Raw genomic sequence first — 57,671 nt, forward strand, 5'->3', positions numbered from 1 at the left:
TGCTGTAACATTTCCTGGAGCACTAAAATTCAGTGAATATGGTTTTTTGAAAAAATTGTTGATGAAATCGCTTTCCAAAAACTTAATTAAAGATATGGATAGTTCCCAAGATATTGAGTTTACAGATTGGATGGAAGTAAGTGAGTTCGTAACGAGATACTCTAAATTCCTTGAGAAGCCTGATATCTCAAGTTAATTTCTTTAACTGGTTTTTATAGTATTTATATTCTAGTTTTTTATATAAACCCACCAACCGGTTTTTTATTGCAATGTTTCCAACTATCATTAAACCATTTTTTCCTAACTGGATAAAAAGAGCTTTTATCTCACCGGCTTTCATTTTCTTGTTTTTTGGATCAAGGTTGTTTGCAAGAGCTTTTGTTTGTTTTAAAGCATTGAACCCTGTATTGTAAGAAAAATCAGTACAATCTCCAACTCCATAGATATCTTTGTGTTCTGTTGATAGGTATCGATCAACTTTAATTCCTTTATTGTCGGTATCGAATATTTTTTGCACTGTACTTGAGGCTTTGAGGCCACCAGCCCATATAACTAGGTCTGAAGTCATTTTGGTTCCATCTTTTAGTTCTAAGCTATTTTTCTGGACATCGGTAACTCTTTTTTCACCTATAAATTTTATTTGATTTGATTTAAAGTGTTTTAATGCTTTATCTCCAGCTCTTTCTGAAATACTTGATAGGGGTTTTTGGTTTGAATCAATAACTGTTACTTCAAGCCCAATATCACTTAGTTTTGAAGCAAGTTCGACGCCAACATAACCACCGCCCACTAAAATAACTTCACTAGCCCTTTTGGTTTTTTCTCGGACACTTAATGCGTCATCCCAACTATAGAACTTCTCGATACCTGAGATATCAAGGCCATAACTATTTACTTCGCCACCAAGTGCTACAACAAGTTTATCATAACTAATTTCATTAGAATCTAATTTAACAACCTTATTTTCTTTAAGTACATCAACTACTTTTCCTTGCTTAAACTCTATATCTTTTTGAGCTAGTAAACTAGTTAACTTGAATCGATATTTCTCTATCTCATTATCTCTGAAGAAATATTTTAATCCAGGGGTATAGACATGGTATTTATCTTTAGATACTAGAGTTATATCGAGGTTGGGGTTGTTAGATGCTTTAAGAGCTGTATTAAGTCCTCCAAAACCCCCACCCAAAACACAAACATCTTTTTTAGGTTTATTCATGATAAGTAGTTTTAATGTCTCTAATAGAGTTTATTGTTTAGAATATACTAGTTATTCATTTGTTTTGATGGTTTTTAGACGTGATATACGCTGTCAAAGTCTTTTTCTTCATTTTTTTCTTCTGAGTTTTTGGAGTCTTGTATTTTTTTGAATCTATCGATGTGGTTTTTGAGCCATTTTTGAAGAGAGATTGCTTGGCTTGGGGACATTCTGATTGTGCATTCTTCGATTTGGTCGAATACTATTTCTTCGTCCTTACTATCTTTATGATTTATTTGTGATGAGATTACAACCATCTCTAATTTATCTTTTGATGTGAAGCCACCGGCAGCTTTATCTAGATTTATTACTCTATAGTCTTCAGATCGTTTTTTCCTAACAACTTTATTTCCTTTCTTTTTTTTCTCACTAGACATATATATCACAAATTATTAAAAATAAAAAACATTAGTAAATTATAATTATCTTTTTTCTCTTTGATATTATTTTCTAAAACTTTTAGTTGTTTTCTTTGGTTTTTTAAAGGTTTTTTAGTTCTTTTTCTTCTTTATTACCCCACACTTCGATGTGGGCTCTTGGGGAGTAAACTATGTTGTTTTCCACACAATATCTCCAAACTCTTTGTTTAATTTCTCTATCCGTCTTTGTATCACCAGTTGTTAATGGCATTAGTATTGAGGCGTATTTGATTAATTCTATGCCCACCTTTTTGAGGTCAGTAACAATTTTTACATCGTTTTCTGTGTTTTCGAGTCTAGGTATTTTTTTTGCATAACTAACGTTTTTAGGGGAGAAGGAAACATAATCGAATTTTTTTAAAAAAAAGGGATTATTGTTTGTAGCGTTTGTTTCTAAATGGTTTTTTTTAGATGTTTTTTCTATAACCTTTGATATGGCTTTAGTTTGAAGTGATGGTTCCCCACCTGTCCAGACAACAATGTCTTTATCTGAATCAGAGATTATTTCTGTGAGTTTATTGATGGTTATCTCTCTTTCTTTATTATGATCTGTGTCACACCAACTGCATTGAAGGTTACAGCCGCTTGTTCTGATAAAAAGTCCTGGCCTACCTATATAACGGCCTTCACCTTGTATTGATTCAAATATATTATTAATCTCTATTTTCATTTAGGATTCAATATTCATTTGTCTCAATTTCTGCATATGATTTTGGGGATTCATAAACCCGTATTTTGAATTCTAGGTCTGGATAGTCATTTTTAAATCGATTTAAGATATATATTGAGATGTTTTCGGCGGATGGATTAAAATCTAGTGTTTCATTTAGGTGTGTATGATCAAGTTCTTCAATTACCTCATCTAGATTTCTAAAATCCCATAATAAATCTCCATTCATTTCGCCTTTAACACTAACCTTAATTCTCCATCTATGTCCATGTAAATTTCCACATTTCCCAGCATTTTCAAGGAAATGAGAAGCATCAAATGTTCCCTCAGTTTTAACTTTCATATAAATCAACTCAACTCTAATATACCTAACTCAACCTAAATCCATAGCTAATGGTTTTTTCGTTTAAATTTAGTTTAATAGTTTTAGAGAGATGGGTCATCTATCCCAGCTTCTTTAAACCCTTTTTCCCTCTCTAAACAGGCCGGACATTCCATACAAGGCTTGCCATCAATTAGATTATAACAGGAAATAGTATTACCTAAAGGGACCTCTAGTTTATTCCCAAGCTCTATTATTTCAGCTTTAGTTTTATCAAGTAATGGAGCCTCAATATTTATATTGTTCCTCAATGTTGATTTATCTAATGCGTTTTCAGTAGATTTAAGAAACTCAGGCCTACAATCTGGATACAGTTCCTCATCCTCTATCTGCGCACCAATATATAAATTAATCTCTTCATTAGAATACATTGAATCAGCTATTGCACCAGCAATTGAAAGTAATAATAGATTCCTCATGTGAACATAACCGGTTGATTGTCCATGTTCATCACTTTCCATATCTGAATTATATCTCTTTTTCTCCATTGTCCCAGAACAAAAATAACCAAATGCCTGTCTAACATCCGATTCAATAAGCTCTATATCTTGATGTTCAGCAAGATATCTAGAATTTTCTAGTTCTTGATCTCTTGTTGCTTGGCCATAATCAAAATGAACCGCTAAAACTTCATCACACTCTTCTTTAGCAATAGCAAGAACCACTGCAGAATCAATACCTCCGGACAACAATGAAAAACCAATCATCTTTAACAAAAACTCCAGTATTAATATTGCTATTGTTTACTTAATTATTACAGATAGCGATACAAACTGAGATACCGCTATATCTTTATTTATTTGAGGTCATTTTTTACTTTTGAGTCAGACGTGACCTCCCTACATATCCCGAAATGTTAGGAGGTGTTTATCTATCTTGATTTAAGACCTCTTTTTCTTTATGGAGCGGAAGCTGTTACTTATTTTTTTTATCACATTTCAGGGCTAAGACGCCTTCGTTCATGGAGGGGATGCAGCCCGATAGTAAACTTTTTTAAATTTTTATCCTGTAATATGTTGTGTTTAACGGGTTCAGGGCAAGTCTGTGATAAGCCCTCTTTTCAAGTCTTCAAAGTCGAGTTTGAAGGGGTTAGGGATGTGTGGATTGAATCCCACACAGGCTGTGGACAGGGGTACCAGTGACAGTGCCCGAAATCTTTAGTTATGACCTGACCTCTGGAATACAAGTCGGCGAGCGATGGATAACCGCCAACAATGGCTATGAAGGGTCGGTGGCCTTTCACGCCATTTCCATCGGTAACACCTATCACCTCGGATTTAAAGGGTGCGAAGAGATGGAAGCCTCTCCTCTTCAGGGAGAGGAGGATGTCACCTGGATAGTTTTTCCCTAATTCGTCTTAGTATGGTTTTGGTTGAAATTCTTGTTTCTCTTACCATTACTACTGTTGATTCTGATTGTCGTCCTAGGTCTTCGGGTAATGATCCAAATAATGCTCCTTTGAGTCGTTTAGGTCTTACCGCCCCTAAATAAACTGCGTTGTATTCTTCTGTTGCTTTGAATAGAGGTTTTTTCCTAGTTTGTGATATGATAACTCTTGACTTGTATTCATTTTCTTCTATTCCTGCTTTTTTTGCCATTTTTTTGATGTGTTTTTCTCCTGTTCTTTTTGCTTCTTCTTTACTAATACCTTCACTTGGTATCTGTAGGTTTACAAGAGTTAGTTCCCTTTTTTCATCAAGTTTAGTTAGGTTGTTTGCCTGTTTTATGGCAAATGGTGTGTTGGGGCCTTCTCCAACGAACGCAGCTATATCCCTTATTTCTTGACCCGATTTTTTTCCTTCACTTGGTTTAACTATGCTTACCTCACAGTCTGCGTACTTAACTATTGGATCTATCTTTGTTCCGAGTATGTATTCTTTTGCTTTGATATCTCCTTCCCATCCCAGAACCGTGTGATCAATTTTTTCTTCTTCAATAAGGTCTAATATCACTTTATTTACACTACGACCTATCACTGATTTTGTATATAGCTCTATATCTACTTGTTCAGCAGTTTCTTTGGCGGCTTCAAGTATTTTTTCTTGTCTCTTTATTCTTTTTTCTTCAAACGCAGCTGAGTGTGCAAGTGAGGATTGTGGTGGGACTTCTATAACATTTAAAGCTATTACCTGCCCTTTTTCGTATCTAGATGCGTTTGCAGCGGCGATTTCTATAAGTTCTTTCTCTGTTTCTGGGTTAGCAAGAGCTACTAATACCTTATAGACTCCTTTTTCTTTTTCAAGGTCTTTTGATACAACGGCTTCACCTAACATACCTCTTTTTTCAGTTCTTCCCCTTACGTACAAGAAGTACCATATCCCACCAAATAGGGCTACTAAGATACCTACGGTTAGGACAAGTGTGCCCATCTGAATTAATATAATAATGCCTGCAATGAATCCAAGTATCTGTACATATGGATATGCTGGACATTTGAATGAAGGGTTATATAAATCGCTTTCAACGTTCCGCATCACTATAACCGAGATATGTACTAATGAGTAGGTTAATAGGTAGGCAAATCCCGCGACCTTAGCTAACGTATCTATTCCTGCTCCAATAATAATTAAGGAAAATATTAAGATTCCAGTGATTGCTATAGATCGGTATGGTGTTCTAAATTTCTCATGTATTTGGTTGAACCAATTACTTAAAACACGGTCTCTACCCATAGCGAAGTTGATTCTGCTTGCAGCCAGTATCGATGAATTAGCACTTGACACTGTTGCAAAGATAGCGCCGATAACCATTGCGATAGTTCCAAACGTACCTAAGTATGTTTCTGCTACATCCGCAACCGGTATTTTTGATATCGCAAGTTCTTCTAAAGGCAAGATTCCAACACTTATAGCCATAACAAAAACATAAAACACAGTTGGAGTTACAACAGCAGCAACCATAGCAAGTGGAATATTTCTCTGTGGATTTTTTATCTCCTCAGCTATGTCTGCAATAACTTCAAAACCTATAAAGCTGACATAAACCGTTCCCACAGTCATAGCAACCATAGACCAACCATATGGATTAAATGGCTGTAGATTTGCCGTATCGATTTGAGGCACTCCAAATATTATGAAAACTATAATCAATCCAACTAACAAGGTAACAATAAAGTTCTGTAGCCAACCTGTTTCACGAACACCATAAATATTAACCAGAATCAATAAACCTGCCATGAAGAGAGCTGCAAGAGATACAGATAAGTCTCCATAAAAAAAAGCAAGATATTGACCAAAACCCAGCATATAAAACGCAGAGGCAAAAGTTAACCCTGCCCATAAACTCCATCCAGCAATACTCCCAAAAAAATTCCCCAACGCTGTATTTATATAATGATAACTCCCACCAGTTTGAGGCAAAGCTGTTGAAAGCTCTGAAAGAGAAAGAGCCGCTAACAAAGAAACCAAACCACCAACTAAAAAAGCAATTATACTAGCAGGACCAGCATCTGCTGCGGCAATACTAGGTAATATAAAGACTCCAGCACCAATCATAGTGCCAAGCCCAATCGTATACGCTCCAAAAAAACCTATATCTCTAGAAAGCTCAATAGATGAAATTAAAACAACCTCCAATTAACAAATGGCTAAACACCACAATCCAACATTACATACCGACCAAATTCAACAGCAACACAACATACCCCAGCCACTCCCTTAAGTTTCAATCTCGGTTAAATAATATTTTATCCTTAAAAAAACCTCTGGTTAAAATAGCTATAAAAACCCAAAAAAACCTACTTTAACTTAAAAAAACAAAAAAAAAAGAATTAAATTTTAGATTAAATCCCCATAAATGACTTAAAAGTTAGACTTAAAAGTTAGTAAGCTGGATGAAACACCCGTTTGAACTAGATATCAACTTAACTTCTAAAGCCATTAGATGGCGATTTATATGTTACAATAGAACAGACTTGGATTAATCAACAATCTTGCCTATACCAAAGGTACTTTTAACCGTTTCGATTTCAATCTTAACCTTATCCCCAACATTACCGCCAGGAACAAAAATTACAAAGTTCTCTATCTTAGCTATTCCATCGCCTTCTTTACCTTCATCCTCTATCTCAACATCGTAAACTTCCCCTTCCTCTATTGGAGTAGTGGGGCCTGAAAAACCTTCGCTCATTTTTAAAACACCTTATCTATATACGTTTAGAGCGATTAAACCGCTCATGACGCAATAATCAATAACACGTCAATCATATTAAACCTTTTCTTTTTAATTAGTTCTCCAAAATTCTAAAAAAACAATAATCAGTTAGATTTCCATCCTCCTCACCCAAAAAGAAGGCGTCTTATCCCGTTATACAAGACCCAAAAATGTATTTCTTAAAGTATTTCTTAAATAGAGTTAATTAACGAGATTTATATCTAATGTTTTTCAACGATTTATTTCATTGATTTTATTTATCTCTTTTTCTGTAAGTTTGAAATCGAATATATCTATGTTTTCTTCTCTATGGCTTTTTTTACTTGCTTTAGGTATCGCTATAACATTTTTTTGTTGTATCTGCCATCTTAATGTGATTTGGCTAGCGGTTTTATCGTATTTATCTCCTATTTTTTTTAACACATTGTTTTCTGTGACTTTTCCTTTGGCAAGTGGACTGTATGCCGTTAAAATAATGTTTTTGTTTCTACAGAAATCTAGTATTTCGGTTTGTTTTTTAAATGGATGGTATTCAACTTGGTTTGTAGTGATAGGGTATTTTGAGTGTTTTATTGCTTTTTTCATTAGGTTTACATCGAAATTGCTTACACCTATGTGTCTTACTTGATCACTGTCTTGAAGTTCATTCATTGCTTTAATTGTTTCTTTTAACTCTATATCTGGATTTGGCCAATGAATTAACAGTAGATCGATGTATTCTGTATTTAGTTTGTTTAAACTATCTTTGAAACTATTTTTAACATCTTCATACCTTAGGTTTGTTTTCCATATTTTTGTCGTTAAAAATATTTTTTCTCTATCGATATTTGATTTTTTAATAGCTTTTCCAACCATCTCTTCATTATCATAATATTCTGCAGTATCAATATGTCGATAACCCATCTTTAAAGCACTTAATACTGCCTTCATAGCTTCAGTTCCTTTAAGTCGGTAAGTGCCAAAACCGATAGAAGGAATTTCTAAACCACCAATTTTTTTATATTCCATAGATATCAACCAAAACCAGCTTTACAATATAGAATAGAGAAACAAAGAAGTTTATGTTGAAAATTTTAGTGGTTTTTGTTTTGAATTTCGTTACTTGAATGTTGAGTATGGTTTTTCAGGTGCATTTATTTTGGCTTTTTTGGTTTTGATTCACTGGTGACATACTCTTCTCCCTAAAGAGGAAAGAGCTTACTGCTCTCTCAAACTCTCACAAAATTTAAATATGTTATTGGGTTTTATGGGTTTATCATTTTTTATCTTAATTCAGGGCTAAGACCTCTTTATCTTCAGGGAGAGGAGGATTTCACGGGTTGTATCCGTTTTTCATGTATTCTCTGGTTATTAATGTTGCATAACTTCCTTTTGGTAGGAAGAAGTTTAGTGTTAATGTGTTTTCTTTGATTTTTGTTTTGATTTTGGTTTTGAGGGTTATTTCTCGTCTTAGGCCTTTTGATGTGAGTTCGGGCATGTTTTTTATTTTGAAGTCTTTTGGTTTGATTTTTTCTTGTTTTAGTATTTTGTCTTCTATTTTTCCCATTTTTCCGAATGCTCTTTTTGTTTGTATTCCTATTAGGGGGGCGGTTATGAATGCTTTGTTTACATCGATCATTTCTTGGATTTTTTGTTGGTTATGTGGTTCAACTCTTTCTGTTGCGTATCTATTGGGTATGTCTGTTTCTAGGTCGGTGTAGCATACAACGTCTCCTTCTAGGCATTTGTTTAGTGGTAGGTTTTGTTTTATTCTTTCGTTTATCATTTTGTGGTATAGGTATGATTGGTAGGAATGTATGAACATCTGGAGTAGGTTGTGGGGTAGTTTTCTTAATGCTCCTATGTAGTCGTTTTGGTGGGTGTGTAGGTGGTCTAGCATTGCTCTTTCGTACCGTAGGTGTTTTGGTAGTTTTTTGAGGCCTTCAAGGTATGGTTGTTCTTCCCATTTATCCCAGAGTTCTTGTCTGGCTTTTTTTGTGTGTTTGGGTTCGTTGGGATGTGTTTTTGCAACGTATTGTTTTACTGCTTTTTTGGGTTTGTCTCTAACTATTTTTTCACCTACTATGTGGGTGTTTGGTCTTTTACTACCGAATCTCTGTATTCCAAAATAATTTATGACTCCTTTTTTGTTCAGTGTCTCTGTTATTTTTGGTATGTTTTCTTTGTTTTTGATGTCTTGGATTTTTATTGTGAATTCGTTTCCAATTAGGTTTCCTAAGTCGTTTCTTTCGTTTGTTAGTCCGATGTTTGATATTTCAACGTTTTTTATGTCTAGTTTTTCTAGTTGTTTTTTACGTATGTTGTATATGGTCATGGTTTGTTCTGTGATTGCTCTTTTGTCTTTTGTTCCGGAGAAACCGATTCGGTTTTTGCTTACTCCTAGTTGGTTTGATATTTCTCGTATGAGGTTGTTTGTTTCCCAGTTTTTTGCTTTGATTTTGAACGAGGTTTGTTCGTATTCTTCGAATTTATCTGGGTCGTAATCAGTTTGGTTGTTTGAACTTATTTCGTTTACAATGAAGTCTTCAGGGGTTTTCTTTAACTTGCCATTAACTCCGTCTTGACTAGAGGTATAGTATTTTATTCCAACCTTTTTTTCAAGTTTGTTTTCGGTTTTTCTCATTTTTAAGATCCTTTATGTTTAGTAGGTTTTGAGGTCTCCTGTAATTCTATCGATGACTTCGTCTTTGTCTGGACCTATTCCTAGAGCTGTGACTGTTCCTGACTGGATTTCTGTATGGCCTGCATCTCTTACAAGTGAGGTGGATACGTCAAGGGCTCTTGCTATGCTCATTAGTTCAAAGAGCTGGTCTTCATTTTCACCTTTAAGAACGACTTTTTTGGCACCATTATCCATCCATTTATCGAAAGAAGTTTTAGAGTGATTCCTTACTTTAAGAGAGGCATTTAGTGAGGCGTGGGCTACTTGTGCAGCCGCTTTTCCCTTAGAAATATCTATGTCCTCTCTAAGCACAATTACCTGTTTCAAATGAACACCATCCTAATCTAACTTAATATCTATATGGTTAATGGAAAAAACAATTTATTTCAATTGGTTGTGTGGTGAAGTGTTTCGGGATAAGCTTTGATGTTTTTGAGTTGGTTTGTTTGAAGGTTTTTTATGCTTTTTTTTATTTATTGGTTTCTATAGTTCCTTGTTCTGCGTTTACCGTTGCTTTTCCTTTTTTTGGAAGTTTATCGATGTTTATTTGGTCTATTAAAGGTATTTTTGAGATTACGGCTCCCACAGCAACTATTGGCTCTGTTTCTTTGTTTATTATTGCTTTAGGTGCTTTATTGTTTTTCTTTAGTTGGTATATTATGTATGATCCAACGGTTGAACCTTTTCCTCCTGGGAAGATCAATATTTTGTCTTTGATTTCCTGTCCCAATAGTTCATGGTTGGGGTCGGTTATCTTGCTTGTTTCAGGGTCTACCCCCCCTAAAAAGGAGATTTCCTGGTTTGTTTTGAGTATTTCTCCGGTAGCAATGCCTTTGGTTATGCTCCGTCCTTTAATCTTCACTGCAAGCCACCTCTATACATTCTTTTAGGTTTGAGTATGTTACTTCTACATTGCACATGCTAGGTAGGTATGTTGCAGCCTTTCCTGAATCCACCATTACTTTCTTGAATCCAATTTCCTCAAGTGGTGAAACAACCATACATGTGTCTGTTATTATTTTAGCACCTGACTTAGTTATCTCATCAATTGTTTTCCGCATTTTATCTCTAACTTCTCTGGATACGAAAAGCCATGTTTCTTTTTTGGTTTTTCTATCTTCTAGTAAATTTTTTATTGTTTCTAGTTGGCTTGGGGAGAGATGTGGACATCCAATGGCTACTAAATCAACGTTTTCTTTCGATCCTCTGTATTCTTGATTTATCTCTCTTTCTGTAATGGTTAATGTGTTTTGGGGTGGTGTGTACTCATTGCTTTCCGGGGTTACCCCTTCAACATGATATAAAGCGACTGCTCCGGTCGACGCCATTGCTGCCCCTAAACCTTTTAATTCATCATCTTTTGGTTTGGATTCTAATTGATAGTAAGGAACTTTGTTTCCAACTTCTCTACCGATTATTCGTCCTAAAGCTCCGTAATCAGATCCTTCAAGCACTGTGTCAACTTTAATTGTGATGTCAGGTTTTCTGTTTTCCTTTAAGTGGTATCCATAGTTAGGTGTTTTACCTATCAATGCACTTGATAAGGCAGAAGGCCCTCCCTCTCGATTTGTTCTTGCACCTATAACTGAGTTCACGTAGCTTACTGCTGATGACTCTGACCAAGCTAGGTGTTGGCCATAGCCATGTGGTAACCCTGTTAGATATGGTGTGCAGGTACATTTTGTGTCTATATCCATTTCTCTGAAGATATCTATGATTTCTTTTTGTTTCGATGCAAATTCCTTAGTGACTCCATGTTCCTGCCATTTTTCTAAATCCATTCCGGCTGGGTTGAGTTGTGTGGGTACCTTGACTTTCTGGCCTTTCATGTCTTTTAGAAATTCGATTCCTGCGTCTCCAATTGTTTTGTATGAAACTCCAGCTACCTGTACTGAATTTATTTTTATTAATTTGTCTGCATCGTATATATCGCCTAAGGCTACCAATATCTCCATTGCTTTTTGACAGACATCTCCTTCTTTGCCTTCAAGGATTTTTTCTTCTTTTTTAGTTAGATGCATTGTTTATTCCGTTTAAGGTTTTTGTTATTTTTTCGCTGTCCTCTCCAGGTACTTTTGCTCGATTGAATTTATCTTCTTCTCCAAGTGTTTTTGTTGCATCTACACCTGTTTTACATACGGTTCCATCGGGCTGTCCCCTTGGGTCTAATGTTGAGCCTCTAACATCTGGATAGAGATAGATGTCTTCATCTCCTTTGACTCTTGTGGCGATCGCGTGCTCGATATCTGTTGGGTTGTAGATATCTATGTCTTCATCCACAACTATACAGTGTTTCATGCTGGAATGAGCATTCATTGCCGCCTCAATCGCTTTAATCCCATCATTTTTGTTTTCTTTCTGGATTTGGACAACACCGTGTAGGTAGCAACTACCTCCTTGAGATAATACGGCATTTAAGGCTTTACAGTGTTTGGCCACCTCTTTTATTATAAGAGGTTCATATGGCATTCCCATCAAGAGTTTATGTTCGTTTCCAGCAGGTAGTAAACCGTGATAGATCGGGTTTTCCTTCAAATACATGCCAGTTAGCTCTATAACCGGTTGGTCTCTAACACCGTCATAAGTTCCTGTTATATCTACGAAAGGCCCTTCTGGCTCCCGGGTGTTTGGAACTAGATGTCCTTCAAGAACAATCTCGCTATCTGGAACGGTTAGGTCTATTGTATCACATTGTTTTAATTCAATTGGTTTTCCTTTTAAAGCACTTGAAAGCCTTAATTCATCGAAACCTTCGGGTACTCGGGTGCAGATACCGAGAAGTACACTTGGATCCAATCCAATGGCAATGGCTATCGGTAAAGCTTTATCTTGTTTTTCAGCTTTACTGTATATTTTATGAAGATGTCTTTCAACAATCCGTATACCGAGTTTATCTTTTTCTTTTACTAACATGCGGTGTATAGAGGCGTTTCGCCTACCTTCTTCATCTTCAGCTATGACAACGCCTGACGTGATATAACGACCCGCATCACTTTTAAAATGTTTTAAAATAGGTATTTTATTTAGATCTGGTTTTTCAACAACTATCTCTCCATTCAAAACCGTTTTACCTGGGTTTTCGATGCCTTCTTGAATCCGTGATGGAATTTCATCGACATCACAACCAATATCTTTCGCGATGTTCTTCCTTGTACCAGCTACGTTGATAGCTACAGGGAGGTCAAATCCCTCAACATTATTAAACAATAATGTTTTATCTGTTTTTTTAGCCATAGCCGGAATCTCGAATCTTGGTGAAAACTCCTTTTCTATATCATAATATTCAATTTGATTTAAAAAATCTCTCAACCACTCCACCTCCTATAAAGACTATGTTCAATATTAAATTGATCTAAAACCCGGCCAACCACAAAATCAACCATATCTTCAATCGTTTCAGGTTCACTATAAAAACCTGGACAGGCCGGTAATACAGTTGCACCCGCTTTGCAAACCCTAGCCATGTTTTCTAAGTGAATCAGGTTTAGGGGAGTTTCTCTGGTAACTAAAACCAGGTTTCTATTTTCCTTAAGACAGACATCAGCTGCTCTAGTAATTAAGTTATCTGTAACGCCACCAGCTATAGAAGATAATGTTTTTGTACTGGATGGTACAACACACATACCATCTGTTTTATATGAACCGCTGGCTATCGGAGCATCCATTTCATTGTAACCATAGGAATAATCAGCCATACCTAAAACAGATTCAACATCGTAATCAGATTCAATCTTAATCAACTTTTCACCAGCATCTGAAACAACAAGATGCAGTTCGATACTATCTAAATCTCTTGAAACCTCCAACAACCTTGTTCCATACCTTATTCCACTTGCACCAGTCAAACCCAATATTAATCTAATAAATACCACCAAACAAAACTATAGATATCCCCATATACTAACTTTTTTTAATTTAAAAAGAAATACAGAAAACCAAAAACAAAAAAAGGTATATTAGGTAATCAATAATCTATATTCTCCAATTCTAAAAACTCTTTGGACACTTCCTTAACTTCTTTAACGGTTCCTTCAGGAACATATATCCTGAATTTCCATTGATCAGATTGAGCATCATCCAATATATCTACAATTCTAGAAACCTCATCTAGACGTTTAACATCTCCTCCTTGAAGAACTTTAGTTTTCAACTCCTCCATCCCGACTCTAGGCGGAGCATCTATAATCACATTTTCAACACCCGCTTCACTTGCAATTACTTTCTCCATCTCTCTACGAAACTCAATATCGGTCTCAAGTTTATCAACACAATCAGATTCAATAGAACTACGGTTAACCTCAACCGCTCGTTTATATAACTCTCGATTCAACACACGATTAACCATATTGCCAGGAAAACCATCTACTTCACGAAGCTTGAGCAAAACCTCAAAATCAAACATACGCCTAAACCCATCACCATCTAAAATACCTCTCTCTAAAGCAACCTCAACGGCAGACATAACCATTTTTTCAGCAATTCTAGAAGCATGATGAAAATAAACAGTTGGCTGCATCAAAAACCTAGAAACAAGTAATGACTCAGCAGCCTTCAAACCCCCCTCCATAACTATCAAATCACCATCCACAAACTTCATTTCATTAATAAGTCTTTCATAATCAATAGTTCCATAAGCAACCCCCGTATAATGCGCATCCCGAACCAAATAATCCATCCTATCCACATCAAGCTCACTCGCAATAACCTGACCATACTTACCCTCACCACCAATCAAAGACAAAACCAAATCAGAACTAACCCCCCAACTATCTAAAACACTAGATATCTCAGAACTGAAAACAACCTCTTCAGCAAAATCCTCATGACTTATATCAAACCAACTAACCAAAACCTCCTCACTTGTATGAGAAAAAGGACCATGCCCAATATCATGCAACAAACCAGCGGCCTTAACCTCTCTCTTAGATATATCAAGACTATCACACATCTCACAAGCCAAGTGATAAGCCCCTAAAGAATGCTCAAACCGAGTATGATTAGCACCAGGATAAACTAAATACGAAAAACCAAGCTGTTTAACACGCCTCAACCTCTGAACAACAGGCGTATCAATCAAATCCAAAACAAAATCATCAACAGATATATAACCATGAACAGGATCCTTAATAATCTTACTCATACATACCTAGCCACACAATCACCTAAATATCATCCCTACCAATATAATAAGAGTTCCCTTCAACAAAAAACAAAAATGAAAACATTAACCAACCACCTTCAAAACAACCTCCCTATCCCTAGGTCCATCAAGCTCAACCAAAAAAATAGATTGCCAAGACCCAAGCAATAACTCACCACCTTCAAAAGGAATAGCCAAACTAGAATCCAACAACAATCCCCTTAAATGGGAATCAGCATTATCATCAATGCGATCATGAAGCCAGTTCTCAGAACCCACTAAAGAACCTAAAAAAGACTCCATATCACTAATAAGCCCACTTTCATTCTCATTAACAGTTAAACCAGTCGTTGTATGACCCGAAAAAACAACAACCACTCCATCCCCCAAACCAGTAACCACATCCTCAACACGATCAGTAATATCAACAAACTCTGTCCTCATTTCAGTACTAACCTTAAAGCTATAAGCCATAAATAACCACCAACAAAATAATCTAACCAAACATAAATCAAGATAACGACCAAAAACCAGAATAAACCCCAGAAAATGAGAAACATGAACCTAAAAATAACCGGAATAAAACTCCCCATAATAAAAAAAGACGACAACCTCCCAAAAATAATAAAAAACCACATAAAACAACCAAAACAAAAAGACGTCTTAGTAGTAAGCCAAACAATAATATCAAAATCAACAGGACAAACAATCAACCTAAACAATATAAAACCAACAAAAGAAGCAAAAAAAATAGCAGAAAAAACAAACAAAAAACCTGAAATATGCCAACTAATACTAAACCAAAGCAAAATACTAACCCTAGGACCAAACTACATAATCACAAACAAAAATGGATTAATATGCGCAAACGCCCAAATAGACCAATCAAACGCAGGACCAAACAAAGCAATACTACCCCCAAAAAACCCAGAAAAACACGCAAAAAAAATACATAAAGAAACAAAAACACCAACAATAATAACAGACAGCATAGGAAGACCATTCCGAAAAGGAGCTGTAGGAACAGCAATCGCCCAATCAGGAATAAAACCACTCACAGACTATAAAAACCAAAAAGACCTATACCAACAAAAAATGAAAACAACAACCCAATGCATAGCCGATGAACTAGCAAGCGCCGCAAACCTAGTAATGGGCGAATCAAACCAACAAACACCCATCGCCCAAATACGAGGATTCCAACACCACGGAAAACCACTAAAAAAACAAATAAACCGCAAACCAAAAAACACAGCCTTCAAACCAAAAAAACCATACAAAAACGAAAAGATAAAGAGAAATTAAAACAAAACAACAATAGAAATAAAGAGGACCCAACATGGTAGGCAAATTAGGGAAAGCCGTAGCAGTATTAATAGCAGTAGGATTCGTAGGCCTAGGATTCAGCATGGGAATGACCGCAGAACAACCCGATATCCAGATTTCCGGAACACAAATAACCGAAGAAGGAATACAAGTAGACCTAATTAATCAAAACCCAGATGAGCCAGCAGAAATCAAAGTATCCCTAGTTGATTTCCAAGATAACGACAGAGAAATATCTAGTGAGACAATCACTATGAATGAAGAAGAAACCTCAGTCCTAATTCCGTTTGACGGTGAACTTAACCCAAATATACACGCAATCACCCTAGAAATAGATAACAGAGAAGTAGATAGAGATAATGTAGCTAATCTTATGAGATAAAACTTAATAAGAATGCTAAAAAGACTGTGCTCTATATATCTGGCCGTAGAATCATTTTTATTTATTATATTTTATTTTTGATTTTTAGTTCAAATCTGATGGGAGTTGTGAGTTAGAAAAGTAAAACCTTTAAACAATTGTTTATAATAATGTTGATGTAGTTTATTGTAAAAGAATAAATATAAACTTGTTTATAAATAAACTTTAACAGGGCCTTTTTCAATGAGTGGTTTTAATACTGGTATTGATGGAATGGATGTTGAGATCCCTCAAGGGTCTAGTGTTGTTTTCCAAGGACCCCCTTTATCTGGTAAACATATTTTTGCTAAACGATTTTTTTATAAAGGACTGGAAAATGAGGAATCTTCAATATTGATTACTTCAAATGAGAGTGGTAAGAAGGTAGTAGATTGGTTTGATAAAAATGAAATGGCTTTAGATAAACATGAAGAGAGATATGGTATTGTTGACTGTATATCGGAAAGTCAAGAACTTGAAAAAGCAGATTCTAATAAAAATGTCGCTTACGCTTCAAATCCAGGAGACCTTACAGAAATAGGAATCAAGACTTCTGAATATATCCGAGATCTCTATAAAAAAGGTAAAAATGAAAAAATAAGGATATGTATAGATTCTATTTCTATTATGATGATGTATGCAGATACTAGAAATATATTCCGTTTCCTACACACTTTTTCTGGCCGTATAAAATCAATTGATGGAACATTAACTATTCTTTTAGAAGAAGGTAGCCACGACGAAAAAACCTTAAACATAATAAAACAGATTATGGATATTCAAATAAAATCCCGAGAAAACGACGAGCAAAAAGAAATAAGAATATCTGGAAGTGGAATAGAAACCGGATGGAAAAACTACGAAATAACTCCAAAAAACCTCATAATAAAAGACATAAACAAATAATGCTACTGAAAACCTACTAAAACTAAATCCATAGGTTTTCCATCTCCGTTCCATATAAGTTTCTTACTTAATTTAGAAAAATAGATTTATTTTACATTCTTTTTTTAACAATTCTGAAGGTTTAAAAGACCATTAAATACTCTCAGATTTATGAAGAAAAAAATATCAGCCATTTAAACAACTTAATACCGAAAAACGCAAGTGTTATATATATCGAACGACAACTTATAATATAGTTGAGGGCATACTGAGTGCTTCAAAACCATTTCCCCTGAAAAGGGTTAAAAGGTTTTGGAAAAGCCTAACAAACCAAGTCATTCATGGTATGAATGACAAGGAAAGGCGGCGAAAGGAGAACCGAAACAACCTACTACCCATTAAAAAGGTTAAAGGCCAAGTAGTAGACTGCCAAAAGTGGTCTATGAACTCTACTAAGAAAGAGCCATAAAGGTTGTGGAAAACAAATCCCACTCAGGCCCAAATCAACTTATTAATTTTCTTAATTTTTTTAAATTTTAACAATAATATTGTTAAGAATCAACATATTGATTCTAGATTAGATTTCTTTAAAATAGATATCAAATTTTAATTTTTCCACAACTTCTATCGATAATAATTTAATTGCTGTTAAGGAAATTTTTGGTTGGTATATACTTTTTTTTTCAATTTGGGTTTTTTTGGATTTAGGGATAGGTGTTATTGGGTTTTTTTGGTTTTTTTGGTTTTTTTAGGGAAAGAGTATATTTACCTTGATTTTAAAATTGATATTGTGGAGAAATGTTTGTGAATAATTGGTTTGTTTGTAAGTGGTTTTATGGTTAATGTTTTAGCTGCTTTGATGAGTTTGGCTAGGTTTTTCAAGCCTGCTTTGGAGTTAGTTATAGAGTTGATTTCATGGATTTTTTATATAATGATGGCTATGCTTGCTATAGCTAGCTGGATTCTTAAGAAGGCTAGAGAGGGAGAGTTAACAAAAGAGTTGATTAGAAAAATTAAACTGGTTTTGAAGGAGCTTGGCTTCGGGGTTGAAAGAGGTAACTAAATTCTTTATTTCCTTTATTTTATTTTTATATTTTATTTTTGGTATCGGTAGGTTCTGTTTTTAGTTCGTTGTTGGTTTATTGGTTTTTTCGGTTGTTTGGTTTTTTATTTTATTTTGTGTATTTTTTTGAGTTTTTTGGTTGTTTGTTTGGTGGTTTTTGATGTTTTTTGGGTTGTTTGGGATATGGTTTTTGTTTTGTTTGGGTTTTTGTTTAGTAGGGCGTTTATTGTTTGGTTGATTGATTTTTGTAGGGCTTGATGGTTGTATCCACCTTCTAAAGCTATTACGATTGGTTTTCCTGTGTTTTTTGTTTTTTTGGTTAGTTGATAGTATGCGTTTGACGTTAAGTTCATGTTGGCAAGTGGGTCTTTTCGGTGTCCATCGTATCCTGCGGAGATCAGTATTAGTTCAGGGTCGTATTGATTGATTTTAGGGATGATTATTTCGTCCATTATGTAGTTGTAGTCAGGATCTTCCATTTCACTTGGTAGTGGTATGTTTATGTTGTATCCTTCTCCTTGGTTTTTGCCCGTTTCTTTTATATCTCCTGTTCCTGGGAATAGTGGTGTTTGGTGTATTGATATGTAGAGCAATCTGTTGTTTTCGTAGAATATTTTTTGTGTTCCGTTTCCATGGTGGACATCCCAATCTAGAATCAATACTTTGTCTAGTTTTTTTAATGCATGTTCTGCAGCTACAGATATACTGTTGAATATACAGAATCCCATTGATTTATTGGGTAATGCATGGTGTCCTGGGGGTCTTGTTAAGGCGAGTCCATTTTTTTGTTTTTGTATGGCTTCATTAACCAGTTTCTGTAATGCTCCACAGGCGGTTAAGGCGACTTCATATGAACTGGAATCAACGACAGTGTCAGAACCTATACGACCACCCCCAGTTTTACATATCTGTTTTATTTGATTTATGTGGCTGGAGGTATGGACTTTTTTTAAAGTTTTCTCATCGATTTTTTTGGGTTTTATTTTGGTAATTTGTGGCCAGATATTGTTTTCGTCAAAACTCTTTAGAATAGATTTAACTCTACCTGGGTTTTCAGGGTGGTTTTCACCAGTATTGTGTTTAAGGAAACTGGGGTGGTATGCAAGATTTAGATTCAGTTATATTCCCCTTTTTTTTGGTTTATTGTTGTTATGTTTTTTAGTTTGAGTTTATGTCTGGGTCTTTTCGGTGTTTTTCCTGTATTTTGTCAGCCATTTCTTCGATTAGTTTTAAGTCTTTTTGGTTAGGTTTTCCTTTAATTATTTTTGGTTCGATTAGCTCCAGTTTTAGACTGCTTATTGTGTCGGCGATTTGGTCAACTATTTTTGTTCCCCAACCATACGAGCCTATTATTGATGCGTAGTTGGCTTTTGCTCCTAATCCATTGGCTAGATATGCTATATACAATGCTTTTGGGTGGGCTCCGCCTAAAACCGTTGAAGAACCAATGACTATTGTTCCTGAGTCCACGAGTTCCTTAGCTATATCTCCAATATCTGTTTTGGTTATGTGGTATGGTTTAGCTTCGATGTCTCTTTCTATTAATGCGTTTGTTAGGTGTTCAACCAAGATTTCTGTGCTTCCATGCATCGATACATAGGGTATCAATACCTTGTTTTTTAGTTTTTTCGAGGTCCATTCTTCGTAGTAATCTAAGATATTTTCGGGGTTTTCATGTAATGGGCCATGGCTTGGTGCTATTATTTCAATTTCGTTTTCAATTTCCTGGATTTTCTCTAGGTTTTTCCGTGCTCTTGAATTAAACGGCATCATTATTTCGGCATAATACCTTTTTGCAGAATCCTCTAACTCACATTCGTCGTTTAAAAATAGTTGGTCTGTTGCGTAGTGATGGCCCAGGAAGTCACATGTGAAAAGAACTTCTTCCTCTATAGCATGTGTGTATTGGGTGTCGGGCCAATGGACCCATGGTATTAATCCAAACTCTAGTTTTACTCCACCTAGATCTAGTTGGTCTCCATCATCTATGATCTTGAATTTAACATCTTCAAGCGTTAGGTGGTCGGTTAATATATCTCTGGCTTTCTGGTTGGTGACAATTTTACATTCAGGATACTTTTCGATTAATGTTGGTAGGGTTCCTGAATGGTCTTGTTCGCCATGATTTACGATTACGTAATCTAGTTTTTCAATACCGGATTGTCTAAGGTTATCGAAAAGAGTTTCTTTTTTAGATGGATCAACTGTGTCGATTAATGCATTGGCGTTATCGCCTTTAACTAAATACGAGTTATAACTCGTTCCGTTTGGGAGTGGGATGAGTTCATCAAACAACCTACGGTCCCTATCAATAGCTCCAACCCAATCAATCCTACTTGATATTGATTTAACTGTCATTTTAATACATTACTCCATTTTTTCAAACATGTCTTTTCCAACACCACAGTCAGGACAAACCCAATCTTCTGGAAGTTCCTCGAAAGGCGTGCCAGGTTCAACTCCACCTTCAGGATCACCCTCACTAGGGTCATATACATATTCACATACAGTACAGATATATTTAGACATTTTTTGTTCAGACATTTCAAGACACATTCCTTATTATATTGCTATCATTTATGCATTTTATCCTAAAGCAGGCCATAAAAACCCCTTCTCTTTAGTAAGGATGATAGAGCCCAATAGTAAAAATTAAAGGTTTTAACATACCTATAGGTATTTGACAGTTGTTTGAGTGGTATGCCTTTAAAACAAAAAACAATCCCATTGGGTTTTAAGAATATATCTAGAACTTGAGACCGATATCTATAGGTTTTAGGTATATTTAGAAAACATGATAGGGAGTGAGGAAGGGTAGTGGTGTAATGGCAACAGCAGGGAGAATAAGAGTGTAATAAGACACTAAACTTCCTTAGAACCCCCACTATCTTTTAGGGCATGGAGGGTGTCATCACTAAGGTTAAAATAGTTGTAAAATAATCATTGTTCGGATTATTTGGTGATTGTCTTTATGGAATTTGATGTAGCAATAATTGGTGGCGGACCTGCTGGACTTTCTTCAGCAGAGATACTATCGAACTCAGGACTTTCAGTTTGCTTGATAGACAAAGGTAAGGCACCTTTAGAGAGAATAGAATCAAATGATATATTATTCGGTATTGGGGGTGCTGGAGGGCTTTCAGATGGGAAGCTCAACCTAACTCCCGATATTGGTATGGAAATTGAAAACCTAGATATCGGTCGCGGTGAAGCTTCAGACCTAATTGATTATGTTGATAGTGTTTGGGTTAGAAACGGTGTTGAAAAAGAATACTATGGAGAGGGCGATAAAGAAAGGAAACAAAAAGTCAAGGAAATGAAGAGAAAAGCTGCTTCCAAAGGCGTTGAGCTTGTTTACGGACCACAAAAACACATTGGGTCTGACAAAGTTCCTACAGTAATGGACAACATGATGAGAGAGCTGCAAAGCCGGGACGTCAAATTCTTAATAAACACAGAGGTTGAAGAAATCGAGAAAAAAGAAAGCACTGGTAACTTCGTTTTAACCACAGAAGATAAAGAAATAAAGTGCAAACACCTTATTGCAGCACCTGGACGTAGCGGTGCAAACTGGTTCCGAACCCAAGCTAACAAACTAGGCGTAGAAGTTACTTACGGCCCAATTGATGTTGGAGTCAGAGTAGAACTTCCAAAAGAAGTCTATGACCAAATGACCGACGTGATATACGATCCTAAATTTAGGTGGAGAAGCAAAGGCTATGACGACTTAGTAAGAACATTCTGCACAAACCCAGAAGGATATGTCGCAACTGAATACTATGAAGACATGTTATTAGTAAATGGCCACGCTAAAAAAGACTCAAAAACAGAACTAACAAACTTCGCATTACTCGTAAGAATCCATCTAACCGAACCAGTTGAAGATACAAAAGCCTATGGCCGAAAAATAGCTGAATTGGCTAACAAAATAGGTGGAGACCAACCGGTAGCTCAAAGGCTTAAAGACCTACGAGACTGGAGAAGATCCGATCAAGGAAGAATAGACAACCTACCATACAAGCCAACACTCAAGGAATTTACACCCGGCGATATATCTCTAGCGTTACCTCAGAGAATAGTCATGAACATCATTCACGGCCTAGAAACTCTTGGAGAACTTGTTCCAGGAGTCAACCAAGACCACACGTTACTTTACTGTCCAGAAATCAAGTTCTATGACTCAGTATATCCAACAGAAAACTACTTAGAAACAAACCTTGACAAACTAAGAGTGGCTGGAGATGGTGCAGGAAAATCAAGAGGAATCGTTGGTGGAGCAGTTTCTGGAGCAATAGCAGCAATAGGCGTATTAAAAGAAGAGGGAAAAGAAAACTACATACCCCCAGAACTCAAGAAAATATAAAACAACATTAGAACAAAGAAAGAGTTGGTGTGCCGGGCATTATTGCCCGGCCAAAGAAACATTGTTTTTTTGTTTTACGTGCTTTTTATTAACCTTTGTTAAATTAATGTTTACTAAAACGACTATAGTTGATTATTGATAAGTTCAAATTGCTATTAGGGCGACCAGTACAACGAGGAATGCTACCATGATCACAAAGGACACAATACCAGATTTCCTCATTTGTCTACTATTCATCCAAACCACCCCTCAAATAATAATTTGTTTTACACCCTATATATTACTTAGCAATTAGAGGTGGAGAAACCGTTATTTTTAGTTTAAAGCGAGCAAAAAAGCCATTAGTTATTTAATTAAAAGATATTTAATTAAAATAGATTTAGTTCTAGTTTTTTAGGTAGTTTTCTTTAATAAAAAAAATACTTGAATAGATTGAGTTTATTTTTTTCGTGATCTTTATGTTTTTAACTTAAAATATAGTAGTTTTGGGTTTAGTTTGGATTTATTAGTTTTATTTTCTCTGTATTTTTTTTGTTTTTTGTTGTTTTGGTTGGGTTGGGTTTAGTCGAGGAAGTCTTCTAGTGTTACTGGGTCGAATTTTTCTGATAGGGCTTTTCTTACTTCTTCGGGTGTTGTTGCTTCTATTCCGAAGTATTCTGTGAATCCGTCTGTTGTTTGGAGTAGTTTTGTTCTTCCGTATGGTTTTGCGTTTAGGAATCCCATTTCTGTTAGTTTTTTTATGTGTTTGTATGCTTTGTTTCCTCTTATGTCGACGATTTCTGATTGGCTTACTGGTTGTTTGAATGCTATTACTGATAGGGTTCTTAGTACTGGTGTTGATATTTCGATTGGTGCTAGGTTCATTACTTCTTCTGAGTATTTGGGGTTTACTTGCATTACGTATTTTTTGTTTACTGCTTTGATTTCGAGTGCTGTGTCTCTTTCTTTGTATTTTTTTTTGAGTGTTTTTAGGTTTTTTTTGACTTTTTTGGTTGGTATTCCGGTTGTTTTGGAGATTTCTTTGGCGTTTAGAGGGTTTCCGGCTGTGAATAATGCTGCTTCGACTATTTTTTGGTTGTCCATTGGTTTACACCATTTGTTTATTCTGTGTTTTGTTTTTCTTGGGTTTGTTGTTTATCTGGTTTTCTTGGTCTTATTTCGATGTCTTCGGTTATTTTGGTTTGTTTTATCCATATTTTTTTTCTTGATGCTAGGAAGAGGATTGGTATGTATTTTGATATGATTTCTTTGGGTTTTTGGTTGTTGAGTATTTCTTTGAATTTTATTTGTTTTTTGTTTTGTTTTTGGAATTTGGTTTTTAGTATTTTGTGTACTTTTTCTATGTCTTGTTCTATGTCTTCTTCGTGGGCTAGGTTTTTGACTTTTTCTTGTGTTTGTTTTATTTCTTGGTCTTTTTTTTGTTTTCGTTTTTTTCTTTTTTGTTTTGTTTCCATTGCGTTTTCGAATTCGTCTATTAGGTCGATTAGGGTTGCTGAACGACTGGATTCTCTTCTGGCGGGTGCTTCGAGTTCGGGTAGTTCTTGGTATTGGATGTCGTAGAAACATGGGGTCCAGTCATGATCATCGTACATTGGTTCATCTTGTTCTTCTTCGTCGTCGACCAACATCTCGCTTTTTTTTCGGAGTAGTACAGATGAGAATAAGAGTGTGTTTCCGGTTATTCTGAGGTTTTCTCTTTCCATTTTTTCTACTTTGGTTAGGAATTTATCTGCGACTTTTATTACATCTAGGTCCCAGGGGTCTATTTCGCCTTCGTCTACCATTTCTAGTAACATTTCGATTGGTTGGCTTTCTTTCCAACTTTCATCCATTCTTTGTTGTAATCTGTTTTCTATTCTATGTGGGATGGCTTTTTTTTCTTCTTTAGTTGCCATTTAGAACCACCCCTGTTGCTTCGGAGATGCCGTTTTCTTGCATTGTTATTCCGATTGTTTGGTTTGAGGATTCGATTGTTGGTTTTCGGAGTGATACAACTATGAATTGGGCTTTGTTTGATAGTCTTTCTATCATTTTGGCTACTCTTTCGACATTTGCTCCATCTAAGAACATGTCTATTTCGTCGAAGGCGTAGAATGGAGCGGGATCGTATCTCTGGATGGCGAATATAAATGAAAGAGCTGTTAGGCTTTTTTCTCCTCCGGACATGGCGTCAAGTCTTCGAACTGTTTTTCCTTCAGGTATTGCTTCTATTGTGAGGCCGCCATCGAATGGGGAGTCGGGTTCTTCGAGGATTAGTTCGGCTTCTCCTCCTGGTGATAGTTGGCTGAAGACTTCTTGGAAGTTTTTGTTTATTTCATTGAATGTTTTCATGAAGACTTCGGTTTTTCTTTTGTCGTAGGCCTCTATTCTATCTATTATTCCTTCTCTTTCTTCTGTAAGTGTGTTGATTTTTTCTTCTAGGTTTTCTTTTCTTTCTTTGACTTCTTCGTATTCTTCGATTGCTTTCATGTTGACAGGCTCTAGTTTCTCCATTTCGTTTTCTGTTTCATCGATTTCTGTTTCTATTTCTTTTGGGCTGGGTAGGTCTTTTTCTATTTCGAAGTCTTCTAGTTCTTCTTGAACTTCTTCTATTTTTTGTTTTTTTGTTTTTCTTTCTTCTTTTAGTTGCTTTATCTTTGATTCGATTTGTTCTAGGTTTTTTTGAGTAGCTGATTCTTTTTTTTCGAGTCCACTTAGTTTTTCTAATAGTTCGTCTCTCTGGCTACGTAGTTCTTTTAGTTTTTTGTTTATTTCTCTGTCTTGTTGTTCTTTTTTGTCTAATCTGTTCTCTAGTTCTTTTATTTCTTGTTTTTTGTCTTCTATGTCTTTATTTAGTTGTTGTTCTTTTTGTTTGAGTTCTTTTTTCTTTTCTTTTTGTTCTTCTATGTTTCTTTCTGCATATTCTATTTCAAGTTCCTTTTGATTGAGTTTATTTTCAACGTTACCAATTACTTCTCGGAGACGTTCTATTTCTTCTTTTATTCTATCGATTTCATCCATGTATTTAGGTATTTCTGTGTTTTCTACTCTTTCTTCAAGTTCTTGTATGTTCTGTTTTTTCTCTTGTATGGTTTTGTCTAGTTTGTTGATTTTTTCTTCAAGTTCCTTGATCTCTGATTGTTGTTCTTTTTTCTCGTTAACCACTTTTTGTTTCTTCTGTTGTTTTCGTTCTATTTCTTCACTGTATTTCTTTATATCGCTTTGGTTGGTGTCAAGTTTATTCTGTAGTTCCTCGATTTTTCTGTTTTTTTCTTTTATTTTGTTGTTAACTCTGGATAGGCCTTCATCGAGGTTTTGGATTTCTTTTTGTTTTTTGTCGATTTTTTTCTCGATTTTTTTGATCTCTTTTTTCAGGTTTTTTACAGCTTTTTCGTCATCTACGGTGAATTTGAATCTTGATTTCTTTTTTGAGCCACCTGACATAGCTCCTCCTGGGTCTACGAGGTCGCCTTCCAGGGTGACCATTCGCACGCCCCCCATTTTTTGTCTTGCTGCTTCTAGGTCTTTCATGATAACTGTATCTCTAAATACGTACCAGAAGGCTGGCTTGAATTTTTCGTTAAAATCGATGAGGTTTATTGCGAGATCTACAGAGCCGGGGGAGTTTAAAGCTTCTTTTGCTCTGCTTCTTGGAGGCCTGTATTTAATTTTGTTTATCGGTAGGAATGTTGCTCGTCCAAGGTTGTTTCTTTTTAGGTATTTTATACAGTTTTCTGCGTCTTGGTCTGTTTCAACTACGATTGATTGCATTCGTCCTCCTGCGGCTATTTCTAGTGCTGTTGAGTATTTTTCTTGTACTTTACCTAACTCGGATATTGTTCCATACACTCCGTTTAATACACCGTTGGTTTTTGCTTTTAGTATTTCTCGGACGGGTCTTGAGTAACGATTATCGATTTCTTCAGCTGCCTGCATTTTTGCTTCTGCTTTTGCGAGTTTTGTCTGTTTATTTCTTTGTTTTTTTTCAAGGTCTTTTAGTTCTCTTTTTTTGTAGAGTTTGTCTCTTTCTAACTCGCTTTTAGAGTCTTCTATTTTTTTCTTTGATTCGATTAGGTTGGATAGTTTTTTTTCTATCTCTGGTTCTTGTTTTTTTAGTTCTTTTTTCTTTTCCTTGAATTCAGTTATCCGTTTTTCAATTTCGTTAATTTCATCTTCTTTTCGTCTTAATGAATCTAGAACTCTGTCTTTTTGTTTAAAAAGCCTGTTTTTGTTGTTTCTTTTTTCTTCTAATTCTTTTTTTAAGTCTGAGACTTTTTCTTTAACTTTGAATGACTCGTCATCGATTTCCTCAATTTTGTTTTTAAACTCATTTTTTTCTTGTTTTAGGTTTTCAATTTCGTTTTCGATGTTAGATTTCTGGACCGTTAGTTTTTCTTTTTCTTCCTTAAGAGATTCTATTTTTTCGTTAAGGGAGCTTTTTTTTGTATATATCTTTTTTTTCTCTTCTCTTACTTCTTTGATTGATTCCTCCATCATCGATATAGAGTCATGTCCTCTAGAGATTTCTCCTTTGATTTCTTCTATCTCTCTTTTTATCTCTATCTGTTCTTCCTCACCTTTCTGAGATATTTCTTTGTTAAGTTCTTCCAGTTGTTCGTTTAGCTCTCCAATCTGTTTTTTTAAATCAACGAGTTTTGAGGCATACTCATCTTTTTCTTTTTCTTTGTTATCAAGAACTTTTTCAATTCGTTGTATATCCTTCTCAATTTTATCTTTCATTGATGCGATTAAATAGAGATCCAGTTCTTTTTTACGGTCACGAAGATTCTTATATCGAAGTGCGTCTTTTCTTTCATCTTTTACTTCATTAAGCCGGTCTTTAATTTCACTTAATATTATTTCTACTCTATCAATCTCTTGTTTAACTGTATCAAGTTCTTCAAAAGCTTTTTCCTTTTTTTTCTCAAACTCTGAAACTCCAGCAATTTCATCTATAATTCTACGTCTCTCGGTACTCCCAACATCGGTAATTCTAGTCACATCACCCTGCATAACAATATTGTATCCTTCTTCCGAGATACCAGCTTCAGATATAAATTCATGTATCTCAGTAAGCGTCACCGAATTTCCATTTAAATAATAATAACTGTAATAACCTTTCTCAGTTCTCTTAACCTTCCTTTTAATCGAAACAATCTCATCTGAAGTAGGTAATGCACCATCACTGTTATCAAGTTTAAGAGTTACTTCAGCGAAATTAGGGTTCTCACCATTATCTCCCTGAAATATAAGGTCGGTTAAGTTATCAGCACGCAAATCCTTTGTCGTAGATGTACCTAAGACGAAACAAAACGCATCAATTATATTAGATTTACCAGACCCATTAGGCCCGGATATCGCGTTAAAGCCATCTGAAAACGGTATCTTAGTCTTCCTTCCAAACGACTTAAAGTTATTGAGAATGACCTCCTCTACCTTCAAAAAAATCCCTCAACGCTAGTCGATGATAATTATATCATCATTCTCTAACTCACCGTTTCCATCCTCTTCATCAACAGACTCTTCAATAACACCTGTTTCTGGTTTTGCTTTAGATTCTTCAACCGAACTATCTTCAAAGTCTCCACCAGCAGGCCCTTGGAAAACAACACAATCTTCTTCATCTTTCTTCACCGCGTCATTACTACCATCACCATCTCTATGACTATCGGTTGAACAATCAATTATGCCTTCTCCCGAACTTGAGTTAGATCTAACTTCACTTACAGAACTATTGGACTCAATCTCTTGTTTTAAAACATAGTTCTCTTCTTCAAGCTCCTCAATTTCTTGTTTTCTCCTTTCAAGACGGCTCTTTAAAATAGCTATTTTCTTCTCCAGCCTACCAATTAAATCTTCACTAAAATCTCCATTATCTCCAGAAGAATCAAAAATCTCGTTCATACCATCCCCTCCATCACTAACTATCGTCGAAGAACTTATATCTTTTATGGTCAATTACCTCAACTTTTCCTTTAGTAAGAGACTCCACACAAATTCACACTTTTTTTTATCTTAAACCAGGCCATAAAACCCTCTTCTCTTTAGGGAAAAGGATAGTTCACCTCACAGTATAAAAACTATAGATAGAAAAACAGTGAAGTATCCTCCGAATCCTAATAGACATTACTGGTAATTATCTAAAACTCAAAAACTTCTGTGTGACAACACCCTCTCCCTAAAGAGGACGGGACTTACTGCTCTCTCAAACTATCACTCTCTATTAAAAAATCCGGGAAAGTGGTTTCTTAGGGGGTAAAGAGGTTATATTTCGCATTCTGGACATTCTTCCGCTTCTTCTCTCAACTTCTTACCACAGTTTGTACAGTATGGAACTATTATCCCAGTACTCTTTTTTACTTGTTTTTCATTTTCAATGGTTTTTTTTGAACCACATTCTGGACATTCTTCCGCTTCTTCTTTCAACTTTCTACCACATTTCTTACAGTATGGAACAATCATTATTTGACCTCCTAAACCCAAAGATGGGTTTAAGTGGGCTTAACTTCCATCAACCTTAATAGAAAATTGGAACAACAATTTATTTAAGGTTTGCCTTAAAATAGGCATTAAGACCCTTACTCTTTAGAGAGAGGAGCGTTTTACCTTTTAATTTCCCATGTAGGTTTTTCTCGATCTTCAATTGATACTCCGGCTTTCTCCAGTTTGTCCCTAATTTTATCAGCCATTTCGTACTCTCCTTTTTCTCTCAATTCTTCTCGGAGTTCCAGTATTTCATCTAGAATTTCCCCAACCACTTCTTTATTGAAGTCTTCTTCAAACAGGTTCTCTGGTAAAATACCAAAGATATTAAGTATCTCTTCTAGTTTTTCGATAACATAACGAGGGTCACCTGCTTCATATTGGCCTTCATCAAGTTTCCTATTTGCCTCTTTGATAAATTGAAAAACTTTAGACAATGCTTCGGGAGAGTTAAAGTCTTTATCCATTTTTGTTTCAAATTCAACAATAAGATTGTCAACTAAGTCAGATAACTCTCCCTTCGCTCCATCGCTTTCTAACCTATTGAGTCGGTCATAAAAATTCAAAATCTTATCTAATTGTTTCTCTGCCTCCTCAATTTTATCCACAGTATAATCAACTGGAGACCTATAATGAGAACTTAATATCCAAAGCCTCAGCACCTCTGGATCATGTTTATCCAAAGCCTCCCTTACTGTAATAAAGTTCCCTTTACTCTTCGACATCTTCTCACCACCAACATTAAGCAAGCCAGTATGAACCCAATATCTAACCGGGTCAGTTCCACACAACGCTTTACCTTGAGCTATTTCATTTTCATGATGAGGAAAACCCAACTCAATTGCTCCACCATGAATATCGAATTTCTCACCTAGATACTTCGTCGACATAACGGTACATTCAATATGCCATCCAGGAAATCCCTCTCCCCAAGGAGAAGGCCAACTCATCAATTGATCTTCATCTGCTTTTTTCCATAAAGCAAAATCCCTGGGATCCTTTTTCTCACCTGATGCACCAACCCTACCGGACTCTTCTAAATCATCAAACACAATGTTTGAAAGCTCTCCATACTCATCAAGTTTAGAAACATCGAAATAAACAGAACCATTAGATTCATAAGCAAAACCCTTATCAACCAAGTCCTTAACCGCCTCAATCATATCGATTAAATGGCCAGTAGCACGAGGCATTATATCAGGCCGCTTAATCTTAAGTTCATCAACATCCCTTAAATGCTTCCTCATATAATATTCAACAATCTCCATAGGATGGCTCCGTTCACTCTTCGCCCTCTTTTCAACCTTATCTTCACCTTCATCTGTTAGATGACCCACATCTGTAATGTTCTGAATATACTTTACATCAAAACCTTTCCACTCAAAATAACGAACCATCATATCATACGCTACATAAGTCCTCGCATGCCCAAGATGAATATAATCATAATCTGTAGTCCCACAAACATATAAACCAACCTTCCCCTCTTCCAACGGCTCAAAATCCTCTAACTCACCAGACAGAGTATTATAAACTTGAATCGTCATAATTATCACAAACCACAAACACAACCAATATTCATCCTCAAACTCTTTATTTTATACCCTTCAAAACAAAAACACATAACAAGAAAAGAATAACCTAAAAAAACAAAAAAATCTAACAAAACCCAAATAACAACAACCCAAACCAAAATAAAACCCAACATATTTATGTAGAATAGAAACACTACTATATTCGGCTTTTGACAACAAAAAAACAAGACAAATCAACGAAGACAGAGAAACAACAAAAGATACACAAAACCTACTTTAAAAACAAAAACCATTTCAAATTAATAGAGGGCCCATAGCTCAGCTAGGTTAGAGCACTCGGCTCATAACCGGGTTGTCGAGGGTTCGAATCCCTCTGGGCCCACTAAACAGCTACCTTACCCTATTTTTTAGATGAATAAATTCTCTAAAGAAAAAACCTGTTTACTCCTTTTTTCTATAAAAATACAATTCATTATTCAATAGCTTTTCAAATTTAAATCAAGCCATAAAACCACCTTCACCAACAGATTGCAATGGAGAATACCTAGGGGATAGACTCCGAAACAATTAATAAAGAGCTAAGGGCCCAGATACCAATTATTAAATCCCCTGAACATTGGTATTTAGTGGTTGTTTGAGGGGTCTGCTTTAACAGAAAACTGGTTCTATTGATTTCAAAGAACTATCACTATTTTGAATTGATATGGACTGGTGTTAGGTATATTTTAAAACCACGATAAGGAATAGGAAAAACGTAGTACCTGTGAGCAAAAAGGGCTATCGAAGAGAAATAGAGTACATAGTAAATACACTATATCACCCTGAAGTTAACTATCCAGTATTGATTTATTGATTGAAGATATGGTTCGTGGAAAGCAAATACCTCTTGAACAGGATAAAGCCCCCTAAATAAACTCCTCTTCACAGAGAGGGTCTCTTTAGATATTTGTGGTTTGATTTTTTTTATTTTTATTTGAATTTTTTATCTTCGTCTCTGAGTTTTATTGTGTTTCCGCAGTTTGGGCATTCTATTGTTTTGTTGTTGGCTTGGTATGTTATTGAGTATCCACATTTTGGGCATTCTTTTATTATTGTGGTAACCTCCTAGTGTTTTTTCTATTTGTTTGCTTGATATTTTATATATGTGGTTGTGATGAATAAGGAGTGGTTAGTTAATGAGATTGATAGTTTAAAGAATGAGATGAATGCTGTAGTTTTAGCTCATAATTATCAGTCTAGAGATGTTCAGGGTGTTGCTGATTATGTGGGTGATTCTCTTGGTCTTGCACAGAGGTCTAGTGAGACTGATGCTGATTATGTTGTTTTTGCTGGTGTTGATTTTATGGCGGAAACTGCTTCGGTTCTGAATCCTGATAAAAAGGTTCTTTTGCCTTCAAAGGAAGCGGTTTGCCCTATGGCTGGTATGTTGTCGTTAAGAGAGGTTGTTGAAGTTAAGGACCGGTATCCTGGGGCTGCGGTTGTTATGTATGTTAATACGCATGCTGTTGTGAGAGCTGAATCGGATGTTACTTGTACTTCTTCTAATGCGGTTGAGGTTATTAGTGAGTTGGATTGTGATAGGGTTATTTTTGGTCCTGACATGAATTTAGGTTGGTATGTTCAACAGAAGGTTGATAAGGAGGTTATTGTTGTTCCGAGTGATGGTCATTGTTATGTTCATAATGTTTTTAATGAAAAGGAGCTTGAAAAACTGGTTGATAGGTTTTCTGGAGCAGTTGTATTGGTTCATCCTGAATCTAGTCCTGTTATTCAAGAGAAGGCTGATTATTTATTTAGTACGGGTCAGATGATTGATTTTGTTAAAAAATCGAATGAAACTAGATTTATAGTTGGAACTGAGGTTGGCCTCGTTGATCGTTTAAGCCGAATGTTTCCAGATAAAGAGTTTATTCCGCTTTCTGAGAATGCTGTTTGCGAAGAGATGAAGTTTCATAATTTGAAGAGTATCTATAGTTCTCTGGATAAAGAGGAATTTTTAGTTGAAGTTGAAGATGAAATAGCCGAAAAGGTAAGGGTTTCAACTGAAAAAATGTTTGAATTAAGCGGTGAATAACTTTGTTTAGCGATTTAGAAAAGAAAAAACTAAGGATGATGATTAATGAGGATCTCGTTGATGGGGATGTTACAACTGAATCGATAGTGCCTGATGATGTCTTTGGTTATGGTGAAATATTAGCGGATGAATCTGGTTTTGTTGTAGGTTTACCTGAATTTGAATTTATTTTTAATGAACTCGATGTTGAACTGGAATCTGAGTATAGTAATGGAGATAGGGTTGAATCCGGTGAAGTAATTGGTGTTGTTGAGGGTTTTGTTGGGGATATACTTCGGGGTGAGAGAGTTGCTTTGAATATTTTGTGTCATCTAAGCGGTGTTGCAACAGCTACGCGTGAAATGGTTGAGATTGTTAGTGGTGCTGTAAATGGTGTTAAAATAGCTGCAACTAGGAAAACAACACCTTTATTACGAAGTTTTGAAAAAAGGGCTGTTTCTGTAGTTGGTGGGGAACCTCACCGGGAGAATTTAGGAGATTTTGTATTAATTAAAGATAACCATTTGGAGCATGTCGAGTCAATAAAAAAGGCTATTGAATTAGCTCAGAGACATAGTGGTTCGAGAAAAATAGAGATAGAGGTTGAGAGTCAGGAAGATGCAGTTAAGGCTGTTAGAGCTGGCTGTGATATAGTTATGCTTGATAATTTCAAGCCATATGAAGTTTTAGAGGCAGTTAAATATATAGAGAAAACCGGTTTAAGAGATAAAGTATTGATTGAAGTTTCTGGTGGAATCAATCCAAGTAATCTAGATAAATATGCGTCAACCGGAGTGGATATAGTTTCATCCAGTTATATAACTATGAAGGCACCTTCTCTTGACTTAAAAATAGATTTGGTTAAAAAATAGATTTAGTTAGATTTGGTGATATCCGGCTCTTTTTGAATATAAAGATTTTGTAGCCCTGAATAAAGATAAAATTAGATAGATATTTTAATTAAAATATCTTATCTGGTTTTTGGTTTTTTATTTTTCTTGGAGGAGTTTTAATGCGTCTTTGCATGCGGCTACGGCTGGTGCTCCTGCTGTTATGAATATTACTTCCATTAGTTCCATTATTTCTTCTTTTGTTGCGCCGTTGTTTAATGCGCTTTTCATTTGGGCTTTTGTGCATGGTTCGCATTGTTTTGATGCTACTACTGCTAGTGCTACTAATATTTTTGTTTTGGCTGGTAGTGCGCCGTCTGTTAGTATTTTGTTGTTGCACATTCTGTAGCGTTTTAGGTTTTCTGGGTCTACGTCTTCGATTATTTTTAGTATTTGGGGGAGGAACCCGGTTTTTTGTTCTATGTCTGTTAATATTTCTTTAGGGTTTTCTTTATGTTCTGTCATTTATTTTCACCTATTGTTATTATTGTAGTTTGTTTTTTATGTATTTCGTTTTTTATTTCGTGTATTTTTTTTTGTTATGGTTTTTTTGTTGTTTTTTATGGGTATTGATGGTTTTTGGTGGTTTTTTTTGGAAAAAAATATATTGTTTGTTTTGTTATTTGTATTTGAGTGGTATGGTTAGTAAGACTGAGCGTGGGTATGATTTGGTTGCTCCTATTTATGAGTTTGCTGAGAGTCCTTTTGAAGTTCTTTATTTTAGGGATATGCGTGAAGATATTTTAGATATGGTTTCTGGTAGGGTTCTTGAAGTTGGTGTTGGAACTGGCCGTAATGTTCCTTTTTATCCATTGGATCTTGAGATAGTTGCTATTGATTTTAGTGAGAATATGATTAAGCGTGCTAGGCGGAAGGCTGTTAGTAGAGGTTTGAGTAATGTTAGTTTTTTTAAGATGGATGCTAGGAATCTTGTTTTTCAGGATGATTTTTTTGATACTGTTTTTTCTACTTTTGTTTTTTGTGCTTGTTCGGATCCATTAAGCGCTATTGAGGAGATGGTGCGTGTTTGTAAACCTGGGGGTCGGGTTTTGTTGTTGGAGCATACTGGGCCTGGTGGTTCGATTGGTAATCTATTTATAAGTAGTATTAATCCATTTATGCGGTTTTTTTTGGATGAAGATCTTAAGAAAAGATTGGATTTGGAGTCTTTAGAGAAGGGGTTTAACGTCGTTAAAAAGAGGGATGTTTTGGGGGATTATATTAAATTAATTGAGTTAAGTGGAAACCATTAAACTGTCTTTTTATTTTCTTGGTTTTTGTGGTTTCCGGTGGTTTTAGTTATTTGCGTTAGTTCCGTTGTTTCCATTGGATCCGTTTGAATTGTGTTTATCTAGGTATTTGAATAGGGGTTGTAGTGCTTCGTATAATTGCCATCCTTCGTCTGTGAGGATGTATCTTACTTCTGGGGGTGCTTTTGGTTTTACTTCTCTTGAGATTATTCCTTCTTGTTGTAGTTCTTTTAGTCTCATTGAGAGGGTTCTTGAATTTATGTTGCCCATTGAGTCTTTTTTTATTTCGTTGAATCTTTTGCCTTCTTCGACTCCTAGTATGTTTATTATGCACATTGTCCATTTTTTGTTGATTTTGTTTGATAGGTCTGATTTTGTACATATCATAAGTTCATTTTTTTGGGTTTTTTCTTTCATTTTATAAACACCTTGAATATAAGGATATTTTGTTTGTTTAGTTTTTTTTAATTAATTGGTTTAATTTTATTCTTAGATATATATGTTTTTGAACTGTATCTTATTTTTTATTTTTGTTTGTAAAAAAGGCTTTGAGGTTTTTAATTCTTCACGCCGTAAATTTAACTTAGTTATTTTTTACTTAACGATGTAAAGTTTAATTAAAACTGTTTTTATTGTGTTTAATATGTTTTATTATAACCTTCTTGATCGGTTTATTTAATATATAACTATATTTAACTATTTTTAATAAGAATTAATAGTCATTAAATTAACTAAACAGAATTTAAGGTTTCTGTGGAGCGTATTTTGTATTTTATAGGTCTTTTTTAATTGCTTTATTTAACGTTAAAGAGGTTTTGGTAACTTATTTTTAATTAAAAATCAATTTAATGGTAATTAAGCAATATAAGGAATTTGTCTAAATTTGAAAACCTAAGGTTGATAAAAACCTACTATAAAAAAACAATTAAATAATTATTTATTTAATTAAGAATAACTTGAATCATGCTTCAAAAAAAAACCTGGCAATAAAAACCAGGTTTAAACAGACCATTTCAAATTTTTTACTTATAGTAATTTAATTTCCGGTTTGCTATAAGTAAATTAGTTCTAAATTATTCCTTCATTAGTTCTAGTGCTCTTTTAGCTGCCTTAGTTGCATCAGCTGCGTATCCGTCTGCACCGAAATCTTCAACTACAGATTTTTCGTTCAGTGGTGCTCCACCTGCAAGTATTTTTACATCCGGCACCGTCTTTCTTGCATCTTCGACAATATCTTCAATTCCTAGCATTGTTGATGTCATCATTGCAGATACAGCTATTATGTCTGCATCTACTTCTTTTGCTTTTTCTGCGAACTGATTGTTTGGCACGTCTTTTCCGATATCAACTATCTCCATTCCACTTACGTCAAACATTAGTCTTACTAGGTTTTTACCGATGTCGTGTACGTCTCCTTCTGCTACTCCGATTACGACTTTTCCTTCGACTCCTAGGTCTTTAGCGTCAACATGTGGTTTTAGTATGTCGAGGCCTGCGTACAATGCTTCTGAGGACATTAGTAATTCTGGTACGAATTTCTCTCCTTCATCGAATAGGTCACCAGCTTCTGAGATACCGGATACTAGTCCATCCAGTATAGCTTCCATTGGCTCTACGCCTTCATCTAATGCTTTTTGAGCGGCTTCTTTCACTCTATCTTCGTCCATTTCAAGGACACCGTTATGTAGATCTTCCAGTATTTCTTCTTTAGACATATTATTCTCCTTTAAATTCTTTATTTTTTAAAGAAACCCGTGATAAGGTCTCTTAAATATAATGTATTTCATCAATAAAGCCTGTTTGTTTTAGGCTTTATTGATGGAAAATTCTATTTATGTTTTATTTATCCTATAATTTCATTTTGCATCTCTTCACCGTGCTCTAACATCACGTCAGTGATTGCGCCGATGTTATCGAACTTACCGTATGTTGGCGGTACCTCACATCCACTGTATATACCAAACTTAGAGGTACGGTCGTTTTCCTTTAAACTGGTTAGAACTTCTTCAAGAAGTCCTTTAACATGTTCCCTCATCTCCTTTGTATTGTAGTGATAGAAATGTTGTGGGTCGATTTGCCCTAGTAAAAGAGTGTCGTCTCCAAACTGTTCAATCATTCCAGGAATATCTGGGTTTTCACCTCTATCACCATAGTAGGCATAGCTGTAAGCCATTGGTTTCCATTCACTTATCTGGATATCGAACATTGCGGATTCAGCACAGTTGTGTTGTGTGAAAATTAAGTCCGATTTTTCGCATGCATCTACTACTTCACCACAGTATTCAGCTCCGAACTCTCGATACATATCAGGACTCATCATTCCTCTGTTTCCATGTAGTTCATCTAAACATATACCAGCTAATCCTTCAATACCTGCAAATCCTTCTTCAATGCACCTAACAACGTATTCCTGGGTTTTTTCCATAGCTTTTTTAACAGCATCAGGACATCGATATAAATCCATCAAGACCTGTTCCGTTCCGACTCTTTGAGTTAGTGTAGTGAATGGACCAGAAATGAAGGCAAAAATAGGTACATCCGGTAGTTCTTCTACTATCTGTTCGGTATAATCGACTCGCATTTGAATTGAGTCACCAATGCCATCTGGTACAACTATTTTTTCTTCGTAATCTTCAGCCTCCCAATCTGTGGGTGGGTAATGCATCGGCGTTTGGTTTTCTTTAAATATTAGCTCTGCACCAAAATCCTCAGCGGTTCTATGCATGTATGTCAAAGGAACTAGCCAGTCAAAATCGTATCGTTTAACAACTTCTATATTTCCTCTTGCCTGTAGTTCTGCACTTTTTGAGAAGGTTTCAAAGTCAGCTCCAACAAGCCGTCGATTCATTCCGCCTGCTATAGCGCTAAACGGAAGTCTGTCAACAGGTTCATCATTTGCAGCTGCAGTAACTCTCTCCATAGGGGTCATATCTTTTGGTATAAAAATTCCTCCAGAGTAAAAAAAGCGCCTGCCTTTATTAATAATTTTGGTTAAAAAAATACATCAACGTAAGGACATCATATTTAAATTGCAAACATACTGCATCTAATTAATGTAAAGATAAAAAAACAAAATCCTAAATATCTGTTCAACCAAAAATATGACAAAAACTATTACAACACACTAAATTCAGTAAAAACCTAATCAAAAATACAACTATAGAGTCTGTTAATATCTTTAATAATATTAATTTACTATAACTTGTTTTGGAATTATATGGGGTTTCAGGAAGAAATGGATATATTGTTATCTCTAAAGAAAACTAATATATTTATGGGTTTCTGGTTATTATGAATGAATTGAATGATATTGAAGAGGATTTTGAATTGGATGAAGGGGAAGGTGATTCAGATGAAGATTTATTTATGGTTTGCCCTGTATGTGGAAGTCCTTCAATCTATCAAGCTCTCGGTATGATTACTGGACAGCACTTTAAATGTCCAGAATGTAATTATTCAGGTTCTCTTGTGATTGAAGGTAATATGGAGATGGTGAAAGAAATAAGGGAGAAATATAGAAAAGATAATAAAAATGATAATAGAAAGGAGTAGTTGGGGGATTTAGTTTTTTATTGGTTTTTGTTTAGGAAAGATTCGAGGTCTATGATGTATTTACCGTCTTCGCCTATGGAGATGACTATTCCTTTTTCTTCAATCAGTGATTTTAGGTTGATTTCAAATGAACCGTCTCCCTTTATCCTTAAAGATTCAACATCGTCATCTCTTAGTTCTTCTTTATAGCCTTTTTTGTATCTTGAAGCTATTTTTTCTATTTCTTCAAGTTCTTTTAGGCTTATTTTTTCTCTCTTTCTCTCCCATGTGAACCCGCTTATATCTAGAAGTTCTTCCTTCTTTTCTTTTTCTTGTTTAGGTTCTTTTTGTAATTCTTCCCCTTCACTGTCTTCAATTGGCGGTGTCTCTCCTTTATCAAGTTGTTCTTCGGTTAAATACCTGAATCGGTTCCAGCTGCAGTTTGGACATCCTGAAAGGATTTCTTCAGAACCATTTGGATATATCTCCCGGCAACGAGTACATTCATGGGGCATCTTATTCAACCAAAAAACTTAATTTGTTTTTTTCAAGGTTAGTAACGCTTGTATTGTATCTTTATTCTTTTTGATCGTTCTAACTTGGTCTGCAGGGCCGATAACGGTTAGCCTTGTGATCTTTTTACCTAGTAGTTTGTCAAAGAATGATAGTTTACTACTGTCACCTGGGTAGGATTCTATTTCTATTCCATTGAATTCCTCTGGATCTATCTCTGTCATTGTTCGTTGGATTAGTTCTGCTTCTTCCTCCGGATCTAGACCTTTTTCTAGAATCAAGATCTGGCCCTCTCTAACCTTGTCTATTATGAAACGTAGTTTTTCGTTCATTGTCAGTGAAGATACTTTTTCTCCTGAAACTAATGTAATTTGGATTCCATTCATTTGATCACCCAAAATGGTTAATCATTGTATCATATAAACTGCTAACGTTTTCTCCCTCTATTGCAGATATCGGGACTACCGGATGGTTTGGAAATGCCTCTTCTATTTTTTCAGGGTCAGAATCCTCTTCATCGATTTTATTTGCCACAATTATGAATGGAATTTTCCTGGCCTCCATGTTCCCAATCATTGTAACGTTAACTTGATTATAGGGATCTAGTGTTGAATCCATTATTAATAGAATTGCATCTATGTCATCCAACCAGTTTATTGCGTCAATTACTCCTTTCGTTGCTTCTTTGGCTCTTCTTTTAGCCTCACCTTCATTAAGTTCAAAGTCTTGTATGAAGTCTTCGAAATCAATTTTAGTTGCTATTCCCGGTGTATCAAGTATATCTAGATTTAACGTAGCTCCATCTGACTTGATTTCAATACCTTTTTCAAGTCTTGCTTTCCTTGTTTCGTGCGGTATCTCTGAAACCGGACCTAATACATCTCCAGACCAATCTCTAACTATTTTATTGGCTAAAGTTGTTTTTCCAGCGTTTGGCGGCCCGTATAAACCTATCTTTGCATTTTCTTTATTGAACAGTTTCTTTAGATATCTAGATAGACTTCTTTTGTAAAACCAATCTAATAATCCCATATCCTCGACCCTCAAACTATCTCTCTAATATTCTATACACATTAATTAATTCTCTATATTTATATTGATTTAGATATCGTCACATCCACGTTTCCCTGAATAGGAAAAACGCACTTTATCTATTTATCCTTTTTTTTTCTAAAGGTTAAGAGACCTCTGATGATAAATGTCTTGAAGATATCACCAAATCTCAATAGGCAGTGTTAGTCGTTCCATCTCTCCAACTTACACGATATAGACATAGGTCATCACTAATAGATTACACACTACAATGGACCCACCAACATCACCGTCGTGAAAGGATTCTCCAAGGCCTTAATACCTTCCCATTTAGTTACAAGAGATCTGTACAGAAAACCTGCCCCAAGGTTATCGTGAACACAACATACAGAACTTGATTTAGAAACTAATAAAAATATTTGGGTGTGAAGTGACCTCTCCCTAAAGAGGAGAGGACTATACTGCTCTCTCTCAAACTTTCACTCTCTGTTAATCGTTTTTAGTTATTTCTTTATTTTTTGGTAATTTGTCAGTTATCCACTGCTGAAAAGATGGTTTTACTTGCTGTTACCGCTGTAATTATCTAATGTTTTAGTTTATCTATGTTTTTTTGGTTTTTTTCTAAAAAGGAAAACTATAATTGATTTAAACAAGATATATTCATTTGATTGGTGTCGGTAATGGAGACGAAGATTCCGGTTAAAGAGATAATGACGTTGGATGTTGTCACAGTTGATGTAGATGATGATGTCCAAAGTGCTGGTATTAAGATGGCGGACAAGAACATAGGTAGTGTGATTGTCGTTGATGACGGGACACCAGTGGGTATAATTACTGAAAAAGACCTTGTGCATAAAGTTTTAGCCAAAGGCTATTCTCCCGATGAATTAGTCGTTAAAGACGTTATGACTCGCCCTTTAGTTACTATTGAGAAGGAAGAGGAAATAAACACTGCGATACGGAAGATGCGGAAATTGAAGATTGAGCGATTGCCTGTGATTAGTGGGAAAGAACTTGTTGGGATTATAACTAGTAATGATATACTTTCTGTTTCACCTGAAATATTTGATATATTGAGTGAAGCCGCAGAAATTTATGGCTCCAACAAAATATATTCAGAAAATAAGGAGTGGGATACAACCGGTATATGTAATAGTTGTAATACTTTCTCAACAGAACTCGATTTAGTAGAGGGCGAATTGATTTGTGAACAGTGTCGGGATGAAGTTGAAGCCGGAGGCTATGGAGTATAATGAAAGTTAAAGAAGTTATGGATGAAACATCTCCTTTAAAAGTTAGAGAAGACGATTTTATAACTAATGCTAGACAGATTTTGAGAGACAACAAACTGAGAGCCGTTCCTGTACTTAATGACCTCGATAAGGTTTCAGGTGTGTTAACCAGAGATGGTGTTTTAAAGGTGACTTCAAACAAATCGAACGTAACAGTAAAAGGTTTCACTAAAAACATAGAGGTATTAACCCCTGAAAACAACGTAATTGAAGCAGCGAAAATAATCCTTAATTATAATATTGATTCCGTTCCAATCGTTAAAACAACATCAAATAAATCTCTGGTTGGTGTAATCAACATCCATGATGTTCTCAATGTAATTTCAGAAAACACAACAAATCCAGGACTCAAGGTAAATGAAATAATGAGTACCGATGTCGACACGGTAAACTATAATGAAGGGGTTTCTAGATGTTGGCTAAACATGTTAGATACAGGTCTCTCAGGGTTTCCAGTGATTAAAAACGATAGACTCATAGGTATAATAACAAAAGGAGACATCATTCAAGCCGGTTACGCTAGATTTAGTAGAGAGGGAAAAACTGGTGGTAGTTCAAGGAGAGAGGGAAAAACTGGTGGTAGTTCACGAGATAAAACAAAAATTAGTAAACTAATGTCAACACCAGTAATTACAGTATCGCCAAAAACACCGGTTTCCAATGCAGTTAACAAAATGAAAAACCATGGAATCGGTAGACTTCCCATTGTCGAAGAAGACAATTTAATTGGTATAGTAGATAGATACGATGTTCTTAAACCCTATCTGGGGTGATTAAAATAAGAAGAAATGTTAATAGAAACGAACAACATGACAATCAGTTTGTAAATAGATCCATGGACAGAGGGCCCGTAGAGTTTAAAACAAGGCTCTCGGATCAAGAAAGCGAGATTATTAGGATAGCTGGGAAAGATGTAGTAACGATACCAAGAACAATAACTATTATTGGTGCTGCTAAAACGATGACAAACTATGGATTTAGGAGGTTACCGGTAACAAACCCCGGAAACAACAAACTGGAAGGCATACTCACCAGCATGGATATAGTTAGATTCATGGGTGGTGGAGAAAGTTTCAAACTAATTAAAAACGGCCATTATGGAAACTTCCTTTCAGCTATAAATGAAAGCGTCAACCAGATAATGGAGAGCAAAGTGATATCAGTAGATGAAAAAGGTAGTTTAGAAGACGCTGTAAACAAAATGGTCTCAAGTGGTATAGGCGGAATACCTATAGTAGATAATGAAAACCGAGTTAAAGGAATTATAACCGAAAGAGACATCGTATCCCTTATATCGAAAATAGATATCGTTAAGGGCATTAAAGTCAAGGACATTATGACAAAAAAAGTTATAACAATACCACCAGACAGCTCAATCATGAATCTAACCACAACGATGGTTGAGCAAGGATTCAGAAGACTACCAATAATAGAAGACGGAATTTTAGTCGGCATTGTCACAGCAACAGATGTCCTTAGATATCTAGGAAACGGTGGCGTTTTCGACAAACTTGTAACCGGGGACATAAACGAAGTTCTCGATGTACCAGTTTCAGAAATAATGGTTTCAGATGTAGAAACCGGAAACAGTCAAGACCCATTAACAGATATAGCAAAAACTATGGCAAACGAAAACATTGGAAGCATTCCAATAATCGACAACAACAATCTAGAGGGAATCGTAACTGAAAACGATTTAGTAAGATCGATCATTGAGGTTCAAGAATGAACCTAATAGACCTTGTTTCAGCTCCAGTACACGCAGTAAGACCAGAAGAGACATTGTCACATGCAAAAAACATAATGATCAAAAAAGGAGTCAGTCGGCTAGTAGTTGTAAACGAAAACGAAAAACCAACCGGAATGCTAACAAAAACAGACATAAGCAAGGGATTAAGACAAGATGAACCTAAATGGAGAAGACGGCCAATAGACCAAATACAAGTAAAAAACTTCATGACCACCAATGTAATAACCTCAACCCCAAACAAATCCATAAAAGAAATCGCTGAAATAATGGTGGAAAACAACATAAGCGGTATCCCAATAATAGAAGAATCTGAAGAAAAAACAGAAAACAGAGAACTAATCGGTATTATAACCAAAAAAGACCTAATCGACTATTACGCAAACTCTGAAATCGATTCAAAAATATCCGAGATATACACACCAGACGTACTCACAATACATCGACACCATACCCTAAATAAAGCAGCTGAGGTAATGGAGTCAGAGCGGGTTAAAAGACTGGTTGTGGTTGAAGAAAACAAACGGCCCACAGGGATAATAACAATCAGCGACCTTACATTCGCAAACCAAAACCACCCTAGAAACGATGGTCTAGCAGGTAAAGAACTAAAGATGGCTCGAAAAGCATCAAAAGGTGGAGAAAAGAAATTAAGATCTATTTTAAAAGACATGTGGGTTGCTGAAGATGTTATGTCCAGCCCCCTAATAACAATAGAGCCTGAACAAAAAGCCATTGAAGCTGCTAGAGTTATGTCTGAAAAAGAAATAAGCGGCATTCCTGTCGTTAAAAATGAAGAATTATTAGGAATAATCACGAAAACCGACATCGTGGAAGACATAGGAGGTCAAAAATGACTAAAAAAATTAAAGACCTAATGAAAAAACCCGTTTCAATAGACAAAAACCAGCCATTGTCAGTAGCAATGGACAAAATGGATAAACATGGATTATACCAAATACCAGTCACCAACAACGGAATATACCACGGATCCCTAACATATAGAGACATAGCAAGAGAACTTGGTTCTGGAAGCAAATCAGAGAAACCAGCATCAAACCTTAAAGTCTCAACTGCATACCAAAAAACCAGCGCAACAGCCAGGGAAAACGACAGCCTAATCGAAACATTCTGTGCATTCGCATCAAGCAAAATATACACACTCTCCATCGTCAACGACAACAAAGTAACCGGAATAATAAGATCACAAGACCTCCTTAAAAATGTAGACACCCAGAAAACACTAAAAGAAACAAAAATCACCTCCAAAAACTATGAAATCCTAAAACCCGATGACCGAGTTGTACACGCAAGAAGAAAAATAATAGACAACAACTACAGTTGCCTACCAATCCTAGAACAAGATGAAGTAGCCGGATTAATAACACCAAAAGAAATCGCCATAGGCCTAAAAAAATTTAGAAAACTCGTTCCAGACAAAAAACAAGACTACAGAATAAGAAACCTACTAGTAAAAGACATAATGCAAGTAAACCCAACCAAAATCAATCCAAACAAAACAATCGAACAAATATCACAAAAAATGAATGAAAACGACGTAAGAGAAGCCGTAGTTCTAGAAGAACAACTTGAAGGAATAATAAACCACCTAGATATAATCAAATATTGGTGTGGTGATGAAAGATAACCTAACCAAAATAACAAAAAACAACCTAAAAATAACAGAAGAAAAAATCAAGAAAGGCCTTGAAAAACAAATAATAATCAAAGAAAAAAACCACTACCGGTTCAACAAAACCTGGAGCGGAATAGAACGAGGAACCTCAATATTCAGTGACGGCAGTGTGATACATGGTTTCCCCAAAATAAGGAGAGCCATGTTACTCAACCCAACAATAAAAAAACACTTCCCAAACGAAGTGATCATAGAAGAAAAAATGAATGGCTATAACGTGAGGGCTGCGATAACCGGCAATGAAATCGTAGGCTTAACACGTAGCGGACTTATATGTCCATATACCACAGCTAAAATTAAAGAAAAAATAGGGCCCGAGATATTTGAAGAAAACCCTGAACTAGTTCTATGTGGCGAGATGATCGGGCCCGACAATCCATACGTACCAAAAGACATCTACGACGTAGAGTCAGTAGACTTCGTTATCTTCGATATAATGAAAAAACAGAGTGGTAGTTTTCTTGACCTCAAACAAAGAAATAAATTGATTGATAAATATCAATTAAAAAACGTACGTAGTTTTGGAAAACACAAATCAAGTAAAGCACATAAAAAAGGATTTGAAATAATAAAAAAACTATCAAATGAAGGACGTGAAGGAATATTATTCAAAGACCCTGAACACAAAATACCTCCAATTAAATATACAACATCAATCAGTAATTGTAGTGACCTAAAGTTTGCATATAGGTATTATAACGATTATGGAAGTGATTTTGTACATTCAAGAGTTGTTAGAGAAGGTTTCCAGTCCTATGAGTGGGGTGAAAACGAACAACAACTTGAAGAAAGAGCCAAGAGACTAGGACACTCAATACTAAACTCAATAAAAAAAACAATTCAAGAAAAAAACAATGGAAAAAAAATAACAGAAGACATTTCAATAAAAATAAAAAAACTAAGAACCGCTGAAAAATTCAAAAAACACCTAGAAAAACAAGGGGTTGAGTTTGAAGTTAAAGATATCGAAGAACTAAAAGATGGATACAGAGTACAGATTTCAAAAGTAATGCGACCAACAAATGACAAAACAAAATCCCTACTAAAAGGAGACCTCTGGTAAAAACACCAAACAATATTTGGAGCGCAATAAATTGAAAGATAAATACAAAAAACTAATCAATCAAGCAAAACACTGCACAACCCCCATACGGACTGCAGAAAACGCATTAATAATATCACATATAGATGCAGATGGATTAACATCAGCAGCAATAGCCTCAAAAGCATTAAGTCGAGAAGGAATAAAACACAAAATCGAGTTCGTAAAAAGCCTTGAACCAAAAAAAATCAAAGAACTTGAAAAACAAAAACATGATTTAATATTTTTTACAGACCTAGGGTCAGGCCTTTCTCCAGAACTTAAAAAAATAGAGCCAGAAATAGTAATCTGCGATCACCACATACCTCAACACGCCCCAATAGAAGAAATATGGGAACTAAATCCACATCACGTAGGCATAGACGGTTCAACCGAACTATCCGGAGCCTCAACAACACTAACACTAGCCAAAGCATTAAACCAAAAAAACCAAGAACTATCAGACCTAGCGATTGTAGGAAGCGTTGGAGACATCCAAGACTCAACCGGAAAACTCATCGGTCCAAACAGAGAAATACTCAAACAAGCCCAAAAAAACAACATAATAAAAATAAAAAAAGACATACGGCTTTTTGGAAAACAAACAAGACCAATCCACAAACTACTTGAATACTCAAGCGATCCATACATCCCAACCATAACAGGGAAAGAAGAAAACTGTATCAAACTAATAAAAAACCAAGGAATACCACTAAAAGAAAACAACAAATGGAGAAGATGGATAGACCTCACTCAAAACGAAAAAAAAGCCATTGTTTCAAGCCTAATCAACAAAGCACTCGAAAAAGGTGTTTCAGAAAAAACAATAAACAGGCTTATTGGCGAAGTATACATACTAGAAAAAGAAGAACCTGGAACAGAACTACGAGACGCCAGCGAGTTTTCAACACTACTTAACGCAACAGCCAGATACAACCACTCAAAAACAGGCCTCCAACTATGCCTAGGAAAACGAAACGAAGTATACAAAAAAGCAAAAAAACTACTTCAAAACCACCGTAAAAACCTAGTAGACGGCATAAAATACATCGAACAAAAAAGCACTAAAAAAATGGATAATATCCAATACATAGATTGTGAAAACAAAATAAGAGACACAATCGTCGGAATAGTCGCCGGCATGGCACTAGGCTCAAACAAAATCGATAGAAACCTACCAATAATTGCTTTAGCCGACAAAGGCCAAGACAAAAAAATATCCGCAAGAACAACACAAAAAATGATAAACAAAGGAATAAACCTTGGAAAAGCAATGAACCAAGCCTCAGAAACCGTAGAAGGAAATGGAGGCGGCCACGACATAGCAGCAGGAGCAACAATCCCTAAAACCAAAACAAAACAATTTCTAAATGAACTAAATATTATAATAACCAACCAAATTAATAACTAAAAAAAAGGGAGACCGAAAATGGGTGGAAAAAAACCAATACTCGAAATATTATCCGACATACTCGAAATACACGGAATCAAACACACAAAAACAGAAGAAAAAATAACCTTCCAACAAAACGGTAAAAACGACATAATCATCTCAGAAGACATCATAGACTACCAAGAACTAAACAAAATACAAAAACAAACAAAAAACAAACCAATCGTAATCTCAATGAACGGATTCACAGAAGGAGCACTAGAACTATCAAAACTAAATAAAATAACACTATGGGACAGAAAAAAACTCCAAACAGAAATAGGTAAAGCCGTACTAACAGAACTCGATTTCAATGAAAAACTAGACCTAAAAACCCCCGAAAACATAGAGATCGCACAAAAAATAGACACAAAAGAAATAGAAAAAAACAACCAAGAAAAATCAAGCATACTAGACATACTAGAGTCAACACGCAACCCCCAAAAAAACCAAAACAAACCAAAAACACAAAAAACAACCGACAACGGAACAAAACCAAAAACACAACCAAAAAACCAAAACAAACCAAAAAAACCATCCAAAACAGAAGAACCAGAAAAACAAGAACCAGAAAAACAAGAACCAGAAAAACAAGAAAAACAAAATAATACCAAAAACACAACCAAAAAACCAAAACAAACCAAGAAACATGAAAAAGAACCATCCAAAACAGAAGAACCAGAAAAACAAGAAAAAAAAGAAATAACGAAATACTGTCTAGACATGAGAGTGAACAAAAAAGAAGCTTTAAAAAAATCTGGGATGGTCAAACCAATAAAAGCCTCAATAACACTAGAGCCATACTATAGATTCAAATACACAGTTGAAAACTCAGAATACCTAGACGAAATCGAAACAAGTCAAGAAAAAACAATATACGTCGACGGAGACACCGGAGAAATGGCAAACCTACCAAGAGAAAACAAAGTAGGAAAAAGACCAATACAAAAAGAAGAAGAAAAAAAATTCAAACCAAACTTAACACCCAATCAAGCAGAAAAACTAGCAATCGACCACATAAAAAAAGAAATGGTAAAAAGGGCAAGATACGGAGGAATCCGATACTCCACAGCAAAAAAATTCCACAGCGACTTCGATGAAAAAGACCAATTCAACATACAAATACAAGAAAAAACCCTAATATACAGACCAATCTGGAACGTAAAAACACAAAAAGGCCAGTTCACAGTAGACGCATCAGACGGAAAAGTAATATCCGGAACAATCGATGACGGCGTAATGTTCCTATAACCTACTCCTCTCCCTAAAGAAGAAAGATTTAAAGCCTAAAGCAAGATAAAAAAAACCCAGTAAAACCAGAAATCCAAAAACATTCCAAAAAACAAACCCCTAGACGACTATCTCTATAGTTTCATAAATCTATCGCCGAAAATATTTATCCTAAAGCAGGGCTAAGACCCTCTTCGTTCACGGAGGGGACTGCAGCCCGATAGTGAAAGTTAAGTAGTCTGAAATTAAATATTTGTTTGGCAGTTGGTTGGGAGTCTGCCTTTTAAACAAAAAGCAATCCCATAGTGTTTCAAGGGATACATACCTTGAGACCGACATCGAAAAGATGTTAGGTAAGCCCAATCCAGAACATTTGTGTTCTGAGAAAGGGTCTAGTGGTAGTGTGGAGCTACCAGAGATGAATAAGGGAACCACAACGAGTTAATATACAGGCGTTTGCCTTAATCCAAACTTCTCTCAAAGTTAAGTTTCCATGTTGATTAGGTGTATGAGACAAGCCTGATGTTATAGCAAACTCCCTGCTGGGATAAGGTCGCATGGAAGCCTCTCCTCTTTAGGGAAAGGTCACTTCACTTACTGTAGAAATAAGGGTATATGCCGAGGGGCCGTGGCCTAGTCAGGAAAGGCGACGGGCTCCAGCGGGATTTTGGTATGATGAACAACGGGTCGACCGAACCCCTACCTGACGAGGTGGGTAATGACGATCCGTTGGAGCACTGACCTGTGCCTGAAGAGACCCGTAAGTCGAGGGTTCAAATCCCTTCGGCCCCATACTTGGGAGAGACCACATACCTCTCCCATCTCTTAACCTTATAATAAAAAACTAAAAAACTTTTTTTAGATAAAAAAACTCAACTGATCAATTATATCTTATAGATTAAAACCAAATGATGAGTTCAATTATCACAATTTTTTTAATCAATTTTTCTTCACAATTAATGTTGAAAGGTTTAACGTGATATCCTCCTCTTTCTAAAGAGGAGAGGCCTATACTGCTCTCTCAAACTCTCACTCTCTGTTAAAACAGCTAACAGGTTTAATTGGTTTTTATTATAGTCTATCTAGAAGATTTGGTTATCGTAGTGGGTAGGTTTTATTCTCGGCGATATGGACATTCAGTTCTAGGACAGCCTTTACATGAGAAGATGTTTTCTATATCGATTATTTCTTTGCCAATTCCAAGGACGAATGAAAGTGATTTTTGTGGTGATATAGCGTTTGTTTCTTTTAATTCAACACCGATTTTATCTGCGTTAATATTATTGAATATAAATTCTTGGTTTTCAATTCCCCAATTTATTCTGCCACTTCCAGGTGGGACGACACGTGTGGTATTAAAACTATTTTTATTAGCTTTTTCTTTAATCTCCAACGCTACTTTGCGAAGTGCATTGTCTAAAGCTATGTTTTCCAAAGCATCGCATACAAGCAGTTCTAAACTCATTCTTTCTTTGCCTGAATCTACGTCTAACCGAATAGGGTTTTGATATATCTCTTTACCAATAGTAACTGCTCCAACAGCAAGGTATTCAGAGTCTAATAGGCCAGTTGGTGGGGAGTAGTTTTCAATACCACTATTTTTCTTTAAAATTATTTTTTGAGTGGAACGAGGTTTTGTATATGAGAGAACCTTGTCCTTATTGTCGTAAATTATTTCTCGAACCTTCTCTCTGGTTTCATCGTTCTGCGCCCATTTCGTAAATGGTGGACCCATAACTACTTCATCAACATCGATTTCTATATCAATCTCACTATAAATTTCATCCAAACTAAAATCTAGAGACAACCTACAACACCACATTATTAATTGGAAAAAATAAGTGATATAATCTACCCAAAAAATTAACCAATCGATCTTTAGTCCAACTTTATCAGAATTTTAGATATCTATTGTTTTTAGGTCAGAATTTGTTATAGAGTATTACTATCTTTTTTTAGTGTATGTTCGAGTAAAAATAAAACACTCAGAGGATTAATTTGTATTTGGTGGTTTTTTGAATAATGAAACTGTTTTTTTAAATGATGTTTCAAATAGAATTGGTGAAGAAACTCCTTCCTCTGACATATATATTAAAAAACCTGACACTTTAATCGACACTGGCATGGATGGCGATCTAATTTATAACTTGCTTATGGAAATGGGGTTGGAGGATGAAATAAATTATATTATATTGACTCACTGTCATTATGATCATTCAGGGGGGGCAAAAAAACTTCGAGAGTTAACTGATGCTAAAATAGCTATTCATAGAAATGGATATAGTTCTTTAAGTGAGGGTGATGGTTTAAAAACTGCATCATCTTTGTTCGGAACAAAACTCGATTCATTTGAACCGGATATATCGTTAAATGAAGATGACGTAATTAGTGGGTTAAAAGTTATACACACACCTGGCCATACAGATGATAGTATATGTCTATATGACACGGAAACTAAAGAGTTGTTCACTGGAGACACAGTATTTTCAAATGGACGGCCTGGACGTTCAGACCTAAAAACAGGGAACACAAAACAATTAATCCAGTCATTGGAAAAAATACAGAAACTAGATATAAAAAAGATTTACACTGGACATGGCGGACCTGGAAAACCAGAAGCAATTGAAAAGGCGATTAAATACTTAAAAACAGCTTATATCTAAAACATTAAGATGAGAACCAATGAACTAGACAAAAAGGGAGTTTACAATTTAATATTGAGAGTTGAGGACAAAGAAATTAAGGTAGGAGCACTTGGAGAGAAAAAATTTAATGGCATATACATTTATGTTGGCTCAGCGTTAGGTCCTGGAGGTCTTAAAAGAATAAAAAGACATATAGAAGTTGGTTTAGGTAAAAGAGATGTGGAGCGATGGCATATTGATTACCTACTTAAGGAGGCAGAGTTAATAGGGTATGTTTATTCGCATACAAATCGAGAGGTTGAATGCGATATAGCTAGAGAACTAAACCAGAACGATAAAACCATAGATTTTGGATGTAGCGACTGTAAATGCGAAAGCCATTTATTCAGAATTAAAAAACTCCATAATGGATTAAATAAAATAAAAAAAGCATACATAAATAATAGCCTTCAACCAAAAATCAAATTACTGGATGATGAGATATAGCATGAATAAAAAAATTGAGGAAGTAAGTAAACGGAAAAAAGAAAAAAACAAAGTAAAGGATTACATGACAACCGATGTTGTAATCGTTGAACCCGAAGACACAGTTAATGAAATAGTTGAAATGATTAATCAAACCGGACACGATGGATTTCCAGTAGTTGAAAGAGGAGAGGTAAAAGGATATATCTGTGCAAAACACCTCCTCCTGAAAGAAAAAACCGAGCCAGCATACAAACTAATGTCAGAAGATGTGACGCTAGCTTACAAAGAAATGGACGTTGAAGATGCCGCAAGACTAATGTTCAGAGAGGGAGTCTCAAAACTACCAGTAGTCCGTGAAACAGGCAGAATGATTGGAATCATTTCAAATACAGATGTAATAAGATCACAGATAGAGAGAGCAGATTCAGACAAGATATACAACCTCAAAAAAACACTTGAAGACATACATGGATTAGATGTCAAAATAACGAAAGGATACGTAGAAATCGATGAATTAATACCAACACAACGAATGATACACAACGATGAACTGAAAGGCAGGATGTACGAAATGAGAAAAGGACTGGCAGAACCAATAATAGTGGTTGAGAAACCAAGAAAAACAATACTAGTAGATGGTCATCATCGAGCAGTAGCATCAAAAAAACTTGGAATAAAAGAAATAGAAGCACATAAACTAAAAATAGACACTGACAAAGAAATCGGTCTGGAAAAAATACCTACAAGTAGTGGAATAAAAACATTAAGCCAAATAGAAATAATCGACTACCCACCACACCCCTTAGTAAAACTCACAAAGATGTATGGCGAGAAAAAAAATAAAAACAACGATCTAAAATGAATCTAGAAATCCTACAAGAAATAAAAAACGTAATTGAGGACCGTAAAAAAAACCCGAAAAAAGACTCCTACGTAAACCAACTTCTAAAAAACGAAGACAAGATACTTGAAAAAATTGGAGAAGAATCAACTGAATTAATAATATCAACAAAAAACATCAACCAAAAAAACGGGAAACAAGAATTTATACATGAAGCCGCAGACCTAATATTCCACACCATATTACTATGCCAATCCCAAAACATCGACTTCAATGAAGTATTAAAAGAACTAGAAAAAAGAAGAAGATAAAGTATCTCTAGACAATGTCTTAAAAACTCAATTCCTTCTTTTTGTCTATAGAGTTTAAGAGAAGTTAAAGGGAACCAATCTCCTTAAGATATCTCTCATTGTTATTATACCTGTAGGTTCATCGTCTTCTACTACCAAAAGACGACTGATATCGTGTTCATCCAGCTTAACCATAGCGTCATCCAAAAAGCTTTCTCCTGAAATAGATATAATATCCTTGGTCATAACTTCATTTACCTTAACTTCAACTCTTCCTTCACCAAAAGCTTTTGCTATATCGGTTAAAGTAACCATTCCAACTATCTCAGAGCCTTTAGTTACTGGAGCGCCTTTAATATTATTTTCATACATCTTTGCAGTTGCTTTCTGAACCGATTCATCAAAATCTAAAGTAATTAAGTTATTTGAAGAAATCTCCCTAACAGGTATACGTGGGATGGAATGTATCTCTTTAATCTTAATTATAAGTTTATTATCTAAATCATCCCTGCCAGCGACCTCACCACGAATCAACATCTTATTAACTGGAGTAGGCCCAATCTGAATCTCTTCACCACCCTCAAAAGACTTAATATCTCCAAGAATACGTATTGTAGCCTTACATTGATCAGGTTGTGGTAACGTGGTTAAATCAATCTCAGTTGCTGTGGCTCCCTCAATCTTATCTCCACCAAGAAAAATCTGTACAGGCTCACCTTCGTCAAAACTCTCATAATCAAGAGCTTTATAAGCCCCAGAAGTAGGTTTATACCCACCTTTAGGGCCAGGAACACCCTCAATTAACTCCAATGCCTTAAGAGACTGCATTTGGTTTCTAATAGTACCTGGATTCCTATTAATAGCAGAAGCAACCTTCTCCCCTTTCACAGCAGACTTTTCCTTTTGATATAGATTTATCAAGGCATTTAGAATTTCACATTGAGTCGGAGTTAATTCCATAATAATCACATCCAAAACTGGTATAAAACAGGTTTGAACTCAAAAAACCCTTTTTTTAAGTCTCCAAACAACCCATACCAGAATTCCTAATGACTATTAGTAATCAATTATTATTAAGGTTTTTGACACTAAAACTATACAACAAAACACAAAAAACCCAAACAAAAACTGGAGAACAAAAAATGTATAAAGAAAAAGACGTCATAATAGCCGGAAAAAAACAAAAAAAGAAAATACCAATAGAAGAACCAACCTCACTATTCATAAATGGTAAACACTTCAAAACATTCATGATCACTCCAGAAATGAAAAAAGAATTCACAATAGGACACCTAATATGCGAAGGCCTAGTATCCAAACCAAAAGAAATAGAATCAATAGACATTGAAGGAAATGAAATAAACGCAATACTAAAAGGATACAAACAACAACCAAGCCAAGGACTAATCGTAAGTGGGTGTGGCGGAGGAACAAACTACCTAGACGAAGAAAACCTACCAAAAATCAAAAACACAAAAAAATTCAACCTAAAACAAATAAACCAATTCATGATAGAAGTACTGGAAACAGGAAAAAGCAGCGGACTACACAGCAGTGGAATAAAATCCCAAACACAAAACTTCCAAAAAATCATCAAAGACATAGGACGACACAACACAATAGACAAAATAGTCGGTGCAGCAATAAAACAAAAAATCAACCTAAAAAACTGTTATATAGTATCAACAGGCAGAATGTCATCAGACATGGCCCTAAAATGCGCAAAAGCCGGAATACCAATAGCAGGATCACATAGATCACTAACCACCCTAGCAATAGAAATCGGAGAAAAAACCAACCTCACAATACTAGGAAAACTAAGCAAACCCAAAAAAACAGAAATATACACAAACCCAAACCAAATCAAATAAAAAAGACCAAAAAAGTCTACAAAAAAAACACAAAAACCTATTCCACCTCTTAAAAAATAAATTTACTACTAAAAATCCTCTCTCTATCAAAATACAGTATTTTAGATCAATATATCCACCTGTACTTAACACTCTTGAACCCAGCTTTAAACATAAAAAAGACACATACCAAAGCTGACATGAACCCATTGAATATATACCAAACCTTGTTTAATATTTAGTTAAAGAGGTATTTGATTAAAGATTTTCTATATTCCTTCTTTCTTTTAGCGTTTAAAGGTTTTTAGTTTATTGTTCTCTTAGGTGGGTTCATGAATAGCGTTATAAAAGTTAAAAATTTGGTTAAAAAATTCAATGGAATTAAAGCAGTTGACAATGTTTCTTTTGATATAAAGACTAACGAGGTTTTTGGTTTCTTAGGACCAAATGGAGCTGGTAAAACTACAACTATCCGTATCCTAACTGGCGTTTTAGCTCCAGATGATGGTGAGGTGGAGTTTAATGGAGTTGATGTCTCTAAAAATAAAATAAAAATGAAAGAAAAAATAGGGGTCGCACCTGAAATCTCTAATGCATATTCTGAATTATCAGGTTTCCAAAATCTTGTTTTAACAGGCCAGCTTTATGGCCTGTCCAAAAAAGAATGTATTGATAGATCAAAAAAATTAATAAAAGAGTTTGGGTTAACCGAACATTCAGATGCTTTATTTAAAAACTATAGTAAAGGCCTAAAACGTAGATTGATTCTAGCGATGTCGTTAATAAATAACCCAACCATTCTTTTTCTAGATGAACCCACATCTGGATTGGATGTAAAAAGTAAACGATTTATCCATAATAAAATTAAAGAGATTAATGACAAAGGTGTCACTGTTTTTTTAACCACCCACAATATCTTAGAGGCCGATCAACTATGTGACAGAGTCGCTATAATCAATAATAACCTGATTGTTGTTGAACGGCCTGAAATACTTAAAAACAAAATTGAAGAAACAAAATCAATTATAGTTTCTTTTAGTAGTAAACTAGATAAAAATCTCCTTACTCAATCTCAAAATGCCTTAAAGGTTACTAAAGTCGGTGATAAATATAGGGTTTACTCTAACAACATTGATGGTTTGATAAGAGAAGTAATCGAGTTAACCGAGCAAAAAGAAATTGAAATTGTTTCTCTAGACACCAAAGGCCCTAGTTTAGAAGATGTTTTCCAGAAATTCACGGAAGGAGGAAGCCAATGAATTTTGATATTTTCAAAAAAACGACTCCATTAATAAATAAAAATCTCCGTATTTATTATTGCAAGGGCCCCGTAGTTATTTTTGGAATATTAGTACCAATGTTCTTCTTCCTGGCTTTCAGTTTAGGAAGAGATATGACAACTGTTTTCTTTGCAAGTGGAATAATAGGAATGACTCTATGGTTTACTGCTACATCAGTTAGCCCAGTGATAACGCCTTGGGAAACCCGAGAAAAAACATTGGAACGACTATTAACAATGCCAATAACAGTAAGAAGCATAATTCTGGCAGATATCATATCTTCCTCTATCCTAGGAATATTGATAACCGGTGCAGCAATCATATTTATAGCAATATTTATGGATATCGTGATCTATAACCCAATAGTTCTATTTCTTGCTTTAATTCCATCAGCTTTTTGCTACTCTGCTATAGGCTCGTTAATGAGTGCTTATCCAACAGACAAGACATCTGACGTGATGATGGTGGCTACATTAATAAAATTCCCCATAATATTCGTCAGCGGGATATTCATACCAATAGAAGAACTACCAACAGCAGGACTTGCAATAGCCTACCTTTCCCCATTAACATACTTTGTGGAAACAATAAAAAACGTATTAACAGGCTCCAGCGCTATCCCAGAACTAATATTGATATGGATACTTGCAATCATATTTACAATAATAGCAATAAAAACACATAAAAAAACGATCCCAAAAAGAATCTAAAAAACAATGATAAATAAACATCAAGGCAAACAAAGAAATAAAAAATAATACCATTAAATATACATAGTTATTTGGAATGAAATCCATAACAATGAGAAATACATTATGGGCTTGTATGCGGGATAGATATTACCAACTAAAAGACGAACCCGACTTCTCAAACTACATAAAAAACCTAATAAAACTATTGGACCAACCCTTTCCACAACAACAAGAGGCTGATAAATACTTCCCCAAAGGAGTTGGCCTGATAGAACTATATAATGAAATTAATGAACAGACCGGAGAAATACCAGAAGATACAGAACAAAGAGAAGTCTACCTAAAACTTGCAGTTGGAGCGAAATACAAAGAATACCAAGAACTAACCAAAAAAACAAAAAGACAACTAGAAGAAATGATCGATTTCTATAGTTCACAAAGGAAAAAACCAGTAGAACTAGAAAACCCTTCTGCAATACTTTCTATTCTCGGACTACCAGATGGAGCCCTTAAAGAGGGAGCTAAAATCTGTATAAAAAAAATACTAGATCTTGGAGATGATGTAGAAGTAAGTATATCCAAACGAGGAAGAAAAACAACCCCTAGAATAAAAAGAACAACAAATCGATATAAAGCAGTTGTTTTTTCCCGATATGGCCGGCCCTTCTGTAAAATCGGAGCCAACTCTAAAAAACTCGATGTCGGAGACGCAGAAAAAAACAAATTTGAACCAAAAACCTATCACTCAAAAAAACTCCAAACCAAAGAACAACTGATAAATGAATTTCAAAAACAATACAAATCAATAAAAAAAGCTTACAACGACCTCGAAAACATATAAAAAATGGATTAATAAAAATGAACCAAAAAGAACGATTGGAGAAAGCAAGAGTCCAACTACTCCTAAACAACCCTTTTTTCGGACACCTTGCAAACTACTTCCAGTTTGAAGAAAACACAGATATAAAAGGCCCTATAACAACAAAAGGCGAAACATTAGTTTTCAACCCCAAAATAACTGAGAAATACAATACCGATGAACTCATGACATCTATAGCTCACGTAATAATGCACACCGCCTTAGGCCATATATGGAGAAGAGGCAATAGAAACGAAGTAATATGGAACGCATCTACCGATC

General features: G+C 35.4%; 63 protein-coding genes and 2 tRNA genes (2 of these 65 only partly in view). 31 read left to right on the plus strand and 34 right to left on the minus strand.

Annotated features, from left to right (window positions below; all coding sequences use genetic code 11):
• Positions 1-196: the end of a flavodoxin domain-containing protein gene (locus tag QEN48_RS05750; protein ID WP_280107949.1), read on the plus strand. The gene continues 362 nt to the left of window position 1, outside the view; 196 of the gene's 558 nt are visible here — the last part of the coding sequence; its start codon lies beyond the left edge, outside the window; it ends in the stop codon at positions 194-196.
• Here the strand turns inward: QEN48_RS05750 and QEN48_RS05755 are convergent.
• The 5 genes from QEN48_RS05755 to QEN48_RS05775 all read right to left on the minus strand — a co-directional run bounded on the left by QEN48_RS05755 (position 188) and on the right by QEN48_RS05775 (position 3,436).
• Positions 188-1,219 carry an FAD-dependent oxidoreductase gene (locus QEN48_RS05755; protein ID WP_280107950.1) on the minus strand — a complete coding sequence of 344 codons (1,032 nt, stop codon included), beginning with the start codon at positions 1,217-1,219 and terminating at the stop codon, positions 188-190. The two genes, QEN48_RS05750 and QEN48_RS05755, sit on opposite strands and share 9 nt — an antisense overlap.
• Before the next feature lie 74 nt (positions 1,220-1,293).
• Positions 1,294-1,635 carry a hypothetical protein gene (locus QEN48_RS05760; RefSeq protein ID WP_280107951.1) on the minus strand — a complete coding sequence of 114 codons (342 nt, stop codon included), beginning with the start codon at positions 1,633-1,635 and terminating at the stop codon, positions 1,294-1,296.
• A gap of 103 nt (positions 1,636-1,738) precedes the next feature.
• Positions 1,739-2,347 (minus strand): 7-carboxy-7-deazaguanine synthase QueE, encoded by a 609-nt coding sequence (locus QEN48_RS05765; RefSeq protein ID WP_280107952.1) that lies wholly within the window; start codon positions 2,345-2,347, stop codon positions 1,739-1,741.
• Between the two features lie 7 nt (positions 2,348-2,354).
• Complete coding sequence (locus QEN48_RS05770; protein WP_280107953.1) at positions 2,355-2,690, minus strand: 6-carboxytetrahydropterin synthase; 336 nt, start codon at positions 2,688-2,690, stop codon at positions 2,355-2,357.
• Positions 2,691-2,773: 83 nt separating this feature from the next.
• Positions 2,774-3,436 carry a 7-cyano-7-deazaguanine synthase gene (locus QEN48_RS05775; RefSeq protein ID WP_280107954.1) on the minus strand — a complete coding sequence of 221 codons (663 nt, stop codon included), beginning with the start codon at positions 3,434-3,436 and terminating at the stop codon, positions 2,774-2,776.
• A gap of 431 nt (positions 3,437-3,867) precedes the next feature.
• On the opposite strand from QEN48_RS05775, the gene QEN48_RS05780 reads away from it, so the two are divergent.
• A complete protein-coding gene (locus tag QEN48_RS05780) occupies positions 3,868-4,080 on the plus strand; it encodes a hypothetical protein (protein ID WP_280107955.1) in 213 nt (70 codons plus the stop codon).
• On the opposite strand, the gene QEN48_RS05785 is transcribed toward QEN48_RS05780, so the two are convergent.
• The 11 genes from QEN48_RS05785 to QEN48_RS05835 all read right to left on the minus strand — a co-directional run bounded on the left by QEN48_RS05785 (position 4,058) and on the right by QEN48_RS05835 (position 15,157).
• Positions 4,058-6,304, minus strand: a complete 2,247-nt coding sequence (locus tag QEN48_RS05785; RefSeq protein WP_280107956.1) for an amino acid permease — start codon at positions 6,302-6,304, stop codon at positions 4,058-4,060. The genes QEN48_RS05780 and QEN48_RS05785 overlap by 23 nt on opposite strands.
• Before the next feature lie 343 nt (positions 6,305-6,647).
• Positions 6,648-6,857 carry a TRAM domain-containing protein gene (locus QEN48_RS05790; RefSeq protein ID WP_280107957.1) on the minus strand — a complete coding sequence of 70 codons (210 nt, stop codon included), beginning with the start codon at positions 6,855-6,857 and terminating at the stop codon, positions 6,648-6,650.
• 255 nt (positions 6,858-7,112) lie between these two features.
• A complete protein-coding gene (locus QEN48_RS05795) occupies positions 7,113-7,889 on the minus strand; it encodes an aldo/keto reductase (RefSeq protein WP_280107958.1) in 777 nt (258 codons plus the stop codon).
• Between the two features lie 304 nt (positions 7,890-8,193).
• The gene (truD, locus tag QEN48_RS05800) at positions 8,194-9,504 is read right to left on the minus strand and encodes a tRNA pseudouridine(13) synthase TruD (protein ID WP_280107959.1); all 1,311 of its coding nucleotides are present in this window, start codon (positions 9,502-9,504) and stop codon (positions 8,194-8,196) included.
• An 18-nt stretch (positions 9,505-9,522) separates the two neighbouring features.
• On the minus strand, positions 9,523-9,870 hold the full coding sequence (pth2, locus tag QEN48_RS05805; RefSeq protein ID WP_280107960.1) for a peptidyl-tRNA hydrolase Pth2: 348 nt from the start codon (positions 9,868-9,870) through the stop codon (positions 9,523-9,525).
• Between the two features lie 142 nt (positions 9,871-10,012).
• Positions 10,013-10,405: a DUF126 domain-containing protein gene (locus tag QEN48_RS05810; protein WP_280107961.1), complete on the minus strand. Its 393-nt coding sequence runs from the start codon at positions 10,403-10,405 to the stop codon at positions 10,013-10,015.
• Entirely contained in the window at positions 10,395-11,564 is a 1,170-nt protein-coding gene (locus tag QEN48_RS05815) for an aconitase X catalytic domain-containing protein (protein WP_280107962.1), read from the minus strand. The genes QEN48_RS05810 and QEN48_RS05815 overlap by 11 nt, the downstream gene beginning before the upstream one ends.
• Positions 11,551-12,852 carry a UbiD family decarboxylase gene (locus tag QEN48_RS05820; protein WP_280107963.1) on the minus strand — a complete coding sequence of 434 codons (1,302 nt, stop codon included), beginning with the start codon at positions 12,850-12,852 and terminating at the stop codon, positions 11,551-11,553. Before QEN48_RS05820 ends, QEN48_RS05815 begins: the two co-directional genes overlap by 14 nt.
• Complete coding sequence (locus tag QEN48_RS05825; RefSeq protein ID WP_280109100.1) at positions 12,849-13,415, minus strand: UbiX family flavin prenyltransferase; 567 nt, start codon at positions 13,413-13,415, stop codon at positions 12,849-12,851. Before QEN48_RS05825 ends, QEN48_RS05820 begins: the two co-directional genes overlap by 4 nt.
• 92 nt (positions 13,416-13,507) lie before the next feature.
• Positions 13,508-14,683 carry an HD domain-containing protein gene (locus QEN48_RS05830; RefSeq protein ID WP_280107964.1) on the minus strand — a complete coding sequence of 392 codons (1,176 nt, stop codon included), beginning with the start codon at positions 14,681-14,683 and terminating at the stop codon, positions 13,508-13,510.
• Positions 14,684-14,767: 84 nt separating this feature from the next.
• A complete protein-coding gene (locus QEN48_RS05835) occupies positions 14,768-15,157 on the minus strand; it encodes a secondary thiamine-phosphate synthase enzyme YjbQ (RefSeq protein ID WP_280107965.1) in 390 nt (129 codons plus the stop codon).
• Between the two features lie 84 nt (positions 15,158-15,241).
• Between QEN48_RS05835 and cofE the strand changes: the two genes are divergently transcribed.
• From cofE to QEN48_RS05860, 5 genes are all read left to right on the plus strand, one after another.
• Positions 15,242-15,988 (plus strand): coenzyme F420-0:L-glutamate ligase, encoded by a 747-nt coding sequence (gene cofE / locus QEN48_RS05840; RefSeq protein WP_280107966.1) that lies wholly within the window; start codon positions 15,242-15,244, stop codon positions 15,986-15,988.
• Between the two features lie 34 nt (positions 15,989-16,022).
• On the plus strand, positions 16,023-16,391 hold the full coding sequence (locus tag QEN48_RS05845; protein ID WP_280107967.1) for a hypothetical protein: 369 nt from the start codon (positions 16,023-16,025) through the stop codon (positions 16,389-16,391).
• Positions 16,392-16,613: 222 nt separating this feature from the next.
• Complete coding sequence (locus tag QEN48_RS05850; protein ID WP_280107968.1) at positions 16,614-17,315, plus strand: RAD55 family ATPase; 702 nt, start codon at positions 16,614-16,616, stop codon at positions 17,313-17,315.
• 325 nt (positions 17,316-17,640) lie between these two features.
• Positions 17,641-17,763, plus strand: a complete 123-nt coding sequence (locus QEN48_RS05855) for a hypothetical protein (protein ID WP_280107969.1) — start codon at positions 17,641-17,643, stop codon at positions 17,761-17,763.
• Positions 17,764-18,129: 366 nt separating this feature from the next.
• Complete coding sequence (locus QEN48_RS05860) at positions 18,130-18,357, plus strand: hypothetical protein (protein ID WP_280107970.1); 228 nt, start codon at positions 18,130-18,132, stop codon at positions 18,355-18,357.
• 104 nt (positions 18,358-18,461) lie between these two features.
• Here the strand turns inward: QEN48_RS05860 and QEN48_RS05865 are convergent, their stop codons facing one another.
• The 3 genes from QEN48_RS05865 to rd are packed head-to-tail and all read right to left on the minus strand — an operon-like array spanning position 18,462 to position 20,886.
• Complete coding sequence (locus tag QEN48_RS05865) at positions 18,462-19,475, minus strand: histone deacetylase (protein ID WP_280109101.1); 1,014 nt, start codon at positions 19,473-19,475, stop codon at positions 18,462-18,464.
• A gap of 40 nt (positions 19,476-19,515) precedes the next feature.
• Positions 19,516-20,715: an FprA family A-type flavoprotein gene (locus QEN48_RS05870; RefSeq protein WP_280107971.1), complete on the minus strand. Its 1,200-nt coding sequence runs from the start codon at positions 20,713-20,715 to the stop codon at positions 19,516-19,518.
• A 9-nt stretch (positions 20,716-20,724) separates the two neighbouring features.
• Positions 20,725-20,886: a rubredoxin gene (gene rd, locus QEN48_RS05875; protein WP_347985133.1), complete on the minus strand. Its 162-nt coding sequence runs from the start codon at positions 20,884-20,886 to the stop codon at positions 20,725-20,727.
• Positions 20,887-21,328: 442 nt separating this feature from the next.
• On the opposite strand from rd, the gene QEN48_RS05880 reads away from it, so the two are divergent.
• Complete coding sequence (locus QEN48_RS05880; RefSeq protein WP_280107973.1) at positions 21,329-22,720, plus strand: NAD(P)/FAD-dependent oxidoreductase; 1,392 nt, start codon at positions 21,329-21,331, stop codon at positions 22,718-22,720.
• Between the two features lie 561 nt (positions 22,721-23,281).
• On the opposite strand, the gene scpB is transcribed toward QEN48_RS05880, so the two are convergent.
• From scpB to cysS, 6 genes are all read right to left on the minus strand, one after another.
• On the minus strand, positions 23,282-23,803 hold the full coding sequence (gene scpB, locus QEN48_RS05885; protein WP_280107974.1) for an SMC-Scp complex subunit ScpB: 522 nt from the start codon (positions 23,801-23,803) through the stop codon (positions 23,282-23,284).
• A 17-nt stretch (positions 23,804-23,820) separates the two neighbouring features.
• On the minus strand, positions 23,821-24,615 hold the full coding sequence (locus tag QEN48_RS05890; RefSeq protein WP_280107975.1) for a segregation/condensation protein A: 795 nt from the start codon (positions 24,613-24,615) through the stop codon (positions 23,821-23,823).
• On the minus strand, positions 24,605-28,141 hold the full coding sequence (gene smc / locus QEN48_RS05895; protein ID WP_280107976.1) for a chromosome segregation protein SMC: 3,537 nt from the start codon (positions 28,139-28,141) through the stop codon (positions 24,605-24,607). Before smc ends, QEN48_RS05890 begins: the two co-directional genes overlap by 11 nt.
• A gap of 15 nt (positions 28,142-28,156) precedes the next feature.
• A complete protein-coding gene (locus QEN48_RS05900; protein ID WP_280107977.1) occupies positions 28,157-28,657 on the minus strand; it encodes a hypothetical protein in 501 nt (166 codons plus the stop codon).
• Between the two features lie 306 nt (positions 28,658-28,963).
• Positions 28,964-29,161: a zinc-ribbon domain-containing protein gene (locus QEN48_RS05905; RefSeq protein WP_280107978.1), complete on the minus strand. Its 198-nt coding sequence runs from the start codon at positions 29,159-29,161 to the stop codon at positions 28,964-28,966.
• A 140-nt stretch (positions 29,162-29,301) separates the two neighbouring features.
• Entirely contained in the window at positions 29,302-30,729 is a 1,428-nt protein-coding gene (gene cysS, locus QEN48_RS05910; RefSeq protein ID WP_280107979.1) for a cysteine--tRNA ligase, read from the minus strand.
• A 295-nt stretch (positions 30,730-31,024) separates the two neighbouring features.
• Between cysS and QEN48_RS05915 the strand changes: the two genes are divergently transcribed.
• The 3 genes from QEN48_RS05915 to nadC all read left to right on the plus strand — a co-directional run bounded on the left by QEN48_RS05915 (position 31,025) and on the right by nadC (position 33,642).
• A tRNA-Ile gene (locus QEN48_RS05915) sits at positions 31,025-31,099 on the plus strand.
• A gap of 771 nt (positions 31,100-31,870) precedes the next feature.
• The gene (gene nadA, locus QEN48_RS05920) at positions 31,871-32,791 is read left to right on the plus strand and encodes a quinolinate synthase NadA (RefSeq protein ID WP_280107980.1); all 921 of its coding nucleotides are present in this window, start codon (positions 31,871-31,873) and stop codon (positions 32,789-32,791) included.
• A gap of 2 nt (positions 32,792-32,793) precedes the next feature.
• On the plus strand, positions 32,794-33,642 hold the full coding sequence (nadC, locus tag QEN48_RS05925) for a carboxylating nicotinate-nucleotide diphosphorylase (RefSeq protein ID WP_280107981.1): 849 nt from the start codon (positions 32,794-32,796) through the stop codon (positions 33,640-33,642).
• Positions 33,643-33,759: 117 nt separating this feature from the next.
• On the opposite strand, the gene QEN48_RS05930 is transcribed toward nadC, so the two are convergent.
• Positions 33,760-34,125: a carboxymuconolactone decarboxylase family protein gene (locus QEN48_RS05930; protein ID WP_280107982.1), complete on the minus strand. Its 366-nt coding sequence runs from the start codon at positions 34,123-34,125 to the stop codon at positions 33,760-33,762.
• Positions 34,126-34,298: 173 nt separating this feature from the next.
• Here QEN48_RS05930 and QEN48_RS05935 point away from each other — a divergent pair, with 173 nt between their 5' ends.
• Positions 34,299-34,913 carry a class I SAM-dependent methyltransferase gene (locus QEN48_RS05935; RefSeq protein ID WP_280107983.1) on the plus strand — a complete coding sequence of 205 codons (615 nt, stop codon included), beginning with the start codon at positions 34,299-34,301 and terminating at the stop codon, positions 34,911-34,913.
• A gap of 42 nt (positions 34,914-34,955) precedes the next feature.
• Here QEN48_RS05935 and QEN48_RS05940 read toward each other — a convergent pair whose 3' ends face one another.
• From QEN48_RS05940 to QEN48_RS05950, 3 genes are all read right to left on the minus strand, one after another.
• Positions 34,956-35,327 (minus strand): helix-turn-helix domain-containing protein, encoded by a 372-nt coding sequence (locus QEN48_RS05940; protein ID WP_280107984.1) that lies wholly within the window; start codon positions 35,325-35,327, stop codon positions 34,956-34,958.
• A gap of 656 nt (positions 35,328-35,983) precedes the next feature.
• Positions 35,984-36,625 (minus strand): cobalamin-dependent protein, encoded by a 642-nt coding sequence (locus QEN48_RS05945; RefSeq protein ID WP_280107985.1) that lies wholly within the window; start codon positions 36,623-36,625, stop codon positions 35,984-35,986.
• Between the two features lie 128 nt (positions 36,626-36,753).
• Positions 36,754-37,839, minus strand: coding sequence for a uroporphyrinogen decarboxylase family protein (locus QEN48_RS05950; protein WP_280107986.1), 1,086 nt, complete (start codon positions 37,837-37,839; stop codon positions 36,754-36,756).
• Between the two features lie 362 nt (positions 37,840-38,201).
• Between QEN48_RS05950 and QEN48_RS05955 the strand changes: the two genes are divergently transcribed.
• Complete coding sequence (locus QEN48_RS05955; protein WP_280107987.1) at positions 38,202-38,462, plus strand: hypothetical protein; 261 nt, start codon at positions 38,202-38,204, stop codon at positions 38,460-38,462.
• 17 nt (positions 38,463-38,479) lie between these two features.
• On the opposite strand, the gene QEN48_RS05960 is transcribed toward QEN48_RS05955, so the two are convergent.
• Genes QEN48_RS05960 through QEN48_RS05970 form a run of 3 tightly spaced genes read right to left on the minus strand, consistent with a single transcriptional unit; the run spans position 38,480 to position 39,986 of the window.
• Entirely contained in the window at positions 38,480-38,956 is a 477-nt protein-coding gene (locus QEN48_RS05960; protein WP_280107988.1) for a Zn-ribbon containing protein, read from the minus strand.
• Between the two features lie 18 nt (positions 38,957-38,974).
• On the minus strand, positions 38,975-39,340 hold the full coding sequence (locus QEN48_RS05965; protein WP_280107989.1) for a DUF2073 domain-containing protein: 366 nt from the start codon (positions 39,338-39,340) through the stop codon (positions 38,975-38,977).
• A gap of 4 nt (positions 39,341-39,344) precedes the next feature.
• Positions 39,345-39,986, minus strand: coding sequence for an Era-like GTP-binding protein (locus tag QEN48_RS05970; protein WP_280107990.1), 642 nt, complete (start codon positions 39,984-39,986; stop codon positions 39,345-39,347).
• Positions 39,987-40,666: 680 nt separating this feature from the next.
• Here QEN48_RS05970 and QEN48_RS05975 point away from each other — a divergent pair.
• From QEN48_RS05975 to QEN48_RS06015, 9 genes are all read left to right on the plus strand, one after another.
• Positions 40,667-41,239 (plus strand): CBS domain-containing protein, encoded by a 573-nt coding sequence (locus QEN48_RS05975; RefSeq protein WP_280107991.1) that lies wholly within the window; start codon positions 40,667-40,669, stop codon positions 41,237-41,239.
• The gene (locus QEN48_RS05980; protein WP_280107992.1) at positions 41,239-42,051 is read left to right on the plus strand and encodes a CBS domain-containing protein; all 813 of its coding nucleotides are present in this window, start codon (positions 41,239-41,241) and stop codon (positions 42,049-42,051) included. Before QEN48_RS05975 ends, QEN48_RS05980 begins: the two co-directional genes overlap by 1 nt.
• A gap of 62 nt (positions 42,052-42,113) precedes the next feature.
• The gene (locus QEN48_RS05985) at positions 42,114-43,007 is read left to right on the plus strand and encodes a CBS domain-containing protein (protein ID WP_280107993.1); all 894 of its coding nucleotides are present in this window, start codon (positions 42,114-42,116) and stop codon (positions 43,005-43,007) included.
• Positions 43,004-43,882, plus strand: a complete 879-nt coding sequence (locus QEN48_RS05990; protein ID WP_280107994.1) for a CBS domain-containing protein — start codon at positions 43,004-43,006, stop codon at positions 43,880-43,882. The genes QEN48_RS05985 and QEN48_RS05990 overlap by 4 nt, the downstream gene beginning before the upstream one ends.
• Positions 43,879-44,673 (plus strand): CBS domain-containing protein, encoded by a 795-nt coding sequence (locus QEN48_RS05995; RefSeq protein WP_280107995.1) that lies wholly within the window; start codon positions 43,879-43,881, stop codon positions 44,671-44,673. The genes QEN48_RS05990 and QEN48_RS05995 overlap by 4 nt, the downstream gene beginning before the upstream one ends.
• A complete protein-coding gene (locus tag QEN48_RS06000; protein WP_280107996.1) occupies positions 44,663-45,784 on the plus strand; it encodes an RNA ligase in 1,122 nt (373 codons plus the stop codon). Before QEN48_RS05995 ends, QEN48_RS06000 begins: the two co-directional genes overlap by 11 nt.
• Positions 45,785-45,815: 31 nt before the next feature.
• The gene (locus QEN48_RS06005; RefSeq protein ID WP_280107997.1) at positions 45,816-47,213 is read left to right on the plus strand and encodes a DHH family phosphoesterase; all 1,398 of its coding nucleotides are present in this window, start codon (positions 45,816-45,818) and stop codon (positions 47,211-47,213) included.
• A gap of 18 nt (positions 47,214-47,231) precedes the next feature.
• Positions 47,232-48,485, plus strand: a complete 1,254-nt coding sequence (locus tag QEN48_RS06010; RefSeq protein WP_280107998.1) for a hypothetical protein — start codon at positions 47,232-47,234, stop codon at positions 48,483-48,485.
• A gap of 601 nt (positions 48,486-49,086) precedes the next feature.
• Positions 49,087-49,256: transfer RNA gene (locus QEN48_RS06015), tRNA-Trp, on the plus strand.
• Between the two features lie 322 nt (positions 49,257-49,578).
• On the opposite strand, the gene QEN48_RS06020 is transcribed toward QEN48_RS06015, so the two are convergent.
• Positions 49,579-50,271 carry a hypothetical protein gene (locus QEN48_RS06020; protein WP_280107999.1) on the minus strand — a complete coding sequence of 231 codons (693 nt, stop codon included), beginning with the start codon at positions 50,269-50,271 and terminating at the stop codon, positions 49,579-49,581.
• A 208-nt stretch (positions 50,272-50,479) separates the two neighbouring features.
• Between QEN48_RS06020 and QEN48_RS06025 the strand changes: the two genes are divergently transcribed.
• Genes QEN48_RS06025 through hisE form a run of 4 tightly spaced genes read left to right on the plus strand, consistent with a single transcriptional unit; the run spans position 50,480 to position 52,729 of the window.
• Positions 50,480-51,127, plus strand: a complete 648-nt coding sequence (locus QEN48_RS06025; protein WP_280108000.1) for an MBL fold metallo-hydrolase — start codon at positions 50,480-50,482, stop codon at positions 51,125-51,127.
• A gap of 54 nt (positions 51,128-51,181) precedes the next feature.
• Complete coding sequence (locus QEN48_RS06030; protein ID WP_280108001.1) at positions 51,182-51,595, plus strand: DUF123 domain-containing protein; 414 nt, start codon at positions 51,182-51,184, stop codon at positions 51,593-51,595.
• Between the two features lies 1 nt (position 51,596).
• Positions 51,597-52,439: a CBS domain-containing protein gene (locus QEN48_RS06035; RefSeq protein WP_280108002.1), complete on the plus strand. Its 843-nt coding sequence runs from the start codon at positions 51,597-51,599 to the stop codon at positions 52,437-52,439.
• Positions 52,436-52,729, plus strand: coding sequence for a phosphoribosyl-ATP diphosphatase (hisE, locus tag QEN48_RS06040; RefSeq protein ID WP_280108003.1), 294 nt, complete (start codon positions 52,436-52,438; stop codon positions 52,727-52,729). The genes QEN48_RS06035 and hisE overlap by 4 nt, the downstream gene beginning before the upstream one ends.
• 54 nt (positions 52,730-52,783) lie before the next feature.
• Here hisE and QEN48_RS06045 read toward each other — a convergent pair whose 3' ends face one another.
• Positions 52,784-53,668 carry a CBS domain-containing protein gene (locus tag QEN48_RS06045; protein WP_280108004.1) on the minus strand — a complete coding sequence of 295 codons (885 nt, stop codon included), beginning with the start codon at positions 53,666-53,668 and terminating at the stop codon, positions 52,784-52,786.
• An 89-nt stretch (positions 53,669-53,757) separates the two neighbouring features.
• Between QEN48_RS06045 and fdhD the strand changes: the two genes are divergently transcribed.
• From fdhD to QEN48_RS06070, 5 genes are all read left to right on the plus strand, one after another.
• Positions 53,758-54,579 (plus strand): formate dehydrogenase accessory sulfurtransferase FdhD, encoded by an 822-nt coding sequence (fdhD, locus tag QEN48_RS06050; RefSeq protein ID WP_280108005.1) that lies wholly within the window; start codon positions 53,758-53,760, stop codon positions 54,577-54,579.
• Positions 54,580-54,890: 311 nt separating this feature from the next.
• A complete protein-coding gene (locus QEN48_RS06055) occupies positions 54,891-55,817 on the plus strand; it encodes an ATP-binding cassette domain-containing protein (RefSeq protein WP_280108006.1) in 927 nt (308 codons plus the stop codon).
• On the plus strand, positions 55,814-56,548 hold the full coding sequence (locus QEN48_RS06060) for an ABC transporter permease (RefSeq protein WP_280108007.1): 735 nt from the start codon (positions 55,814-55,816) through the stop codon (positions 56,546-56,548). Before QEN48_RS06055 ends, QEN48_RS06060 begins: the two co-directional genes overlap by 4 nt.
• 76 nt (positions 56,549-56,624) lie before the next feature.
• Positions 56,625-57,371, plus strand: a complete 747-nt coding sequence (locus QEN48_RS06065; protein WP_280108008.1) for a hypothetical protein — start codon at positions 56,625-56,627, stop codon at positions 57,369-57,371.
• 17 nt (positions 57,372-57,388) lie between these two features.
• A protein-coding gene (locus QEN48_RS06070) for a VWA-like domain-containing protein (RefSeq protein ID WP_280108009.1) crosses the window boundary here: on the plus strand, positions 57,389-57,671 show its 5' end (the start). Its footprint extends 968 nt past the window's final position; 283 of the gene's 1,251 nt are visible here — the first part of the coding sequence; its start codon is at positions 57,389-57,391; the stop codon falls past the right edge of the window.

It is taken from the genome of Methanonatronarchaeum sp. AMET-Sl, assembly GCF_029854155.1.
Lineage (GTDB): Archaea > Halobacteriota > Methanonatronarchaeia > Methanonatronarchaeales > Methanonatronarchaeaceae > Methanonatronarchaeum.

Coding starts and splice junctions, on each gene's coding strand:
- QEN48_RS05980 (WP_280107992.1), top strand. CDS start 41,239: ATGAAAGTTAAAGAAGTTATGGATGAAACATCTCCTTTAAAAGTTAGA.
- cofE (WP_280107966.1), top strand. CDS start 15,242: ATGAACCTAAAAATAACCGGAATAAAACTCCCCATAATAAAAAAAGAC.
- QEN48_RS05835 (WP_280107965.1), bottom strand. CDS start 15,157: ATGGCTTATAGCTTTAAGGTTAGTACTGAAATGAGGACAGAGTTTGTT.
- QEN48_RS06055 (WP_280108006.1), top strand. CDS start 54,891: ATGAATAGCGTTATAAAAGTTAAAAATTTGGTTAAAAAATTCAATGGA.
- QEN48_RS05960 (WP_280107988.1), bottom strand. CDS start 38,956: ATGCCCCATGAATGTACTCGTTGCCGGGAGATATATCCAAATGGTTCT.
- QEN48_RS05845 (WP_280107967.1), top strand. CDS start 16,023: ATGGTAGGCAAATTAGGGAAAGCCGTAGCAGTATTAATAGCAGTAGGA.
- QEN48_RS05975 (WP_280107991.1), top strand. CDS start 40,667: ATGGAGACGAAGATTCCGGTTAAAGAGATAATGACGTTGGATGTTGTC.
- QEN48_RS05850 (WP_280107968.1), top strand. CDS start 16,614: ATGAGTGGTTTTAATACTGGTATTGATGGAATGGATGTTGAGATCCCT.
- nadA (WP_280107980.1), top strand. CDS start 31,871: ATGAATAAGGAGTGGTTAGTTAATGAGATTGATAGTTTAAAGAATGAG.
- QEN48_RS05890 (WP_280107975.1), bottom strand. CDS start 24,615: ATGGCAACTAAAGAAGAAAAAAAAGCCATCCCACATAGAATAGAAAAC.
- QEN48_RS05955 (WP_280107987.1), top strand. CDS start 38,202: ATGAATGAATTGAATGATATTGAAGAGGATTTTGAATTGGATGAAGGG.
- QEN48_RS05860 (WP_280107970.1), top strand. CDS start 18,130: ATGGTTAATGTTTTAGCTGCTTTGATGAGTTTGGCTAGGTTTTTCAAG.
- truD (WP_280107959.1), bottom strand. CDS start 9,504: ATGAGAAAAACCGAAAACAAACTTGAAAAAAAGGTTGGAATAAAATAC.
- QEN48_RS06000 (WP_280107996.1), top strand. CDS start 44,663: ATGAAAGATAACCTAACCAAAATAACAAAAAACAACCTAAAAATAACA.
- QEN48_RS05990 (WP_280107994.1), top strand. CDS start 43,004: ATGAACCTAATAGACCTTGTTTCAGCTCCAGTACACGCAGTAAGACCA.
- QEN48_RS05855 (WP_280107969.1), top strand. CDS start 17,641: ATGAATGACAAGGAAAGGCGGCGAAAGGAGAACCGAAACAACCTACTA.
- scpB (WP_280107974.1), bottom strand. CDS start 23,803: ATGGACAACCAAAAAATAGTCGAAGCAGCATTATTCACAGCCGGAAAC.
- QEN48_RS05790 (WP_280107957.1), bottom strand. CDS start 6,857: ATGAGCGAAGGTTTTTCAGGCCCCACTACTCCAATAGAGGAAGGGGAA.
- QEN48_RS05795 (WP_280107958.1), bottom strand. CDS start 7,889: ATGGAATATAAAAAAATTGGTGGTTTAGAAATTCCTTCTATCGGTTTT.
- QEN48_RS05765 (WP_280107952.1), bottom strand. CDS start 2,347: ATGAAAATAGAGATTAATAATATATTTGAATCAATACAAGGTGAAGGC.
- QEN48_RS05760 (WP_280107951.1), bottom strand. CDS start 1,635: ATGTCTAGTGAGAAAAAAAAGAAAGGAAATAAAGTTGTTAGGAAAAAA.
- QEN48_RS05880 (WP_280107973.1), top strand. CDS start 21,329: ATGGAATTTGATGTAGCAATAATTGGTGGCGGACCTGCTGGACTTTCT.
- QEN48_RS06010 (WP_280107998.1), top strand. CDS start 47,232: ATGGGTGGAAAAAAACCAATACTCGAAATATTATCCGACATACTCGAA.
- QEN48_RS05775 (WP_280107954.1), bottom strand. CDS start 3,436: ATGATTGGTTTTTCATTGTTGTCCGGAGGTATTGATTCTGCAGTGGTT.
- QEN48_RS05830 (WP_280107964.1), bottom strand. CDS start 14,683: ATGAGTAAGATTATTAAGGATCCTGTTCATGGTTATATATCTGTTGAT.
- QEN48_RS05950 (WP_280107986.1), bottom strand. CDS start 37,839: ATGACCCCTATGGAGAGAGTTACTGCAGCTGCAAATGATGAACCTGTT.
- QEN48_RS05905 (WP_280107978.1), bottom strand. CDS start 29,161: ATGATTGTTCCATACTGTAAGAAATGTGGTAGAAAGTTGAAAGAAGAA.
- QEN48_RS06035 (WP_280108002.1), top strand. CDS start 51,597: ATGAATAAAAAAATTGAGGAAGTAAGTAAACGGAAAAAAGAAAAAAAC.
- QEN48_RS05965 (WP_280107989.1), bottom strand. CDS start 39,340: ATGAATGGAATCCAAATTACATTAGTTTCAGGAGAAAAAGTATCTTCA.
- QEN48_RS05870 (WP_280107971.1), bottom strand. CDS start 20,715: ATGACAGTTAAATCAATATCAAGTAGGATTGATTGGGTTGGAGCTATT.
- QEN48_RS06060 (WP_280108007.1), top strand. CDS start 55,814: ATGAATTTTGATATTTTCAAAAAAACGACTCCATTAATAAATAAAAAT.
- QEN48_RS05945 (WP_280107985.1), bottom strand. CDS start 36,625: ATGTCTAAAGAAGAAATACTGGAAGATCTACATAACGGTGTCCTTGAA.
- QEN48_RS05755 (WP_280107950.1), bottom strand. CDS start 1,219: ATGAATAAACCTAAAAAAGATGTTTGTGTTTTGGGTGGGGGTTTTGGA.
- QEN48_RS05940 (WP_280107984.1), bottom strand. CDS start 35,327: ATGAAAGAAAAAACCCAAAAAAATGAACTTATGATATGTACAAAATCA.
- QEN48_RS05815 (WP_280107962.1), bottom strand. CDS start 11,564: ATGCATCTAACTAAAAAAGAAGAAAAAATCCTTGAAGGCAAAGAAGGA.
- QEN48_RS05995 (WP_280107995.1), top strand. CDS start 43,879: ATGACTAAAAAAATTAAAGACCTAATGAAAAAACCCGTTTCAATAGAC.
- QEN48_RS06065 (WP_280108008.1), top strand. CDS start 56,625: ATGAAATCCATAACAATGAGAAATACATTATGGGCTTGTATGCGGGAT.
- QEN48_RS05970 (WP_280107990.1), bottom strand. CDS start 39,986: ATGGGATTATTAGATTGGTTTTACAAAAGAAGTCTATCTAGATATCTA.
- QEN48_RS05930 (WP_280107982.1), bottom strand. CDS start 34,125: ATGACAGAACATAAAGAAAACCCTAAAGAAATATTAACAGACATAGAA.
- QEN48_RS06045 (WP_280108004.1), bottom strand. CDS start 53,668: ATGGAATTAACTCCGACTCAATGTGAAATTCTAAATGCCTTGATAAAT.
- QEN48_RS05770 (WP_280107953.1), bottom strand. CDS start 2,690: ATGAAAGTTAAAACTGAGGGAACATTTGATGCTTCTCATTTCCTTGAA.
- QEN48_RS05985 (WP_280107993.1), top strand. CDS start 42,114: ATGGACAGAGGGCCCGTAGAGTTTAAAACAAGGCTCTCGGATCAAGAA.
- fdhD (WP_280108005.1), top strand. CDS start 53,758: ATGACTATTAGTAATCAATTATTATTAAGGTTTTTGACACTAAAACTA.
- rd (WP_347985133.1), bottom strand. CDS start 20,886: ATGTCTAAATATATCTGTACTGTATGTGAATATGTATATGACCCTAGT.
- hisE (WP_280108003.1), top strand. CDS start 52,436: ATGAATCTAGAAATCCTACAAGAAATAAAAAACGTAATTGAGGACCGT.
- QEN48_RS05935 (WP_280107983.1), top strand. CDS start 34,299: ATGGTTAGTAAGACTGAGCGTGGGTATGATTTGGTTGCTCCTATTTAT.
- cysS (WP_280107979.1), bottom strand. CDS start 30,729: ATGACGATTCAAGTTTATAATACTCTGTCTGGTGAGTTAGAGGATTTT.